54 protein-coding genes and 1 tRNA gene (1 of these 55 only partly in view) are annotated in these 55902 nt (G+C 61.7%); 27 read left to right on the top strand and 28 right to left on the bottom strand.

Features of this window, described 5'->3' with window-relative positions:
- Positions 1-64: 64 nt before the first annotated feature.
- From VNC39_RS09780 to VNC39_RS09790, 3 genes are all read left to right on the top strand, one after another.
- Positions 65-141: transfer RNA gene (locus tag VNC39_RS09780), tRNA-Met, on the top strand.
- Positions 142-250: 109 nt separating this feature from the next.
- Positions 251-394 (top strand): hypothetical protein, encoded by a 144-nt coding sequence (locus VNC39_RS09785; protein WP_325398640.1) that lies wholly within the window; start codon positions 251-253, stop codon positions 392-394.
- Positions 370-1404, top strand: coding sequence for a hypothetical protein (locus tag VNC39_RS09790; RefSeq protein WP_325398642.1), 1035 nt, complete (start codon positions 370-372; stop codon positions 1402-1404). Before VNC39_RS09785 ends, VNC39_RS09790 begins: the two co-directional genes overlap by 25 nt.
- Before the next feature lie 6 nt (positions 1405-1410).
- Here VNC39_RS09790 and VNC39_RS09795 read toward each other — a convergent pair whose 3' ends face one another.
- Positions 1411-2700, bottom strand: coding sequence for a cation:proton antiporter (locus tag VNC39_RS09795; RefSeq protein ID WP_325398644.1), 1290 nt, complete (start codon positions 2698-2700; stop codon positions 1411-1413).
- Positions 2700-3461 (bottom strand): class I SAM-dependent methyltransferase, encoded by a 762-nt coding sequence (locus VNC39_RS09800; RefSeq protein WP_325398646.1) that lies wholly within the window; start codon positions 3459-3461, stop codon positions 2700-2702. Before VNC39_RS09800 ends, VNC39_RS09795 begins: the two co-directional genes overlap by 1 nt.
- Before the next feature lie 112 nt (positions 3462-3573).
- Here VNC39_RS09800 and VNC39_RS09805 point away from each other — a divergent pair, with 112 nt between their 5' ends.
- Positions 3574-4884 carry an NAD(P)/FAD-dependent oxidoreductase gene (locus VNC39_RS09805; RefSeq protein WP_325398918.1) on the top strand — a complete coding sequence of 437 codons (1311 nt, stop codon included), beginning with the start codon at positions 3574-3576 and terminating at the stop codon, positions 4882-4884.
- A gap of 4 nt (positions 4885-4888) precedes the next feature.
- Entirely contained in the window at positions 4889-5605 is a 717-nt protein-coding gene (locus VNC39_RS09810) for a glycosyltransferase family 2 protein (protein WP_325398648.1), read from the top strand.
- Here VNC39_RS09810 and fabG read toward each other — a convergent pair.
- The 15 genes from fabG to VNC39_RS09885 all read right to left on the bottom strand — a co-directional run bounded on the left by fabG (position 5586) and on the right by VNC39_RS09885 (position 19240).
- Entirely contained in the window at positions 5586-6305 is a 720-nt protein-coding gene (fabG, locus tag VNC39_RS09815; RefSeq protein ID WP_325398650.1) for a 3-oxoacyl-ACP reductase FabG, read from the bottom strand. The two genes, VNC39_RS09810 and fabG, sit on opposite strands and share 20 nt — an antisense overlap.
- Positions 6302-6742 (bottom strand): phosphotransferase, encoded by a 441-nt coding sequence (locus VNC39_RS09820; RefSeq protein ID WP_325398652.1) that lies wholly within the window; start codon positions 6740-6742, stop codon positions 6302-6304. Before VNC39_RS09820 ends, fabG begins: the two co-directional genes overlap by 4 nt.
- Positions 6739-7563, bottom strand: a complete 825-nt coding sequence (locus tag VNC39_RS09825) for a beta-ketoacyl synthase chain length factor (RefSeq protein WP_325398654.1) — start codon at positions 7561-7563, stop codon at positions 6739-6741. The genes VNC39_RS09820 and VNC39_RS09825 overlap by 4 nt, the downstream gene beginning before the upstream one ends.
- On the bottom strand, positions 7560-8750 hold the full coding sequence (locus VNC39_RS09830) for a beta-ketoacyl-[acyl-carrier-protein] synthase family protein (RefSeq protein WP_325398656.1): 1191 nt from the start codon (positions 8748-8750) through the stop codon (positions 7560-7562). The genes VNC39_RS09825 and VNC39_RS09830 overlap by 4 nt, the downstream gene beginning before the upstream one ends.
- Positions 8747-9838, bottom strand: a complete 1092-nt coding sequence (locus VNC39_RS09835; protein WP_325398658.1) for a hypothetical protein — start codon at positions 9836-9838, stop codon at positions 8747-8749. The genes VNC39_RS09830 and VNC39_RS09835 overlap by 4 nt, the downstream gene beginning before the upstream one ends.
- A 191-nt stretch (positions 9839-10029) precedes the next feature.
- Positions 10030-10740 carry an alpha/beta fold hydrolase gene (locus VNC39_RS09840; protein WP_325398660.1) on the bottom strand — a complete coding sequence of 237 codons (711 nt, stop codon included), beginning with the start codon at positions 10738-10740 and terminating at the stop codon, positions 10030-10032.
- Complete coding sequence (locus tag VNC39_RS09845) at positions 10737-13070, bottom strand: MMPL family transporter (RefSeq protein WP_325398662.1); 2334 nt, start codon at positions 13068-13070, stop codon at positions 10737-10739. Before VNC39_RS09845 ends, VNC39_RS09840 begins: the two co-directional genes overlap by 4 nt.
- A complete protein-coding gene (locus VNC39_RS09850; RefSeq protein ID WP_325398664.1) occupies positions 13060-13662 on the bottom strand; it encodes a LolA-related protein in 603 nt (200 codons plus the stop codon). Before VNC39_RS09850 ends, VNC39_RS09845 begins: the two co-directional genes overlap by 11 nt.
- Positions 13646-14551, bottom strand: a complete 906-nt coding sequence (locus VNC39_RS09855) for a hypothetical protein (protein WP_325398666.1) — start codon at positions 14549-14551, stop codon at positions 13646-13648. The genes VNC39_RS09850 and VNC39_RS09855 overlap by 17 nt, the downstream gene beginning before the upstream one ends.
- Positions 14548-14847: a hypothetical protein gene (locus VNC39_RS09860; protein ID WP_325398668.1), complete on the bottom strand. Its 300-nt coding sequence runs from the start codon at positions 14845-14847 to the stop codon at positions 14548-14550. Before VNC39_RS09860 ends, VNC39_RS09855 begins: the two co-directional genes overlap by 4 nt.
- Positions 14844-16160 (bottom strand): AMP-binding protein, encoded by a 1317-nt coding sequence (locus VNC39_RS09865; RefSeq protein ID WP_325398670.1) that lies wholly within the window; start codon positions 16158-16160, stop codon positions 14844-14846. The genes VNC39_RS09860 and VNC39_RS09865 overlap by 4 nt, the downstream gene beginning before the upstream one ends.
- A gap of 4 nt (positions 16161-16164) precedes the next feature.
- Positions 16165-16722 (bottom strand): hypothetical protein, encoded by a 558-nt coding sequence (locus VNC39_RS09870; RefSeq protein ID WP_325398672.1) that lies wholly within the window; start codon positions 16720-16722, stop codon positions 16165-16167.
- The gene (locus VNC39_RS09875) at positions 16723-17004 is read right to left on the bottom strand and encodes a phosphopantetheine-binding protein (protein ID WP_325398674.1); all 282 of its coding nucleotides are present in this window, start codon (positions 17002-17004) and stop codon (positions 16723-16725) included.
- Between the two features lie 515 nt (positions 17005-17519).
- On the bottom strand, positions 17520-18707 hold the full coding sequence (gene hmpA / locus VNC39_RS09880) for an NO-inducible flavohemoprotein (RefSeq protein ID WP_325398676.1): 1188 nt from the start codon (positions 18705-18707) through the stop codon (positions 17520-17522).
- A gap of 116 nt (positions 18708-18823) precedes the next feature.
- Positions 18824-19240 carry a group III truncated hemoglobin gene (locus VNC39_RS09885; protein WP_325398678.1) on the bottom strand — a complete coding sequence of 139 codons (417 nt, stop codon included), beginning with the start codon at positions 19238-19240 and terminating at the stop codon, positions 18824-18826.
- A 127-nt stretch (positions 19241-19367) separates the two neighbouring features.
- Here VNC39_RS09885 and VNC39_RS09890 point away from each other — a divergent pair, with 127 nt between their 5' ends.
- From VNC39_RS09890 to VNC39_RS09915, 6 genes are all read left to right on the top strand, one after another.
- Complete coding sequence (locus tag VNC39_RS09890) at positions 19368-19802, top strand: RrF2 family transcriptional regulator (RefSeq protein WP_325398920.1); 435 nt, start codon at positions 19368-19370, stop codon at positions 19800-19802.
- Positions 19799-20197: a DUF488 domain-containing protein gene (locus VNC39_RS09895; RefSeq protein ID WP_325398680.1), complete on the top strand. Its 399-nt coding sequence runs from the start codon at positions 19799-19801 to the stop codon at positions 20195-20197. Before VNC39_RS09890 ends, VNC39_RS09895 begins: the two co-directional genes overlap by 4 nt.
- A complete protein-coding gene (locus tag VNC39_RS09900) occupies positions 20178-21686 on the top strand; it encodes a nitronate monooxygenase (protein ID WP_325398682.1) in 1509 nt (502 codons plus the stop codon). The genes VNC39_RS09895 and VNC39_RS09900 overlap by 20 nt, the downstream gene beginning before the upstream one ends.
- 159 nt (positions 21687-21845) lie before the next feature.
- Positions 21846-22268: a MarR family winged helix-turn-helix transcriptional regulator gene (locus VNC39_RS09905; protein ID WP_325398684.1), complete on the top strand. Its 423-nt coding sequence runs from the start codon at positions 21846-21848 to the stop codon at positions 22266-22268.
- 59 nt (positions 22269-22327) lie between these two features.
- Positions 22328-24133: a chloride channel protein gene (locus tag VNC39_RS09910; RefSeq protein ID WP_325398686.1), complete on the top strand. Its 1806-nt coding sequence runs from the start codon at positions 22328-22330 to the stop codon at positions 24131-24133.
- A gap of 435 nt (positions 24134-24568) precedes the next feature.
- Positions 24569-25177, top strand: coding sequence for a hypothetical protein (locus tag VNC39_RS09915; RefSeq protein ID WP_325398688.1), 609 nt, complete (start codon positions 24569-24571; stop codon positions 25175-25177).
- A 21-nt stretch (positions 25178-25198) separates the two neighbouring features.
- On the opposite strand, the gene cobA is transcribed toward VNC39_RS09915, so the two are convergent.
- The 8 genes from cobA to VNC39_RS09955 all read right to left on the bottom strand — a co-directional run bounded on the left by cobA (position 25199) and on the right by VNC39_RS09955 (position 34771).
- A complete protein-coding gene (gene cobA, locus VNC39_RS09920) occupies positions 25199-26020 on the bottom strand; it encodes a uroporphyrinogen-III C-methyltransferase (RefSeq protein WP_325398690.1) in 822 nt (273 codons plus the stop codon).
- Positions 26017-28617, bottom strand: coding sequence for a molybdopterin-dependent oxidoreductase (locus tag VNC39_RS09925; protein ID WP_325398692.1), 2601 nt, complete (start codon positions 28615-28617; stop codon positions 26017-26019). Before VNC39_RS09925 ends, cobA begins: the two co-directional genes overlap by 4 nt.
- Positions 28614-28952: a nitrite reductase small subunit NirD gene (gene nirD, locus VNC39_RS09930; protein ID WP_325398922.1), complete on the bottom strand. Its 339-nt coding sequence runs from the start codon at positions 28950-28952 to the stop codon at positions 28614-28616. The genes VNC39_RS09925 and nirD overlap by 4 nt, the downstream gene beginning before the upstream one ends.
- On the bottom strand, positions 28952-31399 hold the full coding sequence (nirB, locus tag VNC39_RS09935) for a nitrite reductase large subunit NirB (RefSeq protein ID WP_325398694.1): 2448 nt from the start codon (positions 31397-31399) through the stop codon (positions 28952-28954). Before nirB ends, nirD begins: the two co-directional genes overlap by 1 nt.
- A gap of 18 nt (positions 31400-31417) precedes the next feature.
- Positions 31418-32647 (bottom strand): nitrate/nitrite transporter, encoded by a 1230-nt coding sequence (locus VNC39_RS09940; RefSeq protein ID WP_325398696.1) that lies wholly within the window; start codon positions 32645-32647, stop codon positions 31418-31420.
- 230 nt (positions 32648-32877) lie between these two features.
- On the bottom strand, positions 32878-33882 hold the full coding sequence (locus VNC39_RS09945; protein ID WP_325398698.1) for a CmpA/NrtA family ABC transporter substrate-binding protein: 1005 nt from the start codon (positions 33880-33882) through the stop codon (positions 32878-32880).
- Positions 33875-34453, bottom strand: coding sequence for an ANTAR domain-containing response regulator (locus VNC39_RS09950; RefSeq protein WP_325398699.1), 579 nt, complete (start codon positions 34451-34453; stop codon positions 33875-33877). Before VNC39_RS09950 ends, VNC39_RS09945 begins: the two co-directional genes overlap by 8 nt.
- 174 nt (positions 34454-34627) lie before the next feature.
- Positions 34628-34771: a hypothetical protein gene (locus VNC39_RS09955; RefSeq protein ID WP_325398701.1), complete on the bottom strand. Its 144-nt coding sequence runs from the start codon at positions 34769-34771 to the stop codon at positions 34628-34630.
- A 178-nt stretch (positions 34772-34949) separates the two neighbouring features.
- Between VNC39_RS09955 and VNC39_RS09960 the strand changes: the two genes are divergently transcribed.
- From VNC39_RS09960 to VNC39_RS10010, 11 genes are all read left to right on the top strand, one after another.
- Positions 34950-36173, top strand: a complete 1224-nt coding sequence (locus VNC39_RS09960; protein ID WP_325398703.1) for a serine hydrolase domain-containing protein — start codon at positions 34950-34952, stop codon at positions 36171-36173.
- A gap of 216 nt (positions 36174-36389) precedes the next feature.
- The gene (locus VNC39_RS09965) at positions 36390-37718 is read left to right on the top strand and encodes an MFS transporter (RefSeq protein WP_325398705.1); all 1329 of its coding nucleotides are present in this window, start codon (positions 36390-36392) and stop codon (positions 37716-37718) included.
- Positions 37719-37953: 235 nt separating this feature from the next.
- Complete coding sequence (locus VNC39_RS09970) at positions 37954-38529, top strand: TetR/AcrR family transcriptional regulator (RefSeq protein ID WP_325398707.1); 576 nt, start codon at positions 37954-37956, stop codon at positions 38527-38529.
- 245 nt (positions 38530-38774) lie between these two features.
- Complete coding sequence (locus VNC39_RS09975) at positions 38775-40349, top strand: sugar ABC transporter ATP-binding protein (protein WP_325398709.1); 1575 nt, start codon at positions 38775-38777, stop codon at positions 40347-40349.
- Entirely contained in the window at positions 40346-41362 is a 1017-nt protein-coding gene (locus VNC39_RS09980; RefSeq protein ID WP_325398711.1) for an ABC transporter permease, read from the top strand. The genes VNC39_RS09975 and VNC39_RS09980 overlap by 4 nt, the downstream gene beginning before the upstream one ends.
- Positions 41363-41429: 67 nt before the next feature.
- On the top strand, positions 41430-42380 hold the full coding sequence (locus tag VNC39_RS09985; RefSeq protein WP_325398713.1) for a substrate-binding domain-containing protein: 951 nt from the start codon (positions 41430-41432) through the stop codon (positions 42378-42380).
- A 173-nt stretch (positions 42381-42553) separates the two neighbouring features.
- The gene (locus VNC39_RS09990) at positions 42554-43618 is read left to right on the top strand and encodes a sugar phosphate isomerase/epimerase family protein (protein ID WP_325398715.1); all 1065 of its coding nucleotides are present in this window, start codon (positions 42554-42556) and stop codon (positions 43616-43618) included.
- A complete protein-coding gene (locus tag VNC39_RS09995) occupies positions 43618-44757 on the top strand; it encodes a Gfo/Idh/MocA family protein (RefSeq protein ID WP_325398717.1) in 1140 nt (379 codons plus the stop codon). Before VNC39_RS09990 ends, VNC39_RS09995 begins: the two co-directional genes overlap by 1 nt.
- A gap of 208 nt (positions 44758-44965) precedes the next feature.
- The gene (locus VNC39_RS10000; protein ID WP_325398719.1) at positions 44966-46171 is read left to right on the top strand and encodes a Tm-1-like ATP-binding domain-containing protein; all 1206 of its coding nucleotides are present in this window, start codon (positions 44966-44968) and stop codon (positions 46169-46171) included.
- 1 nt (position 46172) lies between these two features.
- Positions 46173-47003 (top strand): phosphoenolpyruvate hydrolase family protein, encoded by an 831-nt coding sequence (locus VNC39_RS10005; protein WP_325398721.1) that lies wholly within the window; start codon positions 46173-46175, stop codon positions 47001-47003.
- 19 nt (positions 47004-47022) lie between these two features.
- Positions 47023-47937: an SRPBCC family protein gene (locus tag VNC39_RS10010; RefSeq protein ID WP_325398723.1), complete on the top strand. Its 915-nt coding sequence runs from the start codon at positions 47023-47025 to the stop codon at positions 47935-47937.
- Between the two features lie 239 nt (positions 47938-48176).
- Here the strand turns inward: VNC39_RS10010 and VNC39_RS10015 are convergent, their stop codons facing one another.
- A complete protein-coding gene (locus VNC39_RS10015) occupies positions 48177-49067 on the bottom strand; it encodes an SDR family oxidoreductase (RefSeq protein WP_325398725.1) in 891 nt (296 codons plus the stop codon).
- 57 nt (positions 49068-49124) lie between these two features.
- Complete coding sequence (locus VNC39_RS10020; RefSeq protein ID WP_325398727.1) at positions 49125-49844, bottom strand: SDR family oxidoreductase; 720 nt, start codon at positions 49842-49844, stop codon at positions 49125-49127.
- A gap of 92 nt (positions 49845-49936) precedes the next feature.
- Here VNC39_RS10020 and VNC39_RS10025 point away from each other — a divergent pair, with 92 nt between their 5' ends.
- Entirely contained in the window at positions 49937-50770 is an 834-nt protein-coding gene (locus VNC39_RS10025) for a helix-turn-helix transcriptional regulator (RefSeq protein WP_325398729.1), read from the top strand.
- Between the two features lie 28 nt (positions 50771-50798).
- Here VNC39_RS10025 and VNC39_RS10030 read toward each other — a convergent pair whose 3' ends face one another.
- Positions 50799-51467 (bottom strand): TetR/AcrR family transcriptional regulator, encoded by a 669-nt coding sequence (locus tag VNC39_RS10030; RefSeq protein ID WP_325398731.1) that lies wholly within the window; start codon positions 51465-51467, stop codon positions 50799-50801.
- A gap of 387 nt (positions 51468-51854) precedes the next feature.
- On the opposite strand from VNC39_RS10030, the gene VNC39_RS10035 reads away from it, so the two are divergent.
- The 4 genes from VNC39_RS10035 to VNC39_RS10050 all read left to right on the top strand — a co-directional run.
- A complete protein-coding gene (locus VNC39_RS10035; protein ID WP_325398924.1) occupies positions 51855-52649 on the top strand; it encodes a formate/nitrite transporter family protein in 795 nt (264 codons plus the stop codon).
- 161 nt (positions 52650-52810) lie between these two features.
- On the top strand, positions 52811-54445 hold the full coding sequence (locus VNC39_RS10040; RefSeq protein ID WP_325398733.1) for a sigma-54 interaction domain-containing protein: 1635 nt from the start codon (positions 52811-52813) through the stop codon (positions 54443-54445).
- A 218-nt stretch (positions 54446-54663) separates the two neighbouring features.
- Positions 54664-55215, top strand: a complete 552-nt coding sequence (locus VNC39_RS10045) for an OsmC family protein (protein WP_325398735.1) — start codon at positions 54664-54666, stop codon at positions 55213-55215.
- A gap of 57 nt (positions 55216-55272) precedes the next feature.
- Positions 55273-55902, top strand: partial view of an acyl-CoA dehydrogenase family protein gene (locus VNC39_RS10050; RefSeq protein ID WP_325398737.1) — the 5' portion only. The gene runs 513 nt beyond the window's last position; the window shows 630 of its 1143 coding nt (coding positions 1-630); it begins with the start codon at positions 55273-55275; its stop codon lies beyond the right edge, outside the window.

The raw sequence follows: 55902 nt of genomic DNA on the forward strand, positions 1-55902 counted from the left end.
TTAAGGCACGGGAGAGTAGGTCGCCGCCAGGTCCTCCAACCTATCAAAACAACAAACCACACAACGCGGGGTGGAGCAGCCCGGTAGCTCGTCAGGCTCATAACCTGAAGGCCGCACGTTCAAATCGTGCCCCCGCAACCACTTTTACCGAACTCAAGAACAGATCATGACCGGACACGGCGAACGCTGTGCTTTCCGGCATTGTCAGTTTGAGCATCGCGGCCAAAGCGCCCGTTAAAATGATTTCCGGATGATCGCGATCCGCACCGGGGCCAATGTCGACACGGTCGACCAGGTCGCGCAGGCGCTCCTGTATGCCGGCATTATCAGCCTGTTGACGAGGCGAGGCCGCTCGTTGAAGGAGTTGTTGTGCAATCTTCTTTATTTTCTCTGAGCGGGGCGCCCATGCAAAGAGCACAAGCTTCTCTCAAGCTTCGCTATGCCGATCACTCTACGACTCACGAGTTGCTGGGGAGCGCGGATCACATTCTCGGTGTCGTCGGATATGGCATGGGGCGCCCTGGTGCTTTGCCGCCAACCCACCCTTTTGTGGCCGCACCGCTGCTGCCCGTAAATGGCGGCCCGGCATTTGAAATCTGGACTGCCACATCCCCGACCCGGCCATGTCAGATCGGCCAGATTTTCGGCGCCTGCAGCGGCGAGTTGGTCTTTGGCGGTGTCCAACTGGAGGAGGGGAGGGGCGCCGCGCTGGAAGACGTTGTCGGCAAGGCATATCACGAGATTTTTAATTTTCTTGAAAAAACCGGTTTTAATGAACCAATCCGATTTTGGAATTATTTGACGGCGATCACCGAGGATGAAGAGGGCCTGGAGCGCTACAAACGTTTCAATATCGGCCGCCATGGCGCCTTCCTGGCGCGGCTGCGCCAGCCTATGCCACCGGCCGCCAGTTGCGTCGGGGCACATCACGGCGCTTCGATGATCTATTTTCTGGCGGCGCGCATGCCGACAAGGGCCATTGAAAACCCCCGTCAAGTGAGTGCTTACGCCTATCCACCGGTCTATGGCCCGCAAAGCCCAAGTTTTTCACGCGCAGGATTGCACGTCCAGGATGGTGCCGAGACCCTGTTCATTTCCGGTACAGCGAGCATCGTTGGGCATGAAACACGCCATCATGGAGATCTGGATGGCCAGGTCGCCGAGACGATTGAGAATCTTAGAGTTCTTATAGCCAATTCGGGGCGAAACATCTCGCTGGTCCAGCCGGAGGATTGGGCTTTGAAAGTCTATCTTCGCGATCCGCTGTATCACGAGGCCGTCGAAACGGCGCTCACGGCTGCGTTTGGTGTAGGGAGCCAGCGCCTTTATCTGCACGCAGATATTTGCCGGCCAGATTTGCTCATCGAGATTGAAGCCTTCCAACACGCTGCCACCAGCACTTAGCTGGCCTCAAGCTTCGATTTGACGCGCCATGACAATACCCAGTTGCGGCATTAGCGCTCTCAACAAGGGACCGGTTATCACGGTCGTCACCACCGCCATGATAACGAGCATGGTGAAGATTTTTTGTGGCAGAAATCCCGTTTCCAGACCAATATTGAGGACGATCAGCTCCATCAGCGCCCGTGTATTCATCAGCACACCGAGCAGCAGGGCTGCGGACGTGCTGTAGCCAGCTAGCCGGCTGACAAGCATGACGGGAACGATTTTGCTGGCGACTGATACGGTGACAAAAATCAGCAGCCAGAGCCAGTCTGTGCCGGAGGTCAGGCCCAGAAGATTTGTGTGCAGGCCGGTATAGGTGAAGAAAATCGGCAGGAAGAAGACGACCACGAAGCTGCCCACCTGCCGCCGCCAGGCGGTGGTGAATGCCTTGTCGTGATGCACCAGCAAGCCGCCGACGAAACCGCCAAAAATACTAAAAATGCCAAGCTTAAACGTGCATATGCCAAGCAAAAACACGGCAATGAGGATGATGGCCATCAAGGTCGGCGGCACCTCTCCATGGCTAAGAGGAAATGTTTTCAGCAAGCGCTTGGCGGCGGGGCGCAGTAGGAAGAAGCAAATCAGGGAAAAGCCGGCCACGCCGGCCAGTTGCAGTTCGGTTCGGCCGGGCGTGAATGTCGCCGTGGCGATGGCCGATACTGCCGCCAGCAGCAGCCAGCCGGCAACATCGTTGAGGGCGGCAGCAGAAATGGCGAGCACGCCGAGCTCATGCCGGATCAGGCCATAGTCGGCGAGAATGCGCCCCAATACGGGGACTGCGGTGATCGCCATCGCCACACCGCAGAATAATGCATAGACGGGCACGGCGATTGACCCGGCAAATACCGGTGCCGACAGATGCCCAAGCCAAATGCCAAGCGTCAGGGGCACCAGAACTGAAACGGCAGCAATGGGAGCCAATGCCCGACGTGCGCGGGCCTCGCGCAGCTGACTGAATTCAAAACTCATGCCGATCTGAAACATCAGCAGGATGAGCCCGATTTGCGCCAGGATGACGATGGAAGGCGCTGGTTTTATGCCGAAAATGGCGGTGGAGATTCCAGGACATAAATGCCCGAACAACGAGGGGCCAAGCAGCAGGCCGGCGACGATTTCGCCAATCACCCCTGGCTGGCCGCAGCGCCGGAATAGCAGGTTCATGAGGCGGGCGGCACCGATCATGACGATGAGTTGGATGAGGATAGAGAGCAGAAGCGTCTCGGTCTGCTGCTGCGCCGTCACTGCTATGGTCATTACAGAGGCTTCCGGCCGATATAGTGGTGAAACAGATCGAGATAGCTTTTACAGGTCACACTATCGAAGCCGTTATCTCGCATGACGTGCATGACGACGTCCGGCGGCATGTAGTTCAAGATCGTCTGCCAATGATATTGCATCAGCGTACGGGCGCGGGCATCGCGCGTTATCAGAAGTGAGAGGCCAGGCAGCACAAGGCCGATGAAGAGGGTCGCTAACATCCGTGCAAACTTGTTGCGTGGGGCGCTCATTTCCAGCAGCACGATGGCGCCGCCCGGGCGCAGGATGCGCAGAGCCTCGCCTAACGCCGTGTTAAGGTCGGCCATATGGCGCAAGGCGTAGCCCATTGTCACGAAATCGGCAATGCCGGGGACGAGTGGCAACGCCTCGGCGGTGGCTTGGATGACCGGGATGCCGAGATTGCGTTGCGCGATCGCCAGCATCGCCTCGCTGACATCGGCGCCGATGACGGTAGAGCGGTCGCCGGCGAGGGCGAGCGCCTCGCGTGCCAACAGGCCGGTCCCCGTGGCGACATCGACCACTAACATGCCGGGCCCCACTCCGGCCTGGCGCAGGCAAAAGCGGCGGTACCAGGCGCCAGAGCCGAGCGAGAAGAGCTGGTTGACCAAGTCGTAATGCTGCGCCGAGCGGTTGAACATGTCCCGGACGAAGGAGGGGCGTCGTTCCGGATCGGTATAATACCCGTCCACGAGTGCCTGGGACCGCGCGGCGTCGGGGCTACCTTCAACGTTGGACATGACTGCAGACCTGTGGCTTATTTATAATTTGACCATTCATCGACGGATATGGCATCCGGGTCAATTTATGCCCTGCGGGGTTGCAAGATAAGGGAGTTTCCGCGTGCCAGACATGCAGCAGGCTGGAGCTTCACCGGATTGCGATGTCCTGGTCATTGGCGGTGGCCCGGCCGGATCCAGCGTCGCGGCCCTTCTGGCCGAGCGTGGCCGCCGGGTGGTGCTGATCGAGAAGGACAAGCATCCGCGCTTCCACATCGGCGAATCGCTGCTGCCGCATAACCTGCCGCTGCTCGATAGGCTCGGCGTGCGTGGCCAGATTGAAACGACAGCGCAGCACAAACACGGCATCGAATTCGTCTCGCCCTTTCATGGCAAGAGCGTGCGATACGAATTCGCCAAAGCCTGGGACAATCGCTTCCCCTATGCATTCCAGGTGCGCCGCTCTGTGTTCGACCATATTCTGTTGCGGAATGCGGGTGCTAAGGGCGCTGAAATCATCGAGGAATGCCGTGTCACCGCGGTCGATTTTCCGGAAAACGGGCATCCGCTTGTTAGCGCCCGAGATAAGGACGGGGTGACAAGGCAATGGCGTGCGGCCTTCATCGTCGATGCCTCGGGCCGCGACACGGTGCTGGCCTCGCAAATGGGAGCCAAGGAACGCAATCCGCGCAATGACAGTGCTGCCATTTTCGGCCATTTTTCTGGTGCGCGGCGTTTGGAAGGGCGGGCGGAAGGCAACATCACCATCGTCTGGTTCGAGCATGGCTGGTTCTGGTTCATTCCGCTCGCCGACGGTACCACCAGCATCGGCGCCGTCTGCCCGGCTGCATTCTTCAAGAATCGTGGTACGGACCTGACGAATTTCTTCATGGGGCTGATCGCCTCAAGCCCCGAGATTGCCGACCGGCTGAAGGATGCCACGCTCGTTGGCAATGTGACCGCGACCGGCAATTACGCTTATGCCAGCAAAACCACGAGCGGGCGCAATTTTCTGATGGCCGGCGATGCTTGCGCCTTCATCGACCCCGTGTTCTCGACCGGCGTGTATCTGGCAATGAAGACAGGATTTTGGGCCGCCGATGCGGTGGATGCCTGTCTGAGCAAACCGCATCGCGCGGCCGGCGTGCTGAAGCGCTATGATGTGATGACACGCCAGGCTTTAAACTCCTTCACCTGGTTCATCTATCGCATCCGTGAGCCGGCCATGCGCAACCTGTTCATGTCGCCGCGTAACTGGTTCCGCATGGAGGAGGCGGTCCTATCCCTGCTCGCCGGCGGCATTTTTGATGGCTGGTCGATCCGCCTGCGTTTGTATATGTTCAGGGCAATCTATTACGCCACGAAATTGTCCAACGTGCGGTTCCGTGTGAATGGCGAACCGCGCAGCGCCGGTGTCAGCAAGCCGCGAAAGGCCAGCTCCTAAATCCGTGGCGTCGGCGACCCACCTCGTTCTCATCCCCAGCTACAATACTGGCGTCAGACTGGGCGAAACCGTTGCGGAGGCGCTCCGTTATTGGTCGCCGGTCTGGGTGATCATCGATGGCAGTACCGATGACAGCGCGGCGTCCTTGCCGCATAGTCCCGGGCTGCACATCATCCACCGCGAGCGCAATGGCGGAAAGGGAGCGGCCGTGCTCGACGGCCTGCGCGCAGCCGCCACAGAAGGCTTTACGCATGTCTTGGTGATGGATGCAGATGGCCAGCACCCGGCTGCTGAGATCGCTGACTTCATGGCGATTTCACACGACAACCCGGCGGCGATGATTCTCGGCTTGCCGATATTCGATGCCAGTGCGCCACGCATCCGTGTCGTCGGCCGGCGCATCTCCAACGTCCTTGCTCGGTGGGAGACGGGGCAAAATATCGGCGATGCGCTGTTCGGATTCCGTATCTATCCGCTGGGCAGCCTGCTCGCAGTTATGGCAACCAGCCGGCATATGCGGCGCTATGATTTCGATACCGAGGCGGTTGTGCGGCTCGCTTGGCGCGGCGCGCCGGTCATCAACCGTCCCGTCGCGGTGCGCTATTTTTCGACAGCGGAGGGCGGTGTTTCGCATTTCCGCTATGGCCGCGATAATTTGCGGCTCGCCACCATGCATACGCGGCTGGTCGCGGCAGCCTTGTTTAAGCCATTGCGCCGTTGATGGAGATGAGCTGGCCGGAAATATAGCTGGCACGTTCGGAGGCCAGAAAAGCGACCAGATCGGCAACCTCCTCTGGCTGGCCGGCGCGCTGCATTGGCACCAGTTCCTTGATGACCTCCTTCGGGAAAACCGTTTCGGTGGCCGGTGAGGCGATGATCCCCGGGGCGACGGTGTTCACCGTGATCCCTCGGCTTGCAAGCTCCAGCGCCAGCGAGCGCGCCGCCCCATGCAGCCCGGCTTTCGCCGCCGCATAATTGGCCTGGCCGCGATTGCCCATCACCGCCGCCACCGAGGAGATGTTGATGATCCGCCCCCAGCGCGTGCGGATCATAGGCAGCAGCAGCGGTTGTGTGACGTTGAAAAAACCGTTGAGGGAAACATCGATCACGCTGGTCCATTGTGCTTGGCGCATTCCCGGCATCACAGCATCGTCATGAATGCCGGCGTTATTCACCAGGATCTGGATCGGCCCCATTGCCAACATCTGTGCCAGAGCCTGCTCTGTTTGCGCGGCATTGGTGATGTCGAATCGAACTACCTCGGCGGCGCCGCCCGCGGCGACGATAGCGGCTGTGACCTCCTCGGCCCGGGCGAGCTGGCCATGCGCATGGACGTAGACATGATGCCCCATCGCGGCCAGGGTGCAGGCGATGGCACCGCCGATCGTGCCGCTGCCGCCCGTAACCAGCGCGCGGCTCATGCTGCGGTACCGAATAAAACGGTGGCGCGGCCGCTCAGCATCTCTATCTCCTGATTTGTGACGGAAAAAACATAGGTCGCCCCGCGCGCATCGCCCATTAGCCGTGTGGCGCTGATGGTCAGTGAGCCTGCGGCCTCATCCAGGCGCGATTTGGCCAGGCGCACATCGCGCAGGCTGACCAAATAGCCGGGCACCGGCAGACCTTCGGCTGATGCCATCAGCCGGCCATGCACGGCCATGGCCTGGGCGGCAATCTCGATGCCGCAGGCCGCTCCGAGCGTGCCGTCGGCGCGGCGAAGCGGATTGTCCGAAGCGCGGTAGCGATGGGACAGGCAGCGCACGGAAGCCGCGTCCCACTCCAGCACCTCGTCGAGCAGGCACATGGCGCCGCCATGCGGGATCAGTGCCAAAATCTCGTCGCGGCCGAGGCGTGTCATGCCAGAGGCTCCGGCCAACCCGCCGGCGGGCGCGGGGTGATATTCAGCTTAAGAACCATGTCGGATAGATAATCCAGCGTCACCCCCGTCGCCGTGCCGCCCGCCAGTGCCGTCAGCAGCGGCAGGCTGCGTGCCGCCGGTGTCGTTTGCCGCAACGCCTCCAGCGTGGGGGCTGCCGAAGAGGGCGTGTCCCCGCCCGGCTGTAGCGCCAGCTCAAGCCGCGCGAAGGACGGCGCCGATGGTGCGGGGGAGAGCACCAGCGCCACGCCGAAAACCGCGCCGACCGGCCGTGCCGCGTAAAGCGGGGCGGGATAGGGAACGTCATAGGCGATCAGCGCCACAGCCTGACCCGTTGTGGCCATCTGCGTCACGGCCTCCAGTAATCCGGCAGCAAAACTGTCATCATGGGCGCACAGGCTGGTCGAGGCCGCTCTCGCGCCGGTGGCGATGCTCCAATAACCCGCCGGCGCGTTATGTACCGAATTATGGAACTTGGTTGGCGAGAGCTCACGTTGTGACGAGGCCAGTATGTTCAATATGTCATTGATCGTCTCACCATCGCCACCCGAAGAGGTGAAGATGGCTGGAAGCTCGGCTGGGTCGCGCCCGGCGCCGGCGCAAGCCTCGGTGCTGACGGCAAGGGCGAGTTTTGCGGTTTTTGGCGCCCGGCGGCGTTCATTGGCCGGCAATCGCGCGCATGCGGGCACGTTGGTGGGCTCCGGTGTATAATCTACCTGGCCCGTCAGCACAGGCACGCTTGCCTCCCAGCCATCAAGCCCCGGGCCGCACAGGCCCACACCTTCGATATAGAAGCGGGTCACGATGCCCGTCCCAGCACCAGGCTGCAATTCACACCGCCAAAGCCAAAAGAGTTGCTGATTGCCCGGCTGATGCGCGTTGGTTGGCCATCCAGCATATAATTGCTGCCAAAGCTGGGATCGATTTGTTTCGTATGCGGACTGCCGGGCAAAAACTCATGTTGGATTGCGAGTGCGCAAAGTGCCGCCCCGACAATGCCAGAGGCGCCCAGCGTGTGTCCCGTAAACCCCTTGCTCGAGCTGCATGGCACCGTGTTGCCGAACAGGCGGGAGATGGCTTGGTCTTCCGCGGCATCGCCCGCCAACGTCGCGGTGCCATGCAGGTTGATATAGTCGATATCCGCCGGGGTGAGGTCCGCCGCAGCCAGTGCCTGGGCCATCGCCCGCCGGGCACCAGCGCCGTCAGGGTGCGGCGATGACATATGGTAGGCATCGGAGCTCTCACCGGTGCCAAGCAGCAGCACTGTGCTGGAATCGTGCTGCGCCCCAGGCCGTTCAAGCAGGACAAAGCCTGCTGCCTCGCCGATCGAAATGCCGTTGCGCGCAATATCGAAGGGCCGGCATGGCCCCTCCGCGATGACGCCCAGCGCATGGAAGCCGAATAAAGTGGTGGCGCAGAGCGTGTCGGCGCCCCCGACGATGGCCGCATCGCATAGCCCGGCAGCCATCATTCTTGCCGCACTGGCAAACGCTTTCGAGGTTGCGGCACAGGCCGTGGACACGGCGAAGGCCGGCCCCTTGAGGCCGAGATAGTCGCGCACGAAATGCCCGAGCGCGTAGGTATTGTGGGTGCGCGCATAATCGAAGCTGGGCGGCAGAGGGCCGTCCGCACCGCGGTGACGATAAGCGGCTTCCGTCTGCAATATGCCGGAGGTGCTGGTGCCTACGAAGACGCCGACGCGCGTTGCGCCATAACGCGCCCGCGCCGCTGCCACCGTATCCATGAAACCGTCTTGTGCCAGTGCCAGGGCCGCGAGCCGGTTGTTGCGGCAATCGAATCCGGCCCATTCGCCTTGGAGTGGCAGCGCCTCAAGCCCCTGAATCTCGCCTGTATAGGCATCCAGCGGCAGCGTATCGAAATGGCAGGGGGCAAGGCCGCTGCGCCCCGTGCGCAGCGCTGCGAGGGTTTCGGCGCGGCCGGCGCCCAGGCATGTCACCAAGGCAAAATCGCTGAGCGCCAGTCTGCTCATGGCGTGGCCATGGTGTCGCCTGCACCCTCTAGCATTGCGAGTTGGCGGCCGAGCTTTGCCGCCTCCTGCGCAATATGCTTTTCATAACAATCCTGGAATAGAGCACGCTCGCCGGTCAGCCGCGCCGCGCCGCGCCGTGTTTCCACCATTGCGTAGCGGTCGGCGAAATGGCGCAAATTGGCATGCAGATCGATATAGCGCGGCGTCGTGAAAATCCGCTTGAGACGGTGCCGATACGGTCCCCAGAACGGGTTGTCGTAAAAAATCAGGCGCAGGCGCGCCACATCGTAAATGTCGTTATCCCCAATCGCGGCTCCAACGCTGGCGAGCGCGCCGGGCACCGTGGGCAGCGTGCCCGTTGACAGCAATGCGCGCCTTGCGTGCGCATCCTCGTACAAGGCTTGTGCGTCCTCGATTGGCAAATCACTCGTCCGCAGCACCAAATCAACGAACTCATTTTTTGGCACAGGAAACTTGAAGGCGGCGATGGCAAAGAACTGGCCGGTTGGCCAGGGATCCCACAGCCCTGCCGCTGCCAGCGCGTTATGTGCCACATGCGCGCAGTTGTTGTTGAGGACTCGCCAGCGATAGATGCGCTGCTCGTCCCGGTAGGGCGCGTTGAGGCCGTTGAGGAACTCGACGATGGCGCCCATACGTGCCCGATCAAGCGGTACGCGTGCGCGAAACGTATCGCGACCGAACTGTGCGGCGTAATCAGTCGCCACCGAGATTTCGTACATATAGTCGCGGTCCGTCATGCCGGCCGGCTTGGCACGAAACAGTTCTTCGTGAAATTTGACGCCATCGAGAACGCCCATCGCTTTTGCCTGAGCCTGCGTGCGCTCATAGGCTTCGCGCGTCAGCCGCTCGCCGGATGCCAGAGCCCCGCGCCACAGAAAATCGCGGCCTTCGATAGCGACCCAGTTGGCGTTGCGGTAATGCGAATTCACGCTGATGCCGACGCCGTGATCCTGTGGCGCCTCACCTGGCGCGCAGAGACGGAGCGTTGGGTAACCAGCCGCGCGGTCGAGGCGCACGCCATTGAGATAAAGCAGTGAATGTCCGCCAATGCCGCTGCGCAACGGCACCCCGAAACCGGGCTTCTTGCGCAGCTCGGAAAGCGCGCAGAGTTCAGCATAATAGGGGAAAAAATCTTCATAGGCGGTGCCGCCAAAAGGCTGTGCCGCACCGGCCGTGCTCGTGATGCCAGAGGGGCCAAGCGCGACATGACCGATGCCCGTGGCTCCCATACCCATGCTTTCCACGCTTGTTACCATATTCACACTTCGCCGCAGCGTCGAGCACCATCGGCTCGGGTGGAGAAGGTGGTCCGGCCGAGCAATTCATGCCACAGCGCCGTCCAACTTGGCCAATCATGTTCGCCGGCCGTCACTGCGACTTGCTTTTGCGGCAAACATTCCGCCAGCATTTTATGCGCGGCGGCGAAGCGGTCGTGCTGGCCGTAGCCGAGATAAAGCTCCGGCGTCCGGTCCTGCCGGGTCAGATGCATCTGCAGCCAGGTCAACATACGTTGTTCCGGCATCGTGGCAGCAGAATACGCCGCGGACCAAGCCATCAACCCACCGGCCCGCGCCAGCTCGGCGGTGGTACCTCTGGTGCCCAAAAAGGGAGCGAGAAGGACCACCCCTTCCACCTGAGCGGCATGCGCGCTGGCATAAAGCAGCGCCGCCATGCCGCCGAGCGAGATGCCGAGCAACCATATCCGTGTACATCCCCGTGCCAATGCGGGTTCCACCACGGCGCGCTGCAGCGCCTCGGTCACGCCGTCTTCGAGGTAGAGCATCAAATCCGGATGCGCCACGACAATATCAACCGCCAGCCCGAGCGCATGCACCGCAGCGACCATGCCTTGTTCGGCGAATTCCCCTGCCTTGATCCCCGCCCCCGGCAGCATGATCAGCAGCAAATCCGCCTGCTTAACCGGGGCCTGGTAGTGCAGGCAGTTCATCATGTCCGCGGGCGCACTCATCGTATTTCTTTCACAGCCGGCGTGCTGAGCACAGCGCCGCAGAGCAGGCTGAGAAAGGTGCCGATGGCGACCGTCAGGCCGATATCGTGCAGCACCGGAATGCGCGAGAAAGACAGTAACCCATAAGCCCCCACGGTGCAGAGATTGGCCAGCATGATGGACGCCATGGCACGCGGCCAGCCCGGCGTACCGGGGGCACTCCGCTCGAAAAACAGGCAGTAGTTTGAGCCGATGGCGACGATGAGCAGGAAGCCGGCGACCATGAAGATGGAAAGTTTCGCGCCCCCTAAAGTCAACACGGCAGATGTCATGGTCACGGCAGCGGCCAGAGGTGCCGCGACAGCCAAGACGCGAAAGGGCGCGCGCAACCCGGCTGACAGCACCAGCAAAATAGCCAAGCTTCCGGCAACGGCCAGCACCACGGCTTGGCTCTGGAAATTACGCAGCAGGCGGTCCGATTCCTGGTTGAGATCGACGAAGGCCAAGTCCGGTGGCCCGGCGGCGACGAGCGCGTGCGCCACACCGGATGGATCGATCACATCGCGCAGCGGCGCCATCACCACCCAGTCCGCGCCGTGGCGAACGAGCAGGGAGTCGAATTGCAGCGCCAAAGCCGGGGGGAGATTGGCGGGGATGAGCAAAGGTGCCGCCTTCTGCGCTGCCACATCCGCGAAAAATGATGCAAAAGCCTGCACGTTGAAGGGCAGGCCGGCGGCGGCCTGGACGAAGTTTTCCTGCAGCGTGGTCGCATCGGGTAATGCGACTTGGTGTTGGCGCTGGGTCTTTTCACTGGGCAAGATCGCGCTCGGCAGCGTGAAGCCGCCTAACCGGTGTGCTGCGACGAGCCGATTCAGCGTCGGGGTCAGTGCCTCGCTCTCCTGCAGCGCCTCTTGCGCGTTCGCCGCTTTGAACACGATAAAATAGCGTTCATCGGGCACGCCGAGCGCATGGCGTAGATTTCGGTCGAGCTGTTGCGCTGCGGCCGGGATCGGGCTGAGATCCAGCAGATTGTTGTCCCACATGCCGCCGCGATGCGTGGACAGCGCCAGGAGGGAGGCGAGCAGGGCCGCCACCAAGGCTCCGCGCGCCACGCGCTTGTGGCGGATGAGGCGATGGAGCGGCCAGGCGATGGGCTCGGCGCCACCTGCGAAAAACCCGCTCGGCACGAAATGCGGCAACAAGAAGCGCGTGGTGGCCGCCGCCCCGATCAGCCCGATGATGGAAAACAGCCCCAATTGCGCAAAGCCGGTAAAACTCGAGAACAACATGGCGCTGAACCCGGCGATTGAGGTGAGTGCTCCCAGGCGGAGAGTCGGCCAGATGCGGCGCAGCGTGTCGCTGGCCTGCTCACCACGGCCGGTCTGGGTGAAAAGATAAATGGCGTAATCGAGCGATTCGCCGATCAACGTCACCCCGAAACCGAGCGTGATGCCATGCACGAAGCCAAAAGCCAGCGATACAGCGGCGATGGCGGCCAGCGCCCCGCTGGCAATGGGCAGAAGCCCGAGCAGCACAACGCGTGGTGAGCGATAAGCGAACGCCAGCAACCCTGCTGCTCCCAGCACAGCCAGCAGCGAGAGGCGCGTGACATCCTGCTTGGTGGCGTCGCGGATGTGCGTGGCAAACACGCCCGGTCCGCTCATTTGTAGATAGGCTGATCCGGCCCCCGGGGTGGTAGAGCGGGCCCGCGCGAAGTTGTCGCTGACCGAGGCCAGCGCCTGTTGCTGTGCATCGAGGTCAAAGCCGGGGGCTGCCGTGTGCAGCAGCAATAGGGCGGCCCTGCCATCGGGAGCCGTCCAGACGCCGTCCTGCTTTGCTGGCCCCGTGCCATTGTCGAAGCGGTCAAGCAGCCTCAGCATCTCGCCGGTCGGGTCGTTGGCCAGGCTTTGGCCCATCGCCAAACCAAGCTCCGAGCCGAGCAGCGCCAGATCATTGGTCAGCGCGCCATGCAGCCCGGAAACCGAGAAACTGGCCGGGGCAATATCGGGGCTGAGCAGATAGCGGTTGTGCCAGACGTAGTTCTGTGCGCCGGCAAAAGATTGCTCATCGCCGTTTATCACGTCGAGAAAGACCGGCTCCTGGCGCAATCGCGCGGCGAGGCTTTGGCTCAGCGACGCCAGAACCGGCGTTGGTGCGCCGCTGATGGCGAGTAGCACGATATGCGAGGCCGCCCCGCCATTTACCTGCCCGGCCAGCACTTCCTGCGCCAGGGAGGCCGAATGGGGCAGAAAATCTCCCATATCGGTGCGGTAGCTGGTGCGTCCGGCGATGACGCCGCAGGCGGCGAGGACCAGCAGCCAGAGCCCCAGCGCCAGGATTTTAGGGCGCATCGTTCACGCTGCCGGGTTGGATGCGCATCATGGAATTGCTGCCGTCGCTGCTTTCCGTGTCGATGGTCGCGATGCGGTCCTGGCTGCCGCTGATGGTGATCGAGCGCAGGAAACGCGCCAGGGACGGATCTTTCGGCAGCAGATGCAACTGCCAGCCCGCGGCACTGCCGGTCAGGCTCACCGTGTAAAAACGGTCGAGGGCCGGCAAATCGCCGGCTAGAGTTGCACGGATGCCTTCGACGAGGCCGGCGATGCGCGGGTCCTGGTCCAGGGCAAAGACATGGGTACCCCCGGAAGGGCTGCCGGTAAGGGTGACTTTGCCATGGTCGAGGGTAAATATTTCCGGCACGGGGGTGAGCGTCGTTTTACGCAGATAGTCTGGCGCCGCATAAGTGAGTGTGCCCGTGCTGATGAGCGGGGCGCTGAGGACCGGCGCGGTCTGGCGTTCTGTAAAACGGGCCGAGGCCGTGCGCACCTGCGCAAGGGATTGCATTAACGGCAGCAATCCCCAGACCGGCTGCGACTCGGCCAGAGCGGCGTTGGTGAACAGACAGAGCACGACGATCAGCCGCGCTTTAGGCCCAAAAATCATAGAAATTAAACCAGTTGAACGGCGCGTCGCGGCAAGAATTTTCCAATCGTGCGACATAGCGGGTCATGATGTTATCGAGCCAGGCTGCGGCATCGCATGGCCGCGCCTCGGAAGCTTCGGTCAACAGTTCAAAATGCACCTCATAGCGCCGTCCGCCACGATAAATGCCGGTCATCATCACCACCGGGCGCTGCAACAGCATGGCGACACGGAACGGCCCTTGCGGAAAGGCGGCCTGCGTGCCCAGGAAGGGATAGCGGACTAAGTCTCGGCCATCGACATTGCGGTCCGCCAGCACGCCGATAAAATGCCCGCGCTGCAGCCGCTCGGCCACCGTGATCAGGGAGTCCAGCCGGCCGAGGCCGATCACCTCGGTCGCTAGATTGGGGTTGATCGCCGCCAAGGCGGCGCGGATTTTCTGCGCATTTTCCTCGTACATCAGCAGGCTGATCGGCAAATCGCGCCGCCGGCGGCGGCCGATGGCGCGAGCCACCTCGAAACTGCCGAAATGCGCGCCGAGCAGGATACAACCGCCGCCCTGGCTTTCGATGGCGCGTAGAATCTCCTCGCCATGCACGGTGATTTCGAACGCATCGCTTTGCTCGCCCAGCAGGAACACGCGGTCAAGCAAGCAGCGGGCGAAGGTGAGGAAGTGGACGAAGCGATCGGTCAGGTGCGGGGCGCGGCCGAGCGCCCGGCGCAGATAGGCGCTGGAGGCACGCACCGCCGATGGGGAGGAGGCGAGAAAATACAGGCAGACCGGATAGAGCAGCAACCGCGCCAATGGCCGGCCCAGGCGGCGCGCTGTCCAGACCCCTAGCCGGATGGCCGATTGCGAACCACGCTCGGGGCTGCTGGTCCAGGCCTGGGCACGCGAGGTGCCGGTCATGGTTTTACGCCGGTGGCCAGCATACCCGCGAGAACCACCCCGTCCGGGCCCAGGCATTCGAAGCGGAACAGGGCGCTGCCAGTCTCCTGCCAGCGCAGTTGCAGGGCCGTGCCGTGGCGAAGCGGGCGCAAAAACTTGGCGTTTCGGATCATGATGCCGCCCTGAGCATCGGCGATGGAGGCCACCACGGTATCAAGCAGCAGTGCCCCCGGCACGATTGGCCGGCCCGGAAAATGTCCGGCGGCGGTTGGATGATCGTCGGGGATAAGGATGTTCCGCGTTTGCCACTCGCTCATGGCGCTTGGCCGATGAGCTGCAGCAAGTCAGCACGTGGTAATTTGCCGAGCCCATTGCGCGGCAATTCGTCCACCAGCACCAGCGGGCGGGGGAGAAAGGCGGCGTCGATGCGCTCGCGCAGTGCCGCCATAATGGTTTGAGGCGTCAATCCGGGGGCCACCACCAGGGCCGCCAGCCGCGCCACATTGCCGCCCTGCGCCTCGCCCATCACGAACACGCCATCCTGTACTCCGGCAATATCGAGGAGCTGGTGATTGAGATACGCCAGCGAGCTTCGTTTACCGGCGACATCGATGAGGTCGGCCGTGCGCGCACCAAGCATGAAGCTGGCGGGGCCGGTTAACTCGATCATGTCATTCAGCAAAGTGGGGCCGGGCACGGCAGGGCCGCTGGCCCAGGTGCCGAGCGCATCCTGGTGCAGTTCGACCCCGTCAAGACAATGCCAGTTCGCCTCGCGTGCTGTTCGCCTGGTGGCCAATTGGCCGGCCTCGGTGCAGCCGTAAATCTCGATGAGCGGGGCGCCGAAACATGTCTCGGCTGCGATGGCAAGCTCGACCGGTAGCGGTGCCGTGGCCGAGAGAATGAGATCGGCCTGCGGCATGTCTTCAGGCTCGGCCAGCAATGCGCGCAGATGCACCGGTGTGGTCACCAGCAAGCGCGGCCCGGGGGCTCTGGCCAGGGCGGCACGGATATCGGCGGGGTAAAGCGGCCAGCTGGTATCAATGGCTAAACCATGCAGCAGTCCGAGCAGGATGACAGATTCCAGCCCGTAACTGTGGTGATGCGGCACCGTACCGATGACGGTACCCCCAAGCAGCCCGGCAATGCCCAGCCGCGCCCCGGCCGCGCGCGCGCTCTGCCGCAGCGTGGACCAGGTTTTGAGCGTCGGTTTCGGCCGCCCCGTGGAGCCGGAGGTAAACAATATAACCGCCGGCTGGTCCGCGGCCACTGCGAAGGGATCGGCCGCCGGAAATGCCCCGGCCAGATCATTCGGATAGTCCATGTAGGGCAGAGCAGGCCGTGCACCGTCGGTCAGCGCGTAGCAATCGGGATAATCCTCGGCCAGCGCGCTCAGGGCTGCTGGCACATTGGCGGCTGGCAGCAGGCTGACCTGGCGGCGGCTTAAGGCAGCCGCCAGGCCCGTCATGAAACGATAACGATCCGTGCAGAGATTGACGACATGGCCGTGTGCCGGCAGGCGGCCCGCCAATGCTGCCGCATCGCGCCAGAATTCCGCCTGCGACACGTGCCGCAGGGCCTGCAACGCCGCTGGGCCGTGACCATCCTTCTGCGAGACTGCCGACACCGTCATGCCGTCATGCTTCCGGAACCGGCTTACGGGCCTTGGGGGCAGCTTCGGCGACCATGCTGATGATGGTCGCCAGCGAATGCCGCGGGGGATTGCGCAGGCAGCGCAGCCGGACGGCGTATTCAATGGCGAACATGGCCGCGACCAGCGGGATGTCGAGGATATTGACGAAAAATGACCATATGATGAGCGGTGCGAAACAAAACAAAGCAACCGAGAGAGTGAGCTGGCTTGCGAAGAAGAGCGACCAGGCGATGGTGACCTTACGCGTATAAGCGGCCAGCTCCGCATCGAGGCCGCCGTGTAGCCGGCGCGCCATGCCGGTGATCAGAGGCTCGCGGCCCGGCCGCAGTGTCAGCGCGAAACCGGCCAACAGGCTGGCATAGATGCCCCAATGCGTAAGTGCTGAGACAGTGACGACGCCGAGCTTGAACAGCCCGCCCAGGCTTGGATGAAAGCTCAGGCGTATCGCGCTGGTTGCCGCGATCGTCAGATGCGACAGCACTGGAATGACGGTGATGGCCAGAATCGCCAGAAGGGGTGAGCGGGCGGTGGCGGCCCGCATTTATGGCTCGCGATGCGCCTGGATATATGCATTCAGGCTGCGCAGGGACCTGAAGATTTTGGCATTGTCCTCATCATCGGCACGCAATTTCACGCCGAAGCGTTGCGAGATGACAAGTGAGATTTCCAGCATGTCGATTGAATCGAGCCCGAGCCCCTCGCCGTAGAGCGGCATCTCGGGGTCGATCTCGCCGGCCGTCTGGTCGAGATTAAGCGTCTCGACGATCAACTGCGCAAGCTCAGCTTCGGTGGATGTCGGGACGGCGCTACCAGGCATTATCATACGACCACTTTAATGGGTAACGCCCTCCAGGCCAAGCCAAGCCGCCCCCCTGGACGCAACCGAAATAAAAAGCGGCAAAAGCCCCAGCATTTGAGCGTTTAGCAAATCGTCACCTGGGTTGCTGCCTGTTTTATAGACACTGAGATAAGTATTTTTCTTGGGCCGGAGGTTTATCATGAGGGACAGAAGTTTACCGGAGGCACGCCCGGCTTGTTGATCTGGTCGAAGCCGGTTCACTCCGGGTGACGGTTGCGGCCTCGTTCGCCTTGGCGGACGCAGCAATCGCCCAAGACGCACTGAAGGCAAGGACCTGCGGGCCAGGAAAGATCGTCCTCGTACCCGACGCGCCTAAGTGTGCAGTCCGACGATCTGATGTACGTATCACGTTGCTTCCAGAGCCAGACCACGCCGTAGCGTGGCCCGAAACGCGGCAAGGGTCCGGTAGTCTTCGCGGCGCGGTTGGAATGCCATAGCTGGCGGCGTTGACCGCGCCGTGCCGAAGACAGCGATAACGCTCAGTCGAGAGCTTCCGCCGGGCCGAAGAACTCATAATAGGTTCGGTGACCTGGCAGGCCGAGCGCGGCCAGGCTGCGCTTGATGAATCCCATGAACGGTTTAGGCCCGAGAAAATAGACATCACAATCGAGATTTGCGGGCAACGAGTGTTGCAAATGGCTGAGGGCGGGCCGGCCGAAAGCGTGCGCGTGGCCGCCGTCTGCCGCATCGCCGTACTCGTACACGATAAAGCGGCGGAACTGGGGGTAGCGTGCGGCCCAGCCCGCCAGTGTTTCCCCAAAGGCATGCACCTCGCGATTGCGGGTGTAATGCAAAAAAATCACATCCCGCTTGCTCTCGGCCAAAGCCACTTCCGCCATAGCGAGGGTGGGCGTGATGCCCACACCGCCGCTGATCAGCACCAGGGGGCTTGTGCTGTCGCGCAAAGTGAACTCGCCCGATGGCGGGAACACATCAAGCACACTACCTGCGTCGATGTGGTCATGCAGGAAATTCGACGCGAGCCCGCCCCTTTCACGCTTTACGCTGATCCGGTAGCTGCGCCCGTTGGCGGCAGCTGACAGCGAATAATTGCGCCGCACCTCCTGGCCGCCCACTTCCAGCCGCAGGCCGAGATACTGGCCGGGCACGAAATCAACGACCGGCTGGCCATCCACAGGCTCCAGGTGGAAAGAGGAGATCTCAGCACTCTCTTTTACCTTTTGCGTCAGGCTGAAGGGGCGAACGCCGCGCCAGCCGCCGGGTGCCGCGGCGAGCTTGTCATACACATTCTTCTCCGCGCCGATCAGCACATCCGCGAGTTGCTGATAAGCCGCCGCCCAGGCGTCGATCACCGCATCCGTGGCCGTATCAGGTCCTAGAACCTCACGAATCGCCCGCAGCAGGCAGGCTCCGACGACAGGGTAATGCTCCGGTAACACCTGCAGCGACACATGCTTGTTCACGATTTGCGCCGCCAACGATCCAAGTTTCTGCAACTGGTCGATATTCTTGGCATACATAAGCACACCGTTGGCCAACGCGCGGGGCTGGGTGCCGCTAGCCTGATGCGCCAGATTGAACAGCGGTCGCACCTGCGGATACTCGTCCAGCATGATCTTATAGAAATGCATGGTCAGGGCTTCGCCGTCGGCTTCCAGTATGGGAACCGTGGCCTTGATAATGGCGGTCTCGTCGGCTGTGAGCATGAAATGGTCTCCTGTTCGCTGTGATGAGGGCGCATGTGCGGCCGGTGCCGCCTTTGCAGCTCTGTTTCGGTCATTGAAAATGGAAATAGGCAGGTGCGCGGTGGGTATTGCCCGAATCAGCGGGCGCCGAGCGGACCAGGCGCGCGAGGGGGAACCGACGGCGGAATGAGAGGGAAGAGTCCCATCTGCAAGCTGTCGGCGATGCGGTGAGCTTTGGCGATGACCGCCGCTGCGGCGTCCGGCGGCAAGCACTGCAGCGCGTTGCCTTCCCACAAGGCCAGCCAGCGCGCAAACATTTCTGGAGTGATCTCCGCCTGATGGCGCAGATGAGCGGGCAAGGGCTGGCCTTTGTACCGGCCTGTCGTGAGCATCACCGAGGACCAGAAAGCCGATAGGCGCTCAAGATGGGCGGGCCAATCAACGATCGCCCGGTTGAACAGCGGGCCAAGCAAGGCATCAGCGCGTACCTCGGCATAAAACTGGCTGACAAGATGGCTTAGCAGGGCTTCGTCGAGACCTTCGATCATTTGCATGACATTCGACCAGAAAAGATGTATCCTGGAAGCATTATTAAACCGCGAAGAGAAAACATGCAAGTGGTATGCATATATGGAGTGACCGGTGCGGCTGACGCGATACACTGACTTTGCGATCCGGGTAATGCTGTATCTGGCGGCGCACGAGGATCGGCTTTGCTCGATTGGCGAGATCGCCGGAGCCCATGGCATCTCGCAAAACCACTTGATGAAAGTAGCGAGTGACCTGGCCGGGGCCGGCTATGTACAGAGCCTTCGAGGCCGCGGTGGCGGCCTTCGGCTCGCGCGAGACGCAAGCCAGATCAATATCGGCCACCTGGTTCGCCATACGGAAGGCAAGATTGATCTCGTGGGGTGCGGCGAATGCGCTCTGGCGCCCGCTTGCGGTATGGTGTGTATCTTCAAGGATGCCGTCGAGAGTTTTTTCAAAACCTTGGAGCGGCACAGTCTGTCGGACATCATGAAAAACGGTCGGCCTGACCAATTGCGGCAAATACTGGCCTTAACGGGGCAGTCATCAAGGCAACCCCGGTCGGCCAGAATGGCAGGAACCGCATGAGAGCCGCACGGCACGGCGCTGATCTCCATATCAAGCGGGTTTACGACACCCCCGAGCAAAGCGACGGCGCTCGCGTGCTGGTCGACCGGCTCTGGCCGCGTGGTCTGCGCAAAGAGAAGGCGGAGTTGAGCTTATGGCTCAAGGAAATCGCCCCGAGCGTGGAATTGCGCACCTGGTTCGGGCACGATCCGGCGCGATGGATCGAGTTTGGCCGCAGATATCGCGCCGAACTCGAGCGCAATGGCGCAGCGGTTCTGCGGCTCGTCGACCTGCTGAGGCGCGGGCCGGTAACATTGCTCTACGCCGCTCACGATACTGCTCACAATCACGCCCGCGTATTGGAAGCCTATCTGCGCGATCATCTGGAGAACGGTCATGGCGACCATCCTGCATAGACCCGTTTGCGATCTGCTTGGCTGCACCTATCCTATTGTGCAGGCTGGCATGGGTGGCGTCGCACGCTCGGAACTGGTTGTGGCGGTGACGAAGGCCGGAGGGTTCGGCTTTCTCGGCATGGTGCGCGAGCCAACGGACTTGATCCGCGCAGAAGTGGCAGCGCTGCGGTCGCGTGGGATCGAGCGCTTCGGCGTCAATCTCATTCCAGCGGCGACGGAGCGCGTGCTGCTTGATGCGCAGGTTCTGACGTGCATCGAAGTTGGTGTTCCGGTTGTGAGTCTGTTCTGGGATGTACCGCTTTCTCTGGTTCGCCGGCTGCGTGACGCCGGAATCGTCGTGGCCTGCCAGACGGGCTCACTCGCCGAGGCGCGGGCGATGGAAGACGCCGGCGCACAGATCCTGATTGCCCAGGGCATCGAAGCCGGTGGTCATGTTCGCGGTGATCTCCCGTTGAATGACCTTCTGCCTGGAATAGTCGAGCAGACAGAAGTGCCCGTGTTAGCAGCCGGCGGACTCACGAACGGCGCCGATCTGGCCACGATGTTGTCGCTTGGTGCCCAGGGCGGTGTTTTCGGCACGGCGCTGATTGCTACGCGAGAGGCCTTTGCCCATGACTATCACAAGCAACGCTTGGTCGATGCTGATGGCGAAGATACGATTCTGACCGATGCCTTCCATATCAATTGGCCGCGTGGTGCAAAGGTTCGCGTGCTGGCGAACAGCGTCACGCGCGGCAAGCGGGGAGATCCATTCTCCACCCCCCGCACGATCATCGGCGATGAGGCGGGGCGCCCGATTTATCTGTTCAGCACAGATTCGCCACTGCGGTCGATGACCGGAGATTTTGAAGCGATGGCGCTATATGCCGGCAAAGGCGTCGCGCGGGTGAGCGGCATTGCCAGCGCAACCGAGCGGGTGTGCACGATCGCAGCGGAAGCAATGTCCTTGCTCGATGCCGGTGTGCCCTCGCAAGGTGCGCCCATCGAACTGGCCTCGCCAGCTTGCTGCGCCCATGAAATGGACGATCGCTACATGGGTTTTGCAGGCTGCGATACGCTTCTGCCCGCCTTGAACGAATTACTGGAAGCAGAGCGGGCCGGCGCGCGCGTCATGCTGCGGACGGCGTCGGAAGCACCGGAGGCTTTGAAATCTCTGGTCATGGCGATTCATCGCGACAAGGTACGTTGGTGCGGTGTGCTCACCCGTGCGGTCCATAGGTTGGAAGGTGTGCCGTCGCGGAAGACCGGAGCGTTGCACGAACAGGCAATGACAATCGCAGACATCCCGGAGCGGCTCGCCTTTCTCAATCGCGGCCAGGGCTGGGTGGCGCGCAAGCTCAAGATGCTGCTTCCGACTATCCGCGACGAGACCATCCACGCTGATCTCGCCGTGATGCTCGCGTCGCACGAAAGCGACATCTCCCTTGTCACGGCGGAGCTACCCGTGCGCCCCTACGCGGATATCCAAGATTCAGCGCCCGGTGGATAATTGCTAGAGATTAGCACCGGTTCTAGCCGTTAGAGCACACGCATCCCGGGCGGTTTTTGCGTTTGTGCTTAAGATCAAAATTTCAAGCAAACCACATCATGGCGTGATGCAACGGCAAAATGCTGGCCATCGCTGCGGCGGGCCGGCATGATGGCGCGTATGAGCACCCCCCGAACGCCGTCAGGCCAGCTTACCGATCATGATTACCAGACCCTGGCGGCAATCCGCTATGCGCTGCGGCGCTTTGGTTATTTCAGCGAGGACGCCGCGCGTTCCGCGGGACTCACGCCACAGCAGCACCAGGCTCTGCTGGCCATTCGCGCCGCCGAAAAGTCCGCGCTGTCCGTCGGCGAGCTGGCGGAGTTTCTCATGGTCAAACCGCATAGCGCGAGCGAGCTGGCCGACCGGCTCGCGGCACTGGGCCTGGTGGGGCGCCAACCGGGCATGACGGACCGGCGCGTGATGAAGCTCCAACTTACCCCAGCCGGTGAAGCCGCGCTTTTATCGCTGTCCGTGACCCATCGTGACGAGCTGAGACGACTGCGCCCGCTTTTGAGCGAGCTTCTCGCCAAACTGGACTAACCTGTTGACTATATCGCAATGCGATATATATCCGCCTTGCGTTGAATTTGGCGGTGCAGATGGTGGGTTCTGGTGGCGGTTCCGGGCCGCTGAAAAAGCTCGGAGATTTCACGGCGGAGCCTCGGATACTGGCCATCACGGCGATGGGCATCGTAGCCGGAACTGGCGGCGTCGGCGCCGGCTGGGTGCTTCTGCATCTCATTGCCCTGGTGACGTCTCTCGCTTATCTGGGACATTTCACGATCAACGGGCCCACGACCGCGCACCTGCCGCTATGGACCATTGCGGTTCCGGTGCTTGGCGCTGTGATCATCGGCCTGATGGCCAGATATGGCAGCGAGAAGATCCGGGGCCACGGCATTCCCGAGGCGTTGGAAGCCATCATTCTTGGCGGCTCGCGCATGGGGCTGAAGGTCGCGATTTTGAAGCCGATTTCGTCGGCGATTTCGATCGGCACAGGCGGGCCGTTCGGCGCCGAGGGGCCGATCATCATGACCGGCGGTGCCATTGGCTCGCTGTTCGGGCAGTTGTTCGAGCTGACGGATATGGAGCGCAAGACGATGCTGGTCGCGGGGGCCTGCGCCGGCATGACGGCGGTGTTCGGCACCCCGGTCGCGGCGATGTTGCTCGCCGTCGAATTGCTGCTGTTCGAGCTCAAGCCGCGGAGCTTCCTCCCCGTGGCCGTGGCCTGCGTGACCTCGGCGATCGAACGGCGCTATATCCTCGCGCCCGCGCCCTTGTTCCCCTTCAACGGTGCCGTGATCATCGATCCGTTGCATGGGCTCGGCTGGGTGACGCTGGGGCTGGTTGCCGGCTTCGGGTCGGCATTGCTGACCGTCATGGTCTACGGCGCCGAAGATTGGTTTGCACGTCAGAAGCTGCACTGGATGTGGTGGCCGGCGCTCGGCGGGATTGTCGTCGGTGTCGGCGGGTTGATCGACCCGAGCGCTTTGGGGGTCGGTTATCCAAACATCGCGCACATGCTCGCCGGTGGGTTGGCCGGGGTGGCGGTGCTTCGGCTCCTGGTCGTGAAAGCCGTCATCTGGTCGGTCGCTCTGGGGTCGGGGACCTCTGGCGGCGTCCTCGCCCCGTTGCTGATCATCGGCGGTAGCCTCGGAGCGTTCCTGGCGCCGTGGCTGCCAGCCGCCGCTCCGGGCTTCTGGGCCTTGCTCGGCATGGCCGCGATGATGGGCGGGACCATGCGTGCGCCGCTCACCGCCGCCATTTTCGCGGTCGAACTGACCGGGAACCAGGCGGTCCTGCTGCCGGTCATCTCTGCCTGCATGGCGAGCTATGCTGTGACCGTGCTGGTCATGAAGCGCTCCATTCTAACCGAGAAACTGGCCCGGCGCGGCCATCATGTCACCCGCGAATACAGCATCGATTTGGCATCGCTTGCACGGGTGCAGGAGATTATGGCCAAGCAAGTCGAGACATTGCCCGCTTCGATCACCATTGGCGAGGCGATTGATTTCTTCCTCAACCCGACACATGGGCACCGCGCCTATCCGGTGGTGGACGGGGAAGGACGGCTCGCCGGCTTGATCTCTCGTTCCGACATATTGGGCTGGATCGGCGCGAAAACGCCGCGTACGTGTCCGCTTGCGGATGTTCTGGCAAGCACCACGGTGCCCACGGCCTCGCCTGACGAGACGATTTCGGCGATCGCCGTGCGGATGATGACGCGGCAGGCGCCCCGGTTGCCGGTCGTCGACCCGCACACCGGAAAGCTGATGGGCATCGTTTCCCGGGGCGATTTGATTAAGCTTCGCTGGCGGGAGTTTGAGGCCGAAACGCTCCGAGCAGCGCATTTTTCACGACGCCGTAAGGAGCGCTCCGTCTCGGTGATCGAAGCTGACACCTGAATGGAAACGAAACTGAAGAGCTGGCTGGTGGCTGGAGGCGCTCCCCTCGGCCGCCAACTGAAGAATTGCGACGCATGACCAACCGGCATCCGGACAAAGCTTCATGACGGCAGCCATTATAACGGCTGCAGCGACGGTTTGTGGAATTCTGATTTTCCTTCTTTATGTCTTGATCGTTCACGCGCTGGTCCTGGTGCATGATGACCTGCAAACAATTTAGATGAGGAAAGCGGTCGGTTCATTCCGTATCCCTCATACCCAATATAGTTGCCGTACGATGAAGCGGCATTGCCCTTGTCCGTCCCGCATCGCGAAGAGCTGAGCCGGCTGCGCTCCGTTTACGCGCGCCCCTTATCAGGCCAGATCAGCCATGCTTGACTATATCGTGTTACGATATATATCGCGCCTGGTTTTATATTGTGGGTAAACTAAAGCATGCATAACGAAGTTCTGAATGTCGTTTTTGACTCTTCAAAGTTTTGGCCTGTCGCCATCGGTTTCATCGGCCTTGCGACCGGGTATGTGGTGATGGGCGGCCAGGCGTTGTTCCAATACCCGCAGGGGGGAAGTGAGGCGGTTGAAAAAACGGTTGCCATGTGGGGCGCCTGGATGGCCGGCTTCATGCAGTTCATCACCGGCGTCTATCTCATCATTGGCCTGACCTGGTTTGGCGTTTTCAACAATGCCGCGCCGCTCTACATGGCGGCGGTGGCCTTCACCGCGTATGGCGTGCATTGGTTCGCGGTGTCGCACCGTCGGTTCATCGGCAGCAGCCCGGTTCCCGAGGGCTGGATGGCGATCGTCTTCACCATGCTCTCGATCCTCGGCATGATCGTCTTCGCCGGCGCCGGGGACACCCCGGTTGCGATCCTGTTTTTTGGGCTGACGCTGGTCTATATCACCGAAATTCCGGCGCGCCTCTGCCATTGGACGCTGGGCACGAGGCTGGTTGGCCTGTGGCAGTTCCTCACCGGTCTCTGGCTCATTTACCTGACCTATGGAGTCGTGCTCAATCTGGCGCTTGGCTACCATTGGTGGGTCTGAGCAGGCAGTAAAATTAACGGGTCAGCTCAGTATCGGTACTGAGCTGACCCGTTCAGTTTGATTGGGGAAGAGGGAGCTCGGTCGATCCGCTTCGCTCGCTCCCTCACACGGTAGCTGTACGATCTCCTCCCGCAAGGCTTCACCGACAAGGATGAGCGTTGGTCTGCTCGATGCAGCCTGTTCCAGCTTGAACGGGAGAGAGGCGATCGTGCCGCGAATGCGCCGCTCGTCCGGACGGCTGACATTCTCGATCGCGATCGCAGGGGTAGACGGGTTCATGCCCGCCTCGATGAAATGCGCGGCGAGGCAGGACAATGTTTCGGCGCCCATATACACGGCCAGCGTGCCGCCGGAATTGACGAGTGCCGCCCAGTCGTGCGGCGGCAGATTCCCGTCCGCGCCGTGGCCGGTAAGAATGTGCAGCGAGCGGGAGACGCGGCGTTGGGTGAGGGACAGGCGCAGGGAGGCGGCGGCGGCCGTGGCTGTGGTGACGCCGGCGACGATCTCATAGGCGATGCCGTGGGCGGCGAGCGCTTCCATCTCCTCCGTGGCGCGGCCGAAAATCATCGGGTCGCCGCCTTTCAGCCGCACGACCCTGTGGCCTTGCAGCGCCTCCGCGACCAGCAATCGGCAGATTTCGTTTTGGCTCATGCTGTGCCGGCCGCAACGTTTGCCGACATCGATCTGCCGCGCACCCGCGCGCGCGAGGCCGAGGATGCGGGGATCGATGAGGCTGTCGTGCAGGATCACGTCAGCGTCCTGCAGCAGCCGGAAAGCTTTCAGCGTGAGCAGTTCAGGATCGCCCGGCCCGGCGCCGACGAGAAAGACTTTTGCGCTGGTCATGAAACAAGCTCCGAGGTGAGTTGTGTCAGCAGCTGCGCGAGTTCGCCCTTGCAGGAGCCGCAATTTGTGCCCGCCTTGCAGGCCGCGCCGATCGCAGCGACCGAGGCGAGACGTTGCGCCTTGATGGCGCCTGTGATCGCGCGTTCCGTAACGTTGTGGCAAACGCAGACGACGCGGTCCCGCGGGCCCGAATCGCCGATCTTGCCACGCAGGATCGCCGCGCGGTTGGCCTGCTGCACCGGTGCGGCGAACAGGGCAGAGAGGGCCGCGCCGTCGGGCAGGGCCGGTCTGGCGGGGGCGATGAACAGGCAGGCCACGAGCCTGAAATGGCGGAAAATCCCGAGTCTGTAGATTTTTCGTGCGGAATCGTAAAACTCCACGCGTTCGTCGTCGGCGTCAGCGCCGCACAGCCGGGCGGCCCAGTCGGAAAGGGCGGCGTCACGGGGCAGGGGTTTCCAGCCCGAGAGTCTGAGACGGTGCATGCCGCCGGCTACCGGCACGCGCGCGGCGTGGAACTGGCCATGCGGCATCGTGCCCGCGCGGCTTTGCAGAATTCCATGCCAGGCCGCTTGCAGGCCTTCCACGGCGGCACGCTCGTGCTTCAATGCGGGCTGCCCGGAGAGCTTGTCGCAGAGCGGGCCGGTGAGCTGATTGACGTTGCCGGCGCCGCTATGCGCGCTGGTCCAGTGCATGGCGGCGAAGATCTCGCCCGGACGCTGGGCTTTCGTGATCGCGGCCGGGAGCACGCTGCGGCCATGGCGCGTGGTGACGCGCAGGAGGTCGCCTTCCACCACGCCGAGCTGCGCGGCGTCGGCAGGGGAAATCTCGAAATTCGCTTCGTCGGCGCTGGTCATCAAAGACGGCACGAAGCCCGTGCGCGTCATCATATGCCATTGGTCGCGCAGGCGTCCGGTGTTCATCGTGAACGGGAAGGAGGCATCGCGTTTCGCCGGCGCGGGAGCGGTCACGGGGACGAAGCGCGCTTTTCCATCCGGCGTGGGGAAACCGCCTTCCGCGAACAGGCGCTTGCGGTTCAGCGGCCATTGGACGGGGAGGAGCGCGTCATATTCCTCGTCAGTCATCGCGGCCAGCGGGGCGATGTTGAACAGCCGTGCTCCCTGATTGCGGAAACCGGAAAGTGCCGCGTGTTCGCGGAAAATATCGGCGGGGCTGGCATAGGAGAAGGCTTCCTGGAAGCCCATGCGGTGCGCGACTTCGGTGAAGATCCACCAATCGGGCCTGGCCATGCCGGGGGCGGCGCGGAACGGGCGCTGGCGGGAGATGCGGCGCTCGGAGTTGGTGACCGTGCCGTCTTTCTCGCCCCAGCCCGCGGCGGGCAGCACGACGTTGGCGAGATGGGTGGTGGCCGTGGGCCAGCAATCGGAGACGGCGACGAAGGGGCAGGCTTCCAGCGCCGCGCGCACGCGCGACGCGCGCGGCAGGCTCTCCGCGGGGTTGGTCGCGGCGATCCAGATGGCTTTTATCCGGCCGTTCAGCACGGCGTCGAACATGTCCACTGCTTTCAGGCCGGGCTTTTCGGCAAGGCGCGGGGCGTTCCAGAAATCGCGCAGCAGGGCGCGGTCGGATTCGGTCTCGAAGCGCAGATGCGCGGCAAGCTGGTTGGCGAGGCCGCCGACCTCGCGTCCGCCCATGGCGTTCGGCTGGCCGGTGAGGGAGAACGGCCCCATGCCTGGGCGGCCGATGCGCCCGGTGGCAAGGTGCACGTTGGTGATGGCGTTCACCTTGTCAGAGCCGCAAGCCGACTGGTTCACGCCTTGGGAGAAGAGCGTGACGGTGCGTTCGGTGTCGCAGAACCAGTTGAGGAAGGTTTGGAGCGCGGCCGGGTCGAGGCCGGTTTCGGCATCGTCATGCGCAGCCGCCAGCGTTTCCGCAAAGCCGGAGGTGTGCGCCGCGATAAAGCCGTTGTCTAGCTTGCCGCGCTCACACAGGGCCGCGAGAAGGCGCTGGAACAGCGCGACATCGCCCTCCGGCCTGATGGGCAGGTGCAGATCGGCGAGCGCCGCGGTGGCGGTATGACGCGGGTCGATGACGACGATTTTGGCCCCCCGCGCAATGCGGGCGGCCTGAGCGCGTTCGAACAATACCGGGTGGCACCAGGCGGCGTTGGCGCCGACAAAGACAAGGAGATCCGCTTCGTCGATGTCCTCGTAGCAGCCGGGCACGACGTCTTCGCCGAAGGCGCGGGTGTGGCCCGCGACGGTGGAAGCCATGCACAGGCGGGAATTGGTGTCGATGTTGGCGGCGCCGATGAAGCCCTTCATCAGCTTGTTGGCCACGTAATAATCTTCGGTCAGGAACTGGCCGGACCCGTAGATGGCGACCGATTCCGGCCCGTATTGTGCAATCGCTTCGGAGAAGCGCTGTGCGACCAGGTTCAGCGCGTCGTCCCAACTGGCCGAGGCACCGCCGATGATGGGCGTGGTCAGGCGCGCGGAATCGTCCAGCGTCTGCGCCAGGGCCGAGCCCTTGACGCAGAGTTTGCCGAAATTCGCGGGATGCGCGGCGTCGCCCGCGATGGCGCCGCCGTTCACGGTCACGCCGCAGCCCACCCCGCAATAAGGGCAGGTGGAGTTCATAGCGGCGCGGACACGGCGAGCAGCACCCGCCCGTTCTCGATTTTCACCGCGAAGTGCGGGGTGCATCCGACATCCGGCCCTTCTGCTGCGCCGGTGCGCAGCGAGATCACCCAGCCATGCAGCGGGCAGGTGACGGACTCGCCGTGCACGATGCCCTGGCTGAGCGGTCCGTTCTTGTGCGGGCATTTATCGCGCAGCGCAAAGACGGAATCGCGCGCCGTGCGGAAGATGGCGATGTCGCCCGCCGGGGTCTTCACGCAGCGCGCCCCGAGGCGGGGGATGTCCTCCAGCGCGCCGATATCCGCGAAAAAAACATCCTTCTGCAGCCCGTCCATCATGCCAGCTCCGCCATCGCGCCGAATTTCTGCGCCTGTTTGTCTTCCGTTTGTTCTGCCCATGGGTCTTTTTGCGCGTAGCTTTGCGCATGCAGGAATTTGGCGTAGAGGCTGCGGCGCAGCTCCGCGTTGTCCACCATCTTCTCTTGCACGTATTTCAGCCCCACGCGCTCGATCCAGTGCGCGGTGCGCTCGAGGTAGCGCGCCTCCTCGCGGTAAAGCTGTAGGAAGGCGCAGGCATATTCCATGACCTCCTCTTCCGTCGTGACCTTGCACAGAAGTTCGGTGGCGCGCACTTTGATCCCGCCATTGCCGCCGACATGCAGGTCCCACCCGGCCTCGGTCGCCACCACGCCGAAATCCTTGATCGTGGATTCGGCGCAGTTGCGCGGGCAGCCGGAAACGGCGAGCTTGACCTTGTGCGGATGCCAGGAGCCCCAGGTGGCTTTTTCGAGCGCGATGCCCATGGCAGTGGAATCCTGCACGCCGAAGCGGCACCATTCCGAACCGACGCATGTTTTTACCGTGCGCAACGCCTTGCCGTAGGCGTGGCCGGAGACGAACCCGGCCTCGTTGAGGTCTTTCCATACGGCGGGCAAATCTTCCTTTTTCACGCCGAGCATGTCCACGCGCTGGCCACCGGTGAGCTTGACCGCAGGGATGTTGTATTTGTCCACCACGTCGGCAATGGCGCGCAACTGCGCCGCGTCGGTCATGCCGCCCCACATGCGGGGCACGACCGAGTACGTGCCGTCTTTCTGGATGTTCCCGTGCATGCGTTCGTTCACGAAGCGCGACTGCGCGTCGTCCTGATATTCCCCGGGCCAGGCGCAGAGGAGGTAGAAATTCAGCGCCGGTCGGCAGGAGGCGCAGCCGTCCGGTGTCTGCCATTCGAGCGCCTGCATCACGGCCGGAATGGTCTTCAGCTCCGCGCTCACGATGCGGCGGCGGACCTCGTCATGCCCATGGCTCGTGCATTTGCACATAGGCTTCACGGCGGCGGGCGCGTAGCCGGCGCCCAGAGAGAGTTTCAGCAGCCCTTCCACGAGGCCGGTGCAGGAGCCGCAGGAGGCGGAGGCCTTGGTCCGCGCGCGCACGTCGTCGATGCTGCACAGGCCGTGCGCGGCGATGGCATCGAGGATCGCGCCTTTCTTCACGCCGTTGCAGCCGCAGATTTCGGCACTCTCCGGCGTCGCGGCCAACGCTTCGCTCGGGTCCGAAGCGGCGACCGGACCGAAGATCATCGTCTCGCGGAGATCCGCGAGATCTTGGGCATCCTTGAGAAGCTGGAAATACCATCCCGCGTCGCGCGCGTCGCCGAAGCAGACCACGCCCGCGAGCTTGTTGTCCCGCAGCACGAGGCGTTTATAGATGCCGCGCGCGGCGTCGCGCAGCACCACGTCCTCGGTCGTCTTGTCGCCGAGGAATTCGCCGGCGGAGAACATCTCTATCCCCGAGACCTTCAGCCGCGTGCCGGAGGCGACGGGCGTGAACGCGCTGCTTGCCACGCCGCAGATATGATCGGCGGCGACCTTCGCCATGTCCCAGATCGGCGCAACCAGGCCGTAGCATTGCTTGTTGTGTTCGATGCATTCGCCGATGGCATAAATCGCCGGGTCGGAGGTGCACATATGGTCGTCCACCACCACGCCGCGTTCGCAGGCCAGACCCACGGCGCGGGCGAGGCCGGAATTCGGGCGGATGCCAACGGCCATGACGACGAGGTCTGCCTCGATGCGCGTGCCGTCCTTCAGCACCACGGCGGTAACCGCGCCATCCTCGCCGTCGCCATCGAAGTGGTCCGTGTTGGCGCTGGTATAGATCGTCATGCCGCGCTGGGTGAGGGCGCGCTCCAGCAAATGCGCGGCGGAGGCGTCGAGCTGGCGTTCCATCAGCGTCGGCATCAGGTGCACGACGCTCACATCCATGCCGCGCAGGTTCAGCCCGTGCGCGGCCTCCAGCCCCAGCAGGCCGCCGCCGATGACGACGGCCTTCTTGCCAGGGGCGGCGACGGCGATCATATCCTCCACGTCCGCGACGGAGCGGAAGGTCATCACGCCCGGCCGGTTGACGCCCGGTAGCGGCAGCGTGAACGGGTTGGAGCCGGTGGCGAGCAGCAGCACGTCATAAGGCCGCACGGTGCCGTTCGCGCCGCGCACGGTCTTCGTCTCGCGGTCGATCCAGTCCACATGTTCCCCCGCGACCAGCTCGATGTTATTGTTTATGTACCATTCGTGCGAATTGATGACGATCTGCTCGAAGGTCTTTTCCCCCGCGAGCAGGGGCGAGAGCATGATGCGGTCGTAATTCGGGTGCGGCTCGGCGCCGAACACCGTGACGTCGAACCTGCCCGGCGCGCGCTGGAGGATTTCTTTTACCGTGCGCATGCCGGCCATGCCGTTGCCGACGACGACGAGTTTTTGTGCTTGGTGGACCACCATATCCATTTTCGTGATTCCCTGAGGTCAGATGCGGATCGAACTGCCGTCGGCGTAGCCGCGGCTAAAGCTGGCGCGCCATTCGCGCTTGACGATGTTGATGCCGATGAAGGCGACGAGCGCGAGTCCGGCGAAGATGAGGAACCCGGCCTGGTAAGAGCCCGTCCACTGTTTCGAGAAGCCGAGTGAGGAGGCGAGATAGAACCCGCCGATGCCGCCTGCGCAGCCGACCAGGCCGGTCATGACGCCGATCTCACGCCCGAAGCGCACGGGCACGAGCTGGAACACCGCGCCGTTGCCGGTGCCGAGCGCCAGCATGGCGATGACGAAAGCCCCAAGCGCCATCGGCAGGGTCGGCAAGCCGATGCTGACCGCCACCAGGGCCAGGGCGGCCACGACATAGAGGATGGAGAGCGTCAGGATGCCGCCGATCCGGTCGGCGATCCAACCGCCGATGGGGCGGAAGAGCGAGCCGGTGAACACGCACGCGGCGACGGCATTGCCTGCCTGCACGGGCGTGAGGCTGTACTGGGTATGGAAGTAGATGCTGAGCGAGGCGGAAAGCCCGACGAACCCGCCGAAGGTGACGGCGTAGAACAACATGAACCACCAGCAATCGGCGATTTTCAGCACCGCGAAATAGCCCGCGAGTGTCTGCTTCTTCGGCAGTGCCGGCGCGTCCTTGGCGAGGGCCAGGAAGACGACCAGCACGAGCGTCATGAAAATCGCCGTCATGCCCAGCAGGTTCATCCAGCCATAGCGCAGCCCCAGCGCGGGCGCGGCAAGGGCGGCGATGACGGTGCCGAAATTCCCGGCCCCCGCCAGCCCCAGCGCCTTGCCCTGGTGCTCGGGCGGATACCAGCGCGAGGCCATGGGCAGCGCGATGGCGAAGGAGGCGCCCGCCATGCCCAGCACCACGCCCAGCAGCAGCACGGCATCGAAGCTCGGCACCCCGACCAGCCACGCCACGGCAAGCCCCAGGATCACGACGAGCTGCGCGAAGATCGCCGCGCGCCTGGCGCCGACATGATCCACGAGGATGCCATTGAAGATGCGCAAGATGGCACCGGCCAGAACCGGCATCGCCACCATCAGCCCCTTGTGCGCGGGGTCGAGATGCAGCGCCGTGGCGATCTGAATCCCGAGCGGGCCGAGTATGACCCAGCACATGAAGCTGAAGTCAAAATACAGAAAGGCGGCCGCCAAAGTCGGCAGATGACCGGATTTGAGGAAGCTCTTGGGCTGGGTGCCGGACATGAAAAGCCTCGCCACGGCGCCGTGCGCCGCTTGCGAACCGGCCTTGGCCCGCGGGGAATTTTTCGATCTGAGCTGAAGCCGCCGCCTTTGGCCGCCACGCCGGCGGCAGGAGCCGCTTGTGGGTGATGCAGCAACTTCTATGCCAGACTTAAAAGCGCCTAAACGAGCGTCATTCCTGATGGGCTCGCACGTCTGTTTGGCTATAGTTTAATCAAATGATCAAAAAATAATTAAATCAGCCGAGTATTTTTGCAAAAAATCTCCTCGCGTGGCGCAGCGAAGCCTCCGCCGGAACGTTGGAACAGGTCCGGCCGGTAGAGCGTTTCCGCCGCGCCGATGGCGTCGGCTCCGGCCTTGTGCCAGCGGACCAATTGCTCCGCGAACCAACGCGCATGCGCCGGGTGAGGGTAGGGTTCGGCGAATTGCGGTCCGCCTTCCTCCGGTGCCAGGGCCTGGCCGAGCAGGTCCGCGGGCAGATCAAGATAGGCGGCGTGGGAGAGGAGAGAGGCGAGCGCGCCCCGGTTTTCGGGTTGCGCGCAGAAGGCGCAGGCTTGCCGCAGCGCCGCCAGCAGCGCCAGGACGGAACCCTCATGACGCGCGGCGAAATCCGCGCGCACGGCCAGGCATTTTTCGGGGTGGTTTTGCCAGATGTCCTGGGAAAAGGCGGCGATGACCCCAAGCCCCGCCCGCGCGGCCACATGGCCCCAGGGGGCGCCGGCGCAGAACCCGTCGATCGCGCCCGCGGCCAGGCCGCTGATGGTCTCTGCCGGGGGCAGCACGGTGATCTCGACATCGCGCTCGGGGTCCATGCCCTCCGCTGCGAGCCAGTAGCGCAGCAGCAGATCGTGTGTTGAGTAGCCGTGCACGACGGCGAGGCGGGGTTTCGGCGCACCGGCCGCCAGCGCCGCCTTCAGCCCGGCCGCGTCCGTCGCCTGCCAGTCTTTCCAGGCATTGGAGAGGACGATCGCGTTGCCGTTCGCGCTCAGCGACATCGGCACGGCGAGCGCCGTCTTGCGGCCGCGCAAGCCCATGGCGCAGGCCAGAGCCAAGGGCGGGAGCATGACCGCGGCATCCAGCAGCCCGTAGCCGAGCTTGTCCGCGATGTTCGCCCATGAGGGTTCGACGGAGATTTCCGCCCGCAGCCCGTGTGCCTCGAAAAACCCCTGGTCCTGGGCCACGATCACCGGCGCCGCGTCGCAGAGCCGGAGTATGCCGATTTTGAGCGGTTCAGCCATTCTTGGGGTCCTTTTGCGCCAGCAGCGCCTGCGCCACGTCCACCAGCCTTTTCTGCTGGTCCATGGCCCGGCGGCGCAGGAATTTATGGGCCGCGGGCTCGCTCATGCCGTCCTGCGTCATCAGCAGGCGTTTTGCCATGTCGATTGCCTCCCGTGCCGCGATCTGTTGCTCGGCCGCCGCGAGGCGCTGGTTCACGTCCACGGCGCGGCGGAAAAAGGCCATCGCGGTCGAGAGGATCGGCTTGATGGCCGGCAAGGTCATGCCATGGACATGATAGGAGATGACCCCGGCCGCGATGGCGTCTTCCATGAAGGCGGGGTCGTCATCGTCCACGAACATCACCACGGGCAGTTGCCGCACCGCGTTCAACTGGCGGACGGAATCGATGCCGTCGCGGTCGGGCCGGGCCATGTCGACGATGATGACGTCCGGGGCGCAGCGCTGAACGGCCTCGAGCAGATCCTGAGAGCCCGGGATGAGCGTGACCACCAAGCTGCCGTCTTGCACGCGCAACTGCGCCGCCAGGGCCTCGCCATGGCGCCCCTCATGGTCCGCGATCAGGATTTTCATGGTCTTGCGGGCCGCATGGAATGATTTTGAGCCAAATTCCCGCAGGTTTGTCCAGTGGCGGGGAATGTTTAGCAAGGTCGATATGTTGGAAAGCGCGGCATCCTGTCGCTAACGGCCCCCCTGTTACCGCCGTGATAGGCTGGGAAGCCGGGTACTGGACTCAGGAGCATGATATCACCCGGCATTACATCGCCTGGCGCGAAGTATGTCAGCGGAATTGCACTCGGCGGCCAGCCGGTTCCACTCCTTGGTAAATTCCGCGACGAATTTCCGGACGGCGTCCGGCGCCATTAGATCCTCGCGTAGGGCCGCGATCATCGCGGCTTCAAGATGCCAACGTCGCAGATCGCTGCATCGACACGATCTTGCGCTTGCGCGCCGCGCTGTACATCGAAACAGACGCAACCTCTTGCCTTTTCAAATTGCAATCCGTCATATTAGCTGTCATATCAACAATATAATCATATGCGCTTTATCCGGCGCGGGAGTTAATGCCATGGACGTTATTCAGAGCATCCGGCCAGAGACTGTCGGCCTCTCTTCGGAGCGGCTTGGGCGTCTTGATGCGTGGGCGCAGCGCCTGGTGGAGGACGGCAAGTTGCCAGGCTTGCTTTCCGTGGTTCTGCGCCGGGACCAGATTGCCCATGTCCATGCCTGTGGAAATGCCGATGTCGAGCGTGGCGTGCCGCTTCGCCAGGATACGATCTTTCGTATCTACTCAATGACGAAGCCCCTTACCTCGACCGCCATCATGATGTTGTACGAAGAGGGGCGCTTTCAGCTCGACGACCCCATCACGCGCTTTCTGCCATGTTTCGGAAATATGCGTGTGCTCACCGGCGGTGCGCGCGGCAAATGGGAAAGTGTACCGGCGGAGCGCGACATCACTTTTCGCGATCTTCTGACGCACACTGCCGGCTTCACGAATGGTAATATGGCCGCGACTCTCGTCGACGCCATGTACCGGGAGGCCGGCATCGACTTCACCTTCGGCGAGTGCAGTCTTGGCGAGATGGTCGAAAGGCTCGCCAAGATGCCGCTGCTCGCCCAGCCTGGGGCCGAATGGAATTACAGCGTCGCCACTGACGTGCTTGGCCATCTCGTTGCTGTGATTTCCGGCCAACCCTTCGATGAGTTCCTGGAGAAGCGCATCATTGGCCCGCTCGGCATGGTGGACACCGCGTTTGACGTTCCCGCGGCGAAGCTCTCCCGCCTTGCCGCCAATTACAAGCCCGGCGAAGGCGGCCGCCTTGAGGTGATCGACGATCCAGCCAACAGCCGATACGCACGGAAACGTCCAATCGCCTCGGGTGGCGGCGGACTTGTTTCCACGGCAAGCGACTATATCCGCTTTTGCCGCATGATGTTGAAGAAGGGTGAACTGGACGGGGTGAGATTGCTGGGCCGCAAAACCGTCGAGCTCATGACACTCAACCATCTGCGCGGCGATATGGCGGATATGGGGCAGGCGCGCTTCAGCGAATCGACCTACGAAGGCATCGGCTTTGGCCTCGGCTACTCCGTGATGATCGACCCCGCAAAGGCGCAGATCCTGGGGACGCGGGGAGAATATGCTTGGGGCGGCGTCGCCAGCACCGCTTTCTGGATCGACCCGGTCGAGGACATGGCTGTGCTTCTGTTCACGCAACTTATGCCTTCCTGGACTTACCCAATCCGCCGCGAAGCACGGATTCTGACCTATGCGGCTCTGACCGACTAACCGGTGGGCAGGCATCGGGACGGGTCCAGCCGATGAGAGTTCCATCTCATCGGCGGTCGGCCGATAGCCGCGAAGTCGAAACGAGCCGCGCCAGATGGAGGTCGGATCCTGCGACGCCGTTAAGGCCGTTAAGGCAGATAAAGCAGAGCCTCCGGTTCAAGCTCGATAAATTAAATCATAATCGCACGATAAAGTGCATTTTGCGGAGGAAAGCACGTGGTTGGGACAGGCCAAGGAACACGATGGCTGCGGATCATTCCGATTGCCTTTTTGATGTACACGGTTGCCTTCATGGACCGCGTCAACATCAGTTTCGCCGCTCAGGGAATGGCACATTCGTTCCATGTCAATGCGGCCGCGATCGGCCTCACGTTTGGCGCCTTCTTCGCCGGCTACACAGTTCTGCAGATTCCTGGCGGCTATATCGCTGACCGCTGGGGGGCAAAACTTTGGGTCACGTTACTGCTGATCGCGTGGGCGGCTTTTGCCGTCTGCAGCGGCCTGGCTCAGACCGAAAGGCAAGAACTTTGGGCCCGTTTCTTTTTGGGCGTCGCCGAAGGCGGGCTCTGGCCGGCGGTGTTGATACTCATCTCGAGATGGTTTCCGCGAAACGAGCGAGCCACGGCGAACGCGTTGTTTCAGATCTGCCTGCCCGTAGGCGCGCTGCTCTCAGCGCCACTCTCCGGCTGGCTCGTCAGCGCCTTCAGCTGGCGGGACATGCTCATCTTCGAAGGGCTGCCTCCGCTCGCTTGGGCGCTCATATGGTGGCTCGCAATTGACGACAGTCCCAGCGCTGCGAAATGGTTGGCCGCGGAAGAACGTGACGATTTGGAGAGGCGCCTCGCCGAAGAGCGGCGGACACTGGTTCCGCTCGCATTGAGCGTCGGGTGGAAAGCTATGATCCATCCGGTGGTCTGGCTTATTACGGTCACTTATTTTTTGGCGATCATGGGCGGATACGGGCTTATGTTGTGGATGCCCACAATCGTTAAGAATCTCGGCGTGGGGTCGACCGGTACCGGCCTGCTTCTGATGATCCCGAACTTCGTCGCCGTATTCGTTTTGATCTATGCAGGCTGGATCTCAGATCGCCTGCAGAACCGCAAGATTGTCGTGTTCGCGTCAGCGGTTGGTGTTTTAATTGGCCTGCTCGGTCTTCTCTGGCTCGCGCACGCGCACATAACGTCGATTTGGCTCACCATCCTCTTCATGACGATCGCGACCGCCGCAGGCTTCGCCAAGCAGGCGCCGATCTGGGCGATTCCGACGCAGATCCTGCCAGCGGGGGCCGCCGGACTGGGGCTGGCGGTTATCGGACTGGTCGGCAATCTCGGTGGCCTGACCGGCCCCTGGTTGATGGGCTATTTGCAGGCCAGGACGCATTCCTTCCTGATTGGCTTTCTGGCGCTGGCCGGCTGTGTGGCCTTGGGGGCTTTGCTGGCCCTGTTCATCCCGGAATCAAAACCGATCGATCTTCGATCATTTAGGGTCGCCTTTTGGAAGGCGAAAGAGGCTGCACCGGAGGCTCGAACGCTCGCAGAATGAGAGACAATCCAGACCATCTGAGCTCCAGCGAAACACGCAATGTCCGGTTTGGTCGCGTAAGGCGGCCGGCCCTGTCGGTCGAACCTGCGGTGGCCGTATGATCATCATCGATGAAATTTGACACCGTTGACAAACTTTGCGACGCCAATATCATTATGATATGGGCGTCTCACACAAGCACGTAACCATTGTTGATCCTGACGGAAGGGGAGCGCGCGCCAGGACCATGCGCCTCATGCTCGAGGCCGCAATCGGGCTGATGCAGGACGGGCAGAATCCTTCGGTGAGTGACGTTGCAGAGGCAGCCGGCGTCTCGCGGGCGACGTCCTATCGCTATTTTCCAAGTCAAGCCGCGCTCGTCGACGCTGTTATAGACGTGGCATTAGGGCCAATTCTCGATTGGAGTCCTCACTCCACAGATGTGAACGAGCGCGTGGCCAACCTGATGGAAGTTTCGCTGCAGAGGATAGGGGAGTTCGAGGCGACATTTCGTGCCGCTCTGAAGCTTTCCCTGGACCAATGGGCCAAGAGAAGGGCGGGTACGCTCGGCACAGAGGTGCCATTCAATCGCGGGCATCGCGTGGGTCTCCTGCAAAATGTGGTGGCGCCGTTGCGCGGGACTGCAAGCGAGCAAGACCTTGATCGGCTGGCCAAGGGGCTATCACTCATTTTCGGCATTGAAGCTTTTGTTGTTCTCAAAGATATTTGGAAAATGGAGCAGGATGATGTCGAGCAAACAATTAATTGGATCGCCCAAGCCTTGATCTCGGCCGTTGTCAACAAAGAAGACACAACTGGGCGGGAACATTGAGGGCATATTCGGTAAATATCGAAATGCCGAATTCCTGAAACGTGTTGCTAATATCCGTTGTAAGGCTTTACTCTCTGTAATTTACGACGCCTATTGTTCGAATGTTCTATAAATAACAAAGCCTAAAGGCTTGCTGCATATCTGCGTTACCCGCGGATCTGCAGGTAGTGGGGGGAACAGACGATGCAAAATCGCCTCGGCGGTGCCGTGAGTTCGACGGCGTCGGTGTGCCTCAAGAGGCTCGCATGAGTAACTTGTTTTTGCACCCTCATTCGGGCGGACAAATTTCGGCCGAAAGGGTGCCGCTCCAAGCGGTGGGCCTCTCAAAATCCTTCGGACCGGTGAAGGTGTTGCACGACCTTTCGCTCGAGGTCCGAGCAGGTGAAGTTCATTCGATCATTGGCGAGAACGGCGCAGGAAAATCGACCCTGATGAAACTGTTCGCCGGCCATTTGCAGCCGTCTTCCGGCGAGATCAGGATGGACGGCGAACGAATCAATCTATCAAATCCCGTTATTGCCGAGTCGTTGGGGATAGCCCTCGTTCATCAGGAAATTCTTCTGGCGCCGGATCTAACGGTGGCTCAGAATCTCTATCTGGGTCGAGAACTCCGTCGCGGCGTGATGCTGAACGATCGCGTCATGCGGGTACGCACGCGCAAGGCTATGGAAGAGCTCGGCGCGCAGATTGATCCTGACGCGATTGTCAGGCGATTGTCGATTGCTCAACGCCAACTTGTACAGATCGCGCGCGTGCTTCTGGTTCCACATCGCGTGGTGATATTCGATGAACCGACGGCCTCGCTGACCCCCTTCGAAACCGACGCCCTGCTCCGGATTGTCGAGGATATCCGGGCCAAAGGGGTGGCGATTTTATACATCTCGCACCGACTTCCCGAGGTAAAGGCCATATCCGATCGCATCAGCGTCCTGCGCGATGGGCGACTTGTGACCACGCAGGAGGCCGGCGAGATGGAGCCGGTGGATATGGCGCGACGCATGGTCGGCAGGGATGTCGCCAAGCTCTATCCGGATCGGACCTACCAGACCGAAGAAAAAATGGTGTTGGAAGTCCAGGACTTTTCCGTCCCGGGCTATGTTCGCGACGCAAGCTTTAAGCTGAAGCGGGGCGAAATCCTTGGGTTTGCCGGCCTTGTGGGCGCCGGCCGAACTGAATTAATGGAGGGTGTCGTCGGCTTACGATCCGGCAGGGGCACGCTAAGGCTGAACAACGAGGCGATACATTTTGCTTCGGTAGGCGCCAGTCTAAAGGCCGGTATCGTGTATCTAAGCGAGGACCGGAAAGGCAAAGGGCTTCTGCTCGATCGAAATCTCCAGGTGAACCTGACGCTGGCCTCACTGTCTCGGTTCGTTCGCGGTGTTGGGATCAATCAAGCAGCCGAGGCCGCTGCGCTAGACAAGGCAATCAACGATTTCGAGATTAAGACAGGGCGCAAGGATCTTCTGGCCGGACAGCTCTCAGGAGGTAATCAGCAGAAGCTTCTTTTGGCCAAGATGATGTTGCTTGACCCGAAGATTGTCATCATCGACGAACCGACGCGTGGCATCGACATTGGTGCGAAGCAACAGATCTACAATTTCATCGCCGGACTTGCCGAGGAAGGTCGATCAGTAATCGTTGTATCATCTGAGATGCCGGAGTTGATTGGCATTTGCGATCGCATCCTTGTTATGCGCGCAGGGCAAATTGTCGGCGAGGTGACGGGCGAACGTATGACCGAAACGGACATCGTGGTTCTTGCGACCGGTGCGAACGCAAAGATGGCTGTTAGGATGACGACTGTGGGAGACGTTGCATGAGTTCGGAAAGCATTGCCGAGGAGAGGGGCGGACGTAGAAAGATACGCCGATGGTCTGAGGTCGACATGAGAGCGGTGGCGCCCTTTGTTGCCTTGGCACTCCTTCTGGTCCTGGGGGCGCTATCGAGCGATCGTTTTCTGACTTTGGGAAACTTGCTAAATGTTCTTACCCAGAGTGCGTTTGTCGCGATCATAGCGGTTGGAGCAACCTTTGTGATTACCGCAGGTGGGCTTGACTTGTCTGTCGGATCGATGGTGGCTTTTGTCGCGAGTCTCGTGATTCTGTTCCTGAACACAGGTCTTATAGCGAATCCAATCCTTTTCCTCATGGTCGCGGTGATGATGTCGATCGTCGCCGGCGCTTTGTGCGGTTTTGCAAACGGTCTTATTATCACCAAAGGAAGAATTGAACCCTTCATTGCAACGCTCGGAACCATGGGTGTCTTTCGTGGTCTGACAACCTGGCTGTCGCAGGGTGGGTCCATCTCCCTGAATTCGACGGATTTGCAGACTATTTCCAGGCCGGTGTATTTCGGAAACGTATTAACGATCCCGGTTCCCATCATCATTATCTTCGTCGTTGCTGGCATTGGCGCGTTCCTTCTGTTCCGAACCGGCTACGGTCGTCACGTTGCTGCAGTTGGTTCAAACGAGGACGTGGCTCGGTATTCTGGAATCTCTGTCAGTCGCGTACGAATCATCACTTATGTCCTGCAAGGTTTGTGTGTCTCTATCGCTGTTGTTCTGTATGTGCCGCGGCTCGGCTCAACCACAGCTATGACGGGAATTATGTGGGAGTTGCAGGCGATCACCGCGGTCATCATCGGAGGTACTGCCCTCACCGGCGGCGTCGGGCGCATCTGGGGATCGATTTGCGGGGCGTTCATCCTCGAGATTGTCGGCAACATCATGATCCTGTCGAATTACGCCAGCGAATATTTGATCAGCGCAATCCAAGGTGCAATCATTATCATTGCGATGCTCGTTCAGCGCTCTCTGATTCGAAAATCATAAACAGAAAACCGGGCGGAGCAGGTCTCCCGGGTCACGAAAAAATAACCTGCACAAGGGGAGAGAAAGAGTGAAAAAGAAACTTCTAACGTTCGCTGTCGCGGCGCTCATCGCCGCAGGCGCAGGGAGCCGCGCGCAAGCCGAGAACTATACGATCGGCGTGTCGGTTCCGACCGCGGATCACGGATGGGCCGGTGGGATCATCTACCAAGCTGAACGAGTGGCCAAATTGTTGGAGGCTGAACATCCAGGACTGAAGGTCATTGTCAGGACCTCGTCGGATCCGGTCAGCCAAGCCAACGCACTCGAAGACCTGACTACGGAGGGCATGAACGCGCTTGTTATCCTCCCGATTGACCCTAACCCGTTGGTGAACGCGATCAAGCAGGTGAAGTCCCAGGGAGTATTCGTCACGCTCGTCGATCGATCTCCTTCTGTCAACGACGGTTCCGTGCGTGACGTCTATATCGCGGGAAACAATTACGGGCTCGGTTTTGTTGCCGGAGACTATATCAAGAAGCATACGCCGGACGCCAAGGTCGTCGTGATCCGCGGATTGCCGATTCCGATCGATCAAGAACGTCAGAACGGCTTCGATAACGCCATCAAAGGCAGTAACGTCACGGTGCTTGCAAAGCAGTACGGAAATTGGAATCGTGACGACGCTTTCAAAGTGATGCAGGATTTTCTGACAAAATACAAGCATATCGATGTCGTCTGGTGTCAGGATGATGACATGGGCGTCGGCGTTCTGCAGGCAATCGAGCAGGCAAAGCGAACTGATGTTAAGTATATCATCGGTGGTGCGGGGTCGAAGCAATTCATCAAGAAAGTCATGGATGGCGACAAGATGGTGCCGGTGGATGTACTGTATCCGGATACGATGGTCGCAACGGCCATGGAGATCACCGCAGCCCATCTGTACGACGGCGTGGTCGTGTCGGGAACCTATGCGCTGGACGCCACCTTGGTGACCAAAGAAAACGCGAAAGACTATTACTTCCCGAACTCACCGTTCTGAGCCGGTCAAGAAACTTCGTTCCCCGCGCAAGCGGGGGGCATTTGCAGATCCGACCCATTTTTTGTTGGTTTTGGCCGGTGCCGTTTCAGTATCACTGGCGTCCGATAAGAAAAAATTTTGCGCCGCTTTTTTAAAATGTCGCGTGCTTTTTTCGAATTAGGGAGGACAGTCTCATGAAGACGATACGAGGCCCCGGAATTTATCTCGCACAATTCGTCGGCGATCGAGCTCCATTCGATACGCTGGAGCATCTCGCCCGCTGGGCCGCGGGGCTTGGCTATGCCGGCATCCAGGTGCCGACCAGCGCAGGTCTGTTCGACCTCGCGCTGGCCGCTGAATCGCGCGCCTATTGCGACGAGCTGCGCGGCAAGCTTGCCGAGATCGGGGTGCAGATTACCGAACTTGCCACTCATATCGAGGGGCAGTTGGTCGCCGTTCATCCGGCCTATGACGCGTTGTTCGACGGCTTTGCCCCCGAAGCCGTGCGCGGTAAGCCGGCCGCGCGTACCGATTGGGCGACCGCGCAGCTCAGGCTCGCGGCACGTGCTTCGGCCAATCTCGGTCTTACCGCGCATGCGAGCTTTTCCGGCGCGCTCGCCTGGCCGTTCATCTATCCATGGCCACAGCGTCCGGCGGGGCTGGTCGACGAGGCCTTTGCCGAACTCGGCCGGCGTTGGCAGCCGATTCTGGATACGTTCGACGCGGCAGGCGTGGATCTCGCTTTCGAGCTCCATCCGGGGGAGGATCTTCATGACGGCATCAGTTTCGAACGCTTTCTCGAAGCCGTCGGCGGGCATCCGCGGGCGAATATCCTCTACGACCCGTCACATTTCGTGCTGCAGGCGCTCGACTACCTCGCCTTTATCGATATTTATCACGAGCGGATCAAAGCCTTCCATGTGAAGGACGCGGAATTGAATCCGACCGGACGCAGCGGCGTCTATGGCGGGTATCAGGGCTGGGTGGAACGTCCTGGCCGCTTCCGTTCACTTGGGCACGGCAACGTGAAATTCGGCGCGATCTTCTCGAAAATGGCGCAATACGATTTCACCGGCTGGGCGGTTCTGGAATGGGAGTGCGCGCTCAAGCACCCCGAGGATGGCGCGCGCGAAGGTGCCAGCTTCATACGCGATCACATCATTCGCGTGACCGAGCATGCCTTTGACGATTTCGCGCGGAGCGGCGTGGACGTGGCGGGCAATCGCCGGCTGCTCGGCTTAGCGCAAAGGACGGCATGATGACCGTGGCGAAGCGTGTTCGGCTGGCGATGATTGGCGGCGGCAGCGGCGCGTTTATCGGCGAGGTGCACCGTATCGCGGCGCGTATGGACAATCGGTTCGAACTCGTCGCCGGCGTGTTCAATGCGGATCCCGTGCGCGGGCGCGCCTCTGCAGCTGCCATCGGCATCGATCAAGGCCGAGTTTATGAGAATGAAATGGCCATGTTTGCCGCTGAGGCACGACGTGATGATGGCGCCGAGGCGGTGGTGATCGTCACGCCGAACCATCTGCATGGAGCGGCGGCGATGGCGGCGCTTGATGCCGGGTTTCACGTGATCTGCGAGAAGCCGATGACGGCTACTTTCGCGGAAGCCGAAGCGCTGGCGGCGCATGTCAGGCGGTCGGGCAAGATTTTTGTCCTGACCCATACCTATACGGGTTATCCCATGATCAGGCAGGCGCGCGCCATGGTGGCGGCAGGCGAGATTGGCACGCTGCGTCGCGTGCAGGCGGAATATGCACAGGATTGGCTCGCCGAACCGCTGGAGCATCGTGGTGTGCCGGGGGCCGTCTGGCGGACAGATCCGGCCAAGGCGGGCCTCGGCGGCGCAATCGGTGATATCGGCACGCATGCCTTCAATCTTGCTGGCTTCGTGACCGGAGAACAACCGACGCATTTGCTAGCCGATCTGACCAGTTTCGTGGCGGGCCGCCGCCTCGATGATGATGCAGGTATTTTGTTGCGCTACGCATCGGGCGCAAAGGGGAGCATCTGGGTGAGTCAGATTGCTGTCGGAAACGGCAACAACCTTTCGCTCAGGGTCTATGGTACGCGCGGCGGCCTTGAATGGCGCCAGGAAGCGCCGGAAGAATTGTGGTTTACGCCGCTTGGCGCGCCGAAACAGCTGTTGCGGCGCAACGGTGCGGGCGTCGTTGACGCGGCGCGCGCGACGAGCCGGGTGCCGTCAGGTCATCCGGAAGGCTATCTGGAGGCCTTCGCCAATCTTTACCGCGAGGCCGCCGATGCGATTCTCGCGGCGCGCACGGGGAGCTTCGATTTGAGAGCGCTGCCGAACGCTGAGGATGGGCTGCGCGGCCTCGCCCTCATCACGGCTTGTCTGCGCTCCAGTGAGGACGGTTGTTGGGTTGCGATCTGATCGTAACGCCCCATTCGCCGCGATCCCGTCTCCTGATCGTGGTGAATGTTCGGCCGTGGCGCTGGAATGACGCCGGCGGCCAGGGAGCGATGATGCCCCGCAGGGGCGTTCAAGACCGATGCCGCCGAATTGGCGGCAAATGCAGACCTGCCGTGGCGCTCGTTCGGCGCCGGAAATAGGGCAGGGGGTGCGGGACAAGGGGGAAGTGATGTCACAAAAAGCCGTCTATATCGTGGGGACATGCGATACCAAGGGCGCGGAACTGAGCTACGTGAAGCAAATCACCCTCGAACAGGGCGTGGCCGCATGCATTGTCGACGTTTCAACTTACGCGCAGGGCCCGGGTGCTGATGTCGAGCCGGCGGAGGTGGCGCGCTATCATCCGGAAGGGCCTCAGGCGGTTTTTACGGGAGACCGGGGCCGGTCGATCGCGGCGATGGCCATCGCCCTGGAACGCTTTCTTCAATCGCGTGACGATATCGGAGGCGTGCTCGGGCTGGGCGGCTCTGGCGGCACCGCGCTTATCGCACCGGCGATGCGGGCCTTGGCGATCGGCGTGCCGAAGCTGCTCGTCTCGACCGTCGCGTCCAGTAACGTGGCGCCGTATGTCGGCGCCAGCGATATCTCGATGATGTATTCGGTAACCGACCTTGCGGGACTTAACCGTATTTCCCGGATCGTTCTGGCAAACGCGGCCCACGCCATGGCGGGCATGGTCTGCACACCGCCGCAAATGTCTGCCTCCGACCGGCCGGCGGTGGGCATTACGATGTTTGGCGTGACGACTCCTTGCGTGAACCGCCTCGTTGAATTGCTGCGGGACACGCATGATTGTCTGGTGTTCCACGCCACGGGCACAGGCGGCCAGTCCATGGAGAAGCTGGCGGATTCCGGTCTGGTCGCTGCGGTGATCGACGTCACCACCACCGAGGTCTGCGATCTGCTGATGGGGGGCGTTTTTCCCTGCACAACGGATCGCTTCGGCGCCATTGCCAGAACCGGCTTGCCCTATATCGGATCCTGCGGCGCGCTCGACATGGTAAATTTTGGCGCGCTGGACACCGTGCCGGCGCACTATCGTGACCGCAACCTCTATATACATAACCCCCAAGTGACGCTCATGCGGACGACTCCGGAGGAGAATGCCCTGATCGGAGAATGGATCGGCGAACGTCTCAACCGTTGTCAAGGTCCGGTCAGGTTCCTGCTGCCGATGGGCGGCGTTTCAGCCTTGGATGCACCGGGTGCGACGTTTTATGACCCCGCTGCGGACGCGGCCCTCTTCGAGGCGTTGGAGCGGACCGTGCGCCAGACCGACCAGCGCCGGCTGATCCGTGTGCCACACGCGCTCAACGACCCGCGCTTCTCAGCCGCCCTGCTGGACCAATTTCATAACATCATGAGGAATGCATAAAATGCCCAGGATTCGTCGTGCCGACATAATGAGCCGCTTCAATGCCATGGTCCGTGACCGACAACCGATCTTGGGCGGTGGGGCCGGCACCGGTCTTTCGGCCAAATGTGAGGAAGCCGGCGGCATCGACCTGATCGTCATCTATAATTCCGGGCGCTACCGGATGGCCGGCCGCGGCTCGCTCGCAGGCATGCTTGCCTATGGTAACGCGAATGACATTGTCGTCGAGATGGCGCGCGAGGTCTTGCCGGTGGTACGAAAAATACCGGTGCTCGCCGGCGTCAACGGGACCGATCCCTTCTGTCACTTCGACCATTTTCTGGATCAACTCAGCGCGCTTGGTTTCTCCGGTGTGCAGAATTTTCCGACCGTCGGGTTGATCGACGGAACGTTTCGCACCTCGTTAGAAGAAACCGGCATGAGCTATGGGCTGGAGGTAGATTTGATTCGCATGGCGCATGCCAAGGACCTTCTGACGACGCCCTATGTCTTCACCCCGGACGATGCGCGCGCGATGGCGCAAGCGGGCGCAGACATCCTGGTTGCACATATGGGGTTGACCACCGGCGGTTCGATCGGCGCGACCACCTCCATGACACTGGACGATTGCGTGGCGCGGATCAACGCCATTGCTGCGGCCGGCCGCGCGGTGCGGTCCGATATCATCCTGCTCTGCCATGGCGGCCCTATTGCCGAGCCCAACGACGCACAGTACATCCTTGCGCGCTGCCCGGATTGTCATGGCTTCTACGGCGCCTCCAGCATGGAACGCCTGCCGAGCGAAGCCGCGCTGATCGAGCAGACCCGCCGCTTCAAACATATCACACGCTGATCAGAGAAGGAAAAATTTCATGGCCGTTGGTTATGCGAGCACCATCATCGATGCGCCGGTCGAGGCCGTATGGGCCGCGATCCGCGATTTCGGCGCGCTGGCATCCTGGCATCCCGCGATTGCAAGCTCCGCGATCGAGAACGGCCTGGACGCGGATGCCGTGGGATGCATAAGGTCGCTACAGTTTAAAGATGGCGGTCACGCGCGTGAGCGCCTCCTGATGCTAGACGACAGTCGCTACAGGTTTTCGTATAACTTTGAGACGCCCGCATTTCCGGTGGCGAACTACGTCGCCACCATCGAGCTCATTCCCGTCACGAACGGCAATGTCACCTTCGCACGCTGGTCGGCGACCTTTGATGAGCGAGGCGAGGATCAGGGCGTTTATACGGACATTGTCTCCAAGGCCGTTTTCGCGCCCGGCTTGGCGGCATTGGTCACGCAGCTGAAGGGGGCGGCCGCTCCGGCAAATGCCGTGCGGTGGCAAGGGTTCCGGCCCGCCAAGGTTTTTTGTTCCTCGGTGCTTCGCGCGCCGCATCTTCGGGTCTGGCAGGAGATGCGAGACTTTGCCGGCATGGATGGGTGGCATCCCGAGATCTCCGATATGCATATGCTCGGTAATGTGCGGTCAGACAAAATCTCCGGCGTGCGCGACTTTCGGTTCGGCGATGGGAAGTTACACGAGCAACTGACCTATATGTCCGACCCCGACTGCGCCTTTCGTTACAAAATCAACGCGAGCGCACTACCTTGGATGAATTATCATTCCGGCGTGGAACTTCATCCAGTAACCTCAGCGGATGGGTGCCTTGCCGTGTGGACAGCTGACTGGACGGCATCGGCGAATGACGATGTGCAACTGATCCCCATGGTACATGAGGGAGTCTTTCAGAGGGCTCTTGATACGCTTGACGTTAAGCTCAATGCGTCATGACAGTGGGGCGACCAAGCGAACCAGCCGGTCGATAAATTGATCGGAACCGGATGCGTGGTGGCATAACGCCTCTTTGCCGCCGTGAGGGGCGGTGAGCTGTGTTCGGCAGAGTGGTTGCGAGGCCCCGCAACCACTCTGCAGTATGCTATTTTTTTGCCACGGTCCGAGTCTCCAAAGATCGTGCCTCATCGCCGAGACGCAGCACAGAAGCTGATGATGACGATGAGCCAGGCGGTTTTTCAGCTCGTGAAATAACCTGGCTGGCCGATGTCCGCGATGAGGCCGATCTGCGTCGGTGTCCAGCCCAGCCATTTCTGCGTCAAAGCGCTGGATGCGGGCATATCGAGGCCGGCGAACATTGCGAGCGGGCCGTAATAATCGCCGGCTTCTTCCGGTTTGATCGAGACCGTGGGCACATTCAGAGCGCGGCCAATCACCTCGACGATTTCACGCAGGGGTATGCCTTCTTCACCAACGGCATGATAGATGCCGTCCGCCACGCCTTTCTCCAATGCGAGCCGGTAGAGGCGGGCGACGTCCAGCCTATGCCCCGCGGCCCAACGGGCGCTGCCATCACCGACATAAGCGGCGGTGCCTTTTTGGCGCGCGTCTTCGAATAGATACGTGATCAAGCCCGCCTTGCCGTCACCGCCGTGCACTTGCGGCAAGCGTATTGCCATCGCGCGCACGCCGCGTGACGCATAAGCCAGGCCGGCTTGTTCAGACACGCGCGGAACATGCGCGCTGGCGTCACGTCGCATCTCTTCAGTGATCACCACGTCCGGTGCGATGAGACCCGTTCCCGAGGTGACGATGAAGGGCTTGTGGGTGCCCTCCAGCACATCGCCCATCGCTTCGATGGCGCGTTTGTCGATCTGCCCGTTCTCCGCGAATTTCGAGAAATCATGGATGAAGGCGAGGTGGATCACGCCATCGGCATCAGCCGCGCCCGCGCGCAGGCTGTCGAGATCTTCGAGCGAACCGTGATGCACCTCCGCGCCGGCCGCTTTCAGCGCCGCGGCGTTGGCGTCGGAGCGGGCGAGGCCCACCACCTGGTGGCCATTCGTGATCAATTCCCGGGTTGTAGCGGTGCCGATGAATCCAGCGGCGCCGGTCATGAAGATACGCATGAGAACTCTCCTTGCTATTGTCGAGGCTATTGTCGAGGCTATTGTCGAGCGAAGCGATCAGCCGGCGAGCGCTATTCCGCCTTCGATCTTGATGGTCTGTCCGGTCAGGAAGCTGTTGCGCATGCAGGTTAGATAGGCTTCCGCGGCTTCGGCGGGCTGCCCGGGACGTGGCACGAGTTGTTTCTGCGCCATGGCCGTCAGCCTCTCGCGATAGCCCTCGGGGAACGCGTCCCAGATCTCGGTGTCGATTAGGCCGGGGCACACGCAGTTCACGCGCACCGGCGCCAGGTCGACGGCAAGGCCGAGCGCCAACCCTTCCACGGCGCAGGCGCCAGCCGTCACCATGGGGAGGCCCTTCCTGGGTTTGTACGCGAGCATGCCGTTGGTGATGGTGTAGGAGCCGTCGGGTGGCAGCTTGGTCGCGCCATGCTTGGCCACGGCCACGGCGCCCCAGAACCGCGTCGTCAGCCCTCCCGCCGCCTTCGCCAGATCGAGATCGGCAAGCGCGCCGGGCACGACACCATCCCAATCGCCCGCCGTGAAGGCGATGTGATCGAACGTGCCATGATCCTTGAAGAACTGCGCGACGTTGCTTTCATCGCGCACGTCGATGGCCGCCGATGACGCGCGGATGGTTTGCGCGGCTTCGGCGATCTTCTTCGCATCGCGCGAGGCGATCACGACTTGCGCGCCTTCTTTCGCGGCGCCCTGGGCTATGCCAAATCCGATGCCGGAACCGCCGCCGATCACCAGCACGCGTTTGTCCTTCAGTGTCACCGCAGAACTCCTTGCTAAACTCGACTTGTAATTTCGGCCGATCTAATATGATGGTAAAGTAGTGACCATATACCGGTATAATCGCTAACAGGATGATGATGCCGTACGCGAATGAAAACCTGCTGGGGATCTATCTGAAGGATCGCCGCGCGAAACTCGATCCGACCGCGTTCGGCTTTCCCGTAGCGCGGCGCCGTACGCCGGGCCTCCGCCGCGAGGAGGTGGCGCAACGCGCCAATGTCAGCGCCACGTGGTACACATGGCTGGAGCAGGGACGAGGCGGTGCACCATCCGCTGATGTGCTCGAGCGCATCTCGCAGGCGATGATGCTGACGGACGCCGAGCGCGAGCACCTGTTTCTACTCGGTTTGGGCCGCCCGCCCGAAGTTCGCTATCGCGCGCCCGAAGGCATCACGCCGCGTTTGCAACGCGTGCTCGACACGTTGGAATATAGTCCCGCTTTTATTCGAACGGCCACGTGGGATGTGATCGCATGGAATAAAGCCGCCGCCGCGGTTTTGACCGACTACAGCACGCTGCCGGAGGGCCAGCGCAATGTGTTGCGCATGATATTCCACGATTCGCACATCCGCGCGGCGCAGTCTAACTGGCAAAGCGTTGCGCGGTACGTCGTGGCGTCGTTCCGCGCTGACGTGGCGCGCGCCGGCGCGGCGCGGAACGTGCAATCGCTTGTCGACGAACTCTGCACGACCAGTCCGGAGTTCGCGGCGATGTGGCGCGACAACGATGTGCGGGCGCATGGCGACGGCATGAAAGTCCTGCATCATCGCACCGTCGGGCCGCTTTCGATGGAATTCTCGGCCTTCGCCGTCGATGGTCGGCCCGATCTCACGATGGTGATCTACAATCCGGCAACGCCCGAGGATGCCGACAAGATCAGGACATTGCTCAAACCCTCGCCCTAACCGTCACGCTCCTGTGCGGCGCCTCCGCTCACTTGTTGGTGGGGCCGATCCGCTCCGAAGTATCGCCTCGCACGTCGTTGCCGGGCCCGGCACGCTGCGCAGTGGAGAGGATGGCGTCAAGATTTCGCGAGGCGATGTCCAGCACCAGGGGATCGCCACTCACCATCAGCGCCGCGATCGTCCCGTCGATCAACAGCAGCAATTGGCGCGCCAACAGTGGCGGTTCGGCATAGCCGGCCCTTTCGGCCAAATTGTCCAACTCTGCGAGGATCTTGCGGTGATGCGCGGCGGCGAGTTCGCGTAGCCAGGGTTCCCCCTTCTGATGCTCCGCGACTGCATTCATGAAGGCGCAGCCATAGAAACGCTCTCCGGAAAACCATGCTTTTAGGGCGGGGATGATGGCGCGCAATTGCGTCGCCGGATCGGTGCCGACGGTGCCGATCTGCGCAAAGAAGCGATTGCGCCATTCCTCCCCCTCTTCCAGAAGCACGGCGCGCAATAGCCCTGTTTTGGAGCCAAAGCGCGCATAGAGCGTCATTTTGGAGGCGCCGGCGTCGCTCAGGATCCGATCGATGCCCGTGGCGTGGATGCCGTCGCGACAGAATAGCTCGCGCGCGACCTCCAGGATGCGCGCCTGCGGGGAAGCCAACGCACACTTCGTCCCGTTCAGTGCCGACGCGGACAGCGTTTTGCCCATTCTGTAGTCCTTTTTTGCATAATTCAGATTAAATTATAGTCTTTTTTGTCGATTTCAGAGAATTTGGAGGTAATTTTAGCCATGGCGCGAAGGGCTTCTAGCAGAATTCGCGGGCAATTTCATAGTTTTGGTCGTTATTTTGGCGGTTTTTTGGCGGCCGCCGGACGCAGTTGCTCGGGGGGAGGGCCGCCGGATAGACAGACCGGTCTGTCTATCCGGCGGCCATCGGATTCGAAAGATACGTCATGCGCGGAGCGCCACGCTTGCCTGCACCTCACGATCGCAGACTTCATGCTGCGCCAACGCGCATTCGTCTCGTTCATCACTGACAAACTCGTATTGGAAATAACTGTGGATTACGTTCCCCCCCTCGAATTGACGGGCGCTATGCTCGATAGTGGCATAAAGAAAGCAAAGCTTGGTGTCTTCGACATGCTGGTCCGAGGCGCGTTGGCCGGTGCCTTCGTGGGGTTGGGCATCAGCGTGGATGCCGCCGCCGGAGGGCTGAGTGGCAACGGGCTCGTCGGGGCGTTGCTGTTCCCTTTCTGCTTCATCCTGATCACGCTTTTGAGCCTGGAGTTTTTTACGGGCAACTGCGCGCTGCTGCCGTTTGCCGCCTTCGCCGGGCGCGTCAGTCTCGGCCAGGTGCTGCGCAACTGGGTGTTCGTATATATCGGCCATTTGATTGGCGCGCTGACCTATGGCTTCCTCTATGCCGCCGTCAGCACGAAATTTTTCACTGAGGCCCCGGACGCGGTCGGCGCCAAGGTGATGGCCATCGGCCTGGCCAAGGTGATCCCCTATGTGCATGCCGGCGCTGCGGGGTGGTGGACCGCCCTGGTCAAGGGCATTTTCGCCACCTGGATGGTTTCCCTCGGCGCCGTTCTGGCGCTGGTCTCCCGTAGCGTGATCGGCAAGGTCGTCGCCGCCTGGCTGCCGATCATGGCTTTCGTGGTGATGGGCTTCGAGCACTGTGTGGTCAGCATGTTCGCCATCCCGACCGCGATCATGCTGGGCGCGCCCATCACCGTGAGCCAATGGTTGGTCTGGAACCAGATCCCGGTCACGATCGGCAACATCATCGGCGGCATGATCTGCACCGGGCTGGCGCTGTATGTGACCTACAAGCCGGATACGTCCAAAGCCGAGGTTTCAGCCCGCATGGCTGCCGCCGCCGAGTGAGGGGGTGGGCCTGCCAGAGAGTCGGAGTGGCGACGCTCCGGCGAACGCCTGTCGGGGACGAACCGGCAAAATGGTGATGCAGACGTGCCGTGCCTTGATCCCCAGGGATAAGATAATAGATACATCACATTTCAAAACCGGACGATGAGCGTTGATCCGTCATGCGGCACTCTTCAGGCGAATTATCTCAAGCTGTGGTTGAAGACGCCAACATGCGGTTGTCTGATGAACCGGAGCAATCATCTGCCTTTTGGCGAAGCCAGGAGATGCTGCTGATCCAGAATGTGATGGCACAACTCAGCAAGGGGCTGGTCCTTGATCTCCTTCTGCGGGAAGTGCTGCATCTATTGTCCGAAATGCTCGGCCTGAATCGTGGCCGGATCGTTCTTTACGATTCAATAACAAAAACCTATCGAGTTCGTCATTCATATGGCCTGACAAACGAGGAAGTCGAGCGCGGAAAATACGCACTCGGTGAAGGAATTACGGGGCGTGTGCTGGCGAATGGCCAATTGATCATCGTCCAGAACATCCACACTGAGCCGATATTCCTGGCGCGTGCGGTAGAGCGTCACCGGCTGCCTGCCGAGCCCGTCTCCTTCATCGCCGTGCCGATTACGCTTGGGCACAAGACCATCGGGGTTCTGGCATGCCATCGGATTCGTCATCGCAATCGGCCGCTTGCAGACGATGCCATGATCCTGCGCACCCTTTCAGCGCTGATCGGCCAATTGTTGCAGCTGAATGAGGCATTGCAGGAAAAGACGCGCGGGCTTGAACAGCATAACGATCTGCTTGCCCGGGCGCTGGCAAACGCTACGGTCCGGTATGGCATTATTGGAACCTCGCCGCCGCTGTTGCGCGCCATCGCCGAGTTGGAGCAGATCTCAACGGCGAATGCGAGCGTCCTGTTGCTTGGCGAATCCGGCACGGGTAAGGAGCTGTTCGCCCGCGCGCTGCATCTTGCCAGCCCCCGCTGCGATCGCCCCTTCATCAATGTGAACTGCGCTGCGATTCCTGACACGCTGTTTGAGTCTGAATTGTTCGGTCATGAACGTGGCGCCTTCACGGGGGCCAGCGACGCGCGGGCGGGCTGGTTCGAACAGGCGAATACCGGCACCATCTTTCTCGATGAAATCGGCGAAATGCCGCTGATGATGCAGACAAAACTTCTGCGCACGTTGCAGGAAGGTACGATTGCTCGGCTTGGCGCCAAACGAGAGACGAAGGTGGATGTCCGCCTCGTGGCGGCAACAAATCGCGATCTGCAGAACGAAGTTGCGCAGGGGCGGTTTCGTGAGGATCTCTTTTATCGGTTGAACGTGATCCCGATCAAGCTGCCTTCGCTTGCCGATCGCCTTAGCGACATTCCCTTGCTGGCGACACATTTCGTGAACCGCGTGAATCAGGCGAACCGGCGGAACGTGAATCTGACGCCGGACGCACTCGAGCGGCTGAAGGATCATCCTTGGCCGGGTAACATCCGGCAGCTATCAAATGTCATAGAACGCATCGTTCTGCTCGCCGACAAAACGGTCCTGAACGGCTACGATATCGAGGCCATCCTGTCAGCTGACGCGCCAGATTCAGGGCGCGCGCGCATCGCGCAGGACGAGCGGGGAACAGGCCCGCTGCCAGTTTGGTCATCTCGCCCTTATGCCGGTGCGGATTCCCATTCGGCCGCGGATTTGCAGGATGCTGTCAGGCGATGCGGCGGGAATAAGTCGCGCGCCGCGCAATTGCTCGGCCTGACCGCCCGCCAATTGACCTATCGCTGGAAAAAAAGCGGTCTGTGAGACGTCTCCGGGGTATGGTCGACAATGTCGACAATGTTGACATTGTCGACTGTCTCGAAACGCGGGTGAGGCAGTAAGGCGGCATAAGAAAGTCCGCTGAACCAGCAAAATCCGGTGAAAATTCTAAAGTTTTTGTTTTGGCATGGTCGTTGCTGTTCAGTGAACCAGGATAGCCTTGATGCGCTCAAGGCGCCTGGAATTTGAAAGGGAATACAACCGTGACGAATACCGCCGAGCCGAAAACCGTGAAGACCTATCTCCGGCCGATCGACCGGGACGGGTTGATGGGATTTGCCGAGATGGGCCGCAACAATCCGGACCGTCGTGGGACCAACCATGTCCGTACCGTCGTCGAAGGGCAGTATCGCACCCTCAGCTATGTCGGCAAACATGCCCCGGTCGTGGTCGACGAGCCGCTGCACCTGTTTGGGCAGGACACGGCGCCGGCGCCGGGCGAAATCGTGCTCTCCGCGCTGGGCGGCTGCCTGGCCGTCGGCATCACCGCCGTGGCAACCTGGAAGAATGTGAAGCTGACGAGCCTCGAGCTGTTCCTCGAAGGTGACATCGGCAATTCCGCCGCTTGGGGCGCCGGCGGCGCGGCCAAGCTGCCGCCCGAAATGGGCTTTCAGGCCATCCGCGTGAAGGTTGCGGTCGAGGGCGATGCGAGCCGCGAGGCCTTGGATGAAATCGTGCGGATCGCGAATTTCTATTCGCCGGTCGCGAACACGATGCGCAATCCGATCGCCTTCGAGATCGGCCTGGCCGACTGACTTTTTGCCTCCCGCTTCGTCTAAATCCGTGTCTCCAGAATACGAGGTATCCCAACCATGACAGTCGCAAGTGCCCTCCAGGCGCCCCCCGAACACCAGTGGGACGACGCCTCGGTGATTGAACAGGTCACCGCGATTGCGCAGGGCCCCCTGCGTGCGGCCGTCACGCAAATCGATCATGATGGTCATTATCCGCGGGAGATCATGGCGGCACTGGGCGAGGCGGGGGCTTTGGGCGTTCACCTCAACCGGTACGGCGGCAAGCTCGGTCTTTCCATCGCCGCGATGCAGGCGGCGAGCCGCGTATGCGGGTCGACCGGCTTTCTGATGTGGTCGCATGACGTGTGCGGCATTTATCTGGAACAATCGGCCAACCCCGCGCTCACCGGTGCCGTCCTCGATAACCACGCCCGCGCCAAAACCCTGGGCGGCACCGCCTTGTCCAACCCGATGAAGGCGCTGTCCGGCATCGAGCCGATGCTCTTCCGCGCCCGCAAGGTGCCGGGTGGCTATCGCGTCAATGGCTCGCTCCCCTGGGTTAGCCATATCGGCCCGGGTCAATATTGCGGCGCCGTAGCCGCCGTCGAGCGCGACGACGGCACCGTGTCCCACGAAATCCTGTTCATCCTGCATTGCGACGAGCGGGTCGAATTGCGCGCCTGCCCGCAATTCTCCGGCATGGAGGGA

The organism is Acidocella sp., assembly GCF_035535915.1.
GTDB lineage: Bacteria > Pseudomonadota > Alphaproteobacteria > Acetobacterales > Acetobacteraceae > Acidocella.

What these genes read in the sequence shown, in the direction of transcription:
- VNC39_RS09900 (WP_325398682.1), top strand. Translation starts at nt 20,178, where the DNA reads ATGGCGACCATCCTGCATAGACCCGTTTGCGATCTGCTTGGCTGCACC.
- VNC39_RS10015 (WP_325398725.1), bottom strand. Translation starts at nt 49,067, where the DNA reads ATGCGTATCTTCATGACCGGCGCCGCTGGATTCATCGGCACCGCTACA.
- VNC39_RS09845 (WP_325398662.1), bottom strand. Translation starts at nt 13,070, where the DNA reads ATGCGCCCTAAAATCCTGGCGCTGGGGCTCTGGCTGCTGGTCCTCGCC.
- fabG (WP_325398650.1), bottom strand. Translation starts at nt 6,305, where the DNA reads ATGAGCCGCGCGCTGGTTACGGGCGGCAGCGGCACGATCGGCGGTGCC.
- VNC39_RS09865 (WP_325398670.1), bottom strand. Translation starts at nt 16,160, where the DNA reads ATGACGGTGTCGGCAGTCTCGCAGAAGGATGGTCACGGCCCAGCGGCG.
- VNC39_RS09850 (WP_325398664.1), bottom strand. Translation starts at nt 13,662, where the DNA reads ATGATTTTTGGGCCTAAAGCGCGGCTGATCGTCGTGCTCTGTCTGTTC.
- VNC39_RS09820 (WP_325398652.1), bottom strand. Translation starts at nt 6,742, where the DNA reads ATGACACGCCTCGGCCGCGACGAGATTTTGGCACTGATCCCGCATGGC.
- VNC39_RS09975 (WP_325398709.1), top strand. Translation starts at nt 38,775, where the DNA reads ATGAGTAACTTGTTTTTGCACCCTCATTCGGGCGGACAAATTTCGGCC.
- VNC39_RS09950 (WP_325398699.1), bottom strand. Translation starts at nt 34,453, where the DNA reads ATGAAAATCCTGATCGCGGACCATGAGGGGCGCCATGGCGAGGCCCTG.
- VNC39_RS09910 (WP_325398686.1), top strand. Translation starts at nt 22,328, where the DNA reads ATGGTGGGTTCTGGTGGCGGTTCCGGGCCGCTGAAAAAGCTCGGAGAT.
- VNC39_RS10005 (WP_325398721.1), top strand. Translation starts at nt 46,173, where the DNA reads ATGCCCAGGATTCGTCGTGCCGACATAATGAGCCGCTTCAATGCCATG.
- VNC39_RS09795 (WP_325398644.1), bottom strand. Translation starts at nt 2,700, where the DNA reads ATGACCATAGCAGTGACGGCGCAGCAGCAGACCGAGACGCTTCTGCTC.
- nirD (WP_325398922.1), bottom strand. Translation starts at nt 28,952, where the DNA reads ATGGACGGGCTGCAGAAGGATGTTTTTTTCGCGGATATCGGCGCGCTG.
- VNC39_RS09800 (WP_325398646.1), bottom strand. Translation starts at nt 3,461, where the DNA reads ATGTCCAACGTTGAAGGTAGCCCCGACGCCGCGCGGTCCCAGGCACTC.
- VNC39_RS09860 (WP_325398668.1), bottom strand. Translation starts at nt 14,847, where the DNA reads ATGAGCGAGTGGCAAACGCGGAACATCCTTATCCCCGACGATCATCCA.
- VNC39_RS09940 (WP_325398696.1), bottom strand. Translation starts at nt 32,647, where the DNA reads ATGTCCGGCACCCAGCCCAAGAGCTTCCTCAAATCCGGTCATCTGCCG.
- VNC39_RS10040 (WP_325398733.1), top strand. Translation starts at nt 52,811, where the DNA reads ATGCGGCACTCTTCAGGCGAATTATCTCAAGCTGTGGTTGAAGACGCC.
- VNC39_RS09840 (WP_325398660.1), bottom strand. Translation starts at nt 10,740, where the DNA reads ATGAGTGCGCCCGCGGACATGATGAACTGCCTGCACTACCAGGCCCCG.
- VNC39_RS09990 (WP_325398715.1), top strand. Translation starts at nt 42,554, where the DNA reads ATGAAGACGATACGAGGCCCCGGAATTTATCTCGCACAATTCGTCGGC.
- VNC39_RS09805 (WP_325398918.1), top strand. Translation starts at nt 3,574, where the DNA reads ATGCAGCAGGCTGGAGCTTCACCGGATTGCGATGTCCTGGTCATTGGC.
- VNC39_RS09785 (WP_325398640.1), top strand. Translation starts at nt 251, where the DNA reads ATGATCGCGATCCGCACCGGGGCCAATGTCGACACGGTCGACCAGGTC.
- VNC39_RS10035 (WP_325398924.1), top strand. Translation starts at nt 51,855, where the DNA reads ATGCTCGATAGTGGCATAAAGAAAGCAAAGCTTGGTGTCTTCGACATG.
- VNC39_RS10010 (WP_325398723.1), top strand. Translation starts at nt 47,023, where the DNA reads ATGGCCGTTGGTTATGCGAGCACCATCATCGATGCGCCGGTCGAGGCC.
- VNC39_RS09995 (WP_325398717.1), top strand. Translation starts at nt 43,618, where the DNA reads ATGACCGTGGCGAAGCGTGTTCGGCTGGCGATGATTGGCGGCGGCAGC.
- hmpA (WP_325398676.1), bottom strand. Translation starts at nt 18,707, where the DNA reads ATGCTCACAGCCGACGAGACCGCCATTATCAAGGCCACGGTTCCCATA.
- VNC39_RS09855 (WP_325398666.1), bottom strand. Translation starts at nt 14,551, where the DNA reads ATGACCGGCACCTCGCGTGCCCAGGCCTGGACCAGCAGCCCCGAGCGT.
- VNC39_RS09980 (WP_325398711.1), top strand. Translation starts at nt 40,346, where the DNA reads ATGAGTTCGGAAAGCATTGCCGAGGAGAGGGGCGGACGTAGAAAGATA.
- VNC39_RS09885 (WP_325398678.1), bottom strand. Translation starts at nt 19,240, where the DNA reads ATGCAAATGATCGAAGGTCTCGACGAAGCCCTGCTAAGCCATCTTGTC.
- VNC39_RS09970 (WP_325398707.1), top strand. Translation starts at nt 37,954, where the DNA reads ATGCTCGAGGCCGCAATCGGGCTGATGCAGGACGGGCAGAATCCTTCG.
- VNC39_RS10025 (WP_325398729.1), top strand. Translation starts at nt 49,937, where the DNA reads ATGATGATGCCGTACGCGAATGAAAACCTGCTGGGGATCTATCTGAAG.
- cobA (WP_325398690.1), bottom strand. Translation starts at nt 26,020, where the DNA reads ATGACCAGCGCAAAAGTCTTTCTCGTCGGCGCCGGGCCGGGCGATCCT.
- VNC39_RS09955 (WP_325398701.1), bottom strand. Translation starts at nt 34,771, where the DNA reads ATGATCGCGGCCCTACGCGAGGATCTAATGGCGCCGGACGCCGTCCGG.
- VNC39_RS09905 (WP_325398684.1), top strand. Translation starts at nt 21,846, where the DNA reads ATGAGCACCCCCCGAACGCCGTCAGGCCAGCTTACCGATCATGATTAC.
- VNC39_RS09915 (WP_325398688.1), top strand. Translation starts at nt 24,569, where the DNA reads ATGCATAACGAAGTTCTGAATGTCGTTTTTGACTCTTCAAAGTTTTGG.
- VNC39_RS09830 (WP_325398656.1), bottom strand. Translation starts at nt 8,750, where the DNA reads ATGAGCAGACTGGCGCTCAGCGATTTTGCCTTGGTGACATGCCTGGGC.
- VNC39_RS09895 (WP_325398680.1), top strand. Translation starts at nt 19,799, where the DNA reads ATGAGAGCCGCACGGCACGGCGCTGATCTCCATATCAAGCGGGTTTAC.
- VNC39_RS10000 (WP_325398719.1), top strand. Translation starts at nt 44,966, where the DNA reads ATGTCACAAAAAGCCGTCTATATCGTGGGGACATGCGATACCAAGGGC.
- VNC39_RS09960 (WP_325398703.1), top strand. Translation starts at nt 34,950, where the DNA reads ATGGACGTTATTCAGAGCATCCGGCCAGAGACTGTCGGCCTCTCTTCG.
- nirB (WP_325398694.1), bottom strand. Translation starts at nt 31,399, where the DNA reads ATGGATATGGTGGTCCACCAAGCACAAAAACTCGTCGTCGTCGGCAAC.
- VNC39_RS10030 (WP_325398731.1), bottom strand. Translation starts at nt 51,467, where the DNA reads ATGGGCAAAACGCTGTCCGCGTCGGCACTGAACGGGACGAAGTGTGCG.
- VNC39_RS09890 (WP_325398920.1), top strand. Translation starts at nt 19,368, where the DNA reads ATGCTGTATCTGGCGGCGCACGAGGATCGGCTTTGCTCGATTGGCGAG.
- VNC39_RS09925 (WP_325398692.1), bottom strand. Translation starts at nt 28,617, where the DNA reads ATGAACTCCACCTGCCCTTATTGCGGGGTGGGCTGCGGCGTGACCGTG.
- VNC39_RS09870 (WP_325398672.1), bottom strand. Translation starts at nt 16,722, where the DNA reads ATGCGGGCCGCCACCGCCCGCTCACCCCTTCTGGCGATTCTGGCCATC.
- VNC39_RS09945 (WP_325398698.1), bottom strand. Translation starts at nt 33,882, where the DNA reads ATGGCTGAACCGCTCAAAATCGGCATACTCCGGCTCTGCGACGCGGCG.
- VNC39_RS09875 (WP_325398674.1), bottom strand. Translation starts at nt 17,004, where the DNA reads ATGATAATGCCTGGTAGCGCCGTCCCGACATCCACCGAAGCTGAGCTT.